56 protein-coding genes and 1 pseudogene (1 of these 57 running past the window's edge) are annotated in these 57671 nt (G+C 65.7%); 39 read left to right on the forward strand and 18 right to left on the reverse strand.

From position 1 onward, the window contains the following. From JOD97_RS30380 to JOD97_RS30390, 3 genes and pseudogenes are all read left to right on the forward strand, one after another. The coding region (locus tag JOD97_RS30380) for an energy transducer TonB (RefSeq protein WP_209726549.1) at nt 1–590 on the forward strand (590 nt) is incomplete at its 5' end. Between the two features lie 78 nt (nt 591–668). After that, the gene (locus tag JOD97_RS30385) at nt 669–1094 is read left to right on the forward strand and encodes a hypothetical protein (RefSeq protein WP_209726550.1); all 426 of its coding nucleotides are present in this window, start codon (nt 669–671) and stop codon (nt 1092–1094) included. 120 nt (nt 1095–1214) lie between these two features. Beyond that, nucleotides 1215–2375 (forward strand): annotated as a pseudogene (locus JOD97_RS30390) (IS30 family transposase). Nucleotides 2376–2563: 188 nt separating this feature from the next. On the opposite strand, the gene JOD97_RS30395 reads toward JOD97_RS30390, so the two are convergent. From JOD97_RS30395 to JOD97_RS30430, 8 genes are read right to left on the reverse strand one after another with little or no spacing between them, the layout of a single operon-like run. Continuing rightward, nucleotides 2564–4054: an alpha-L-fucosidase gene (locus JOD97_RS30395; protein ID WP_209726551.1), complete on the reverse strand. Its 1491-nt coding sequence runs from the start codon at nt 4052–4054 to the stop codon at nt 2564–2566. 52 nt (nt 4055–4106) lie between these two features. Then, the gene (locus tag JOD97_RS30400; RefSeq protein WP_209726552.1) at nt 4107–4436 is read right to left on the reverse strand and encodes an L-rhamnose mutarotase; all 330 of its coding nucleotides are present in this window, start codon (nt 4434–4436) and stop codon (nt 4107–4109) included. 41 nt (nt 4437–4477) lie between these two features. After that, the gene (locus tag JOD97_RS30405) at nt 4478–5242 is read right to left on the reverse strand and encodes an SDR family NAD(P)-dependent oxidoreductase (RefSeq protein WP_209726553.1); all 765 of its coding nucleotides are present in this window, start codon (nt 5240–5242) and stop codon (nt 4478–4480) included. Continuing rightward, nucleotides 5235–6539, reverse strand: coding sequence for an L-fucose:H+ symporter permease (gene fucP / locus JOD97_RS30410; RefSeq protein WP_229264845.1), 1305 nt, complete (start codon nt 6537–6539; stop codon nt 5235–5237). The genes JOD97_RS30405 and fucP overlap by 8 nt, the downstream gene beginning before the upstream one ends. Before the next feature lie 54 nt (nt 6540–6593). Further along, on the reverse strand, nt 6594–7460 hold the full coding sequence (locus tag JOD97_RS30415; RefSeq protein WP_209726554.1) for a fumarylacetoacetate hydrolase family protein: 867 nt from the start codon (nt 7458–7460) through the stop codon (nt 6594–6596). A gap of 30 nt (nt 7461–7490) precedes the next feature. Continuing rightward, the gene (locus JOD97_RS30420; protein ID WP_209726753.1) at nt 7491–8516 is read right to left on the reverse strand and encodes an aldo/keto reductase; all 1026 of its coding nucleotides are present in this window, start codon (nt 8514–8516) and stop codon (nt 7491–7493) included. Between the two features lie 13 nt (nt 8517–8529). Beyond that, on the reverse strand, nt 8530–9759 hold the full coding sequence (locus tag JOD97_RS30425) for a UxaA family hydrolase (RefSeq protein ID WP_209726555.1): 1230 nt from the start codon (nt 9757–9759) through the stop codon (nt 8530–8532). Continuing rightward, a complete protein-coding gene (locus JOD97_RS30430; RefSeq protein WP_209726556.1) occupies nt 9759–10085 on the reverse strand; it encodes a UxaA family hydrolase in 327 nt (108 codons plus the stop codon). The genes JOD97_RS30425 and JOD97_RS30430 overlap by 1 nt, the downstream gene beginning before the upstream one ends. A 184-nt stretch (nt 10086–10269) precedes the next feature. Here JOD97_RS30430 and JOD97_RS30435 point away from each other — a divergent pair, with 184 nt between their 5' ends. From JOD97_RS30435 to JOD97_RS30450, 4 genes are read left to right on the forward strand one after another with little or no spacing between them, the layout of a single operon-like run. Beyond that, the gene (locus JOD97_RS30435) at nt 10270–11292 is read left to right on the forward strand and encodes a zinc-binding alcohol dehydrogenase family protein (RefSeq protein WP_209726754.1); all 1023 of its coding nucleotides are present in this window, start codon (nt 10270–10272) and stop codon (nt 11290–11292) included. Continuing rightward, entirely contained in the window at nt 11293–12417 is a 1125-nt protein-coding gene (locus tag JOD97_RS30440; RefSeq protein WP_209726557.1) for a mannitol dehydrogenase family protein, read from the forward strand. Continuing rightward, the gene (locus tag JOD97_RS30445; protein WP_209726558.1) at nt 12414–13280 is read left to right on the forward strand and encodes an amidohydrolase; all 867 of its coding nucleotides are present in this window, start codon (nt 12414–12416) and stop codon (nt 13278–13280) included. Before JOD97_RS30440 ends, JOD97_RS30445 begins: the two co-directional genes overlap by 4 nt. Then, nucleotides 13277–13978 (forward strand): FadR/GntR family transcriptional regulator, encoded by a 702-nt coding sequence (locus tag JOD97_RS30450; RefSeq protein ID WP_209726559.1) that lies wholly within the window; start codon nt 13277–13279, stop codon nt 13976–13978. Before JOD97_RS30445 ends, JOD97_RS30450 begins: the two co-directional genes overlap by 4 nt. 174 nt (nt 13979–14152) lie before the next feature. Here the strand turns inward: JOD97_RS30450 and JOD97_RS30455 are convergent, their stop codons facing one another. Then, a complete protein-coding gene (locus JOD97_RS30455; RefSeq protein WP_209726560.1) occupies nt 14153–14440 on the reverse strand; it encodes a putative quinol monooxygenase in 288 nt (95 codons plus the stop codon). Between the two features lie 146 nt (nt 14441–14586). On the opposite strand from JOD97_RS30455, the gene JOD97_RS30460 reads away from it, so the two are divergent. The 5 genes from JOD97_RS30460 (at nt 14587) to JOD97_RS30480 (ending at nt 20968) form a co-directional block, all read left to right on the forward strand. Then, nucleotides 14587–16686, forward strand: coding sequence for a beta-galactosidase (locus JOD97_RS30460; protein WP_209726561.1), 2100 nt, complete (start codon nt 14587–14589; stop codon nt 16684–16686). A gap of 53 nt (nt 16687–16739) precedes the next feature. Then, nucleotides 16740–17537, forward strand: a complete 798-nt coding sequence (locus JOD97_RS30465) for a DUF72 domain-containing protein (RefSeq protein ID WP_209726562.1) — start codon at nt 16740–16742, stop codon at nt 17535–17537. Between the two features lie 105 nt (nt 17538–17642). After that, nucleotides 17643–18281, forward strand: coding sequence for a guanylate kinase (gmk, locus tag JOD97_RS30470; protein ID WP_209726563.1), 639 nt, complete (start codon nt 17643–17645; stop codon nt 18279–18281). 24 nt (nt 18282–18305) lie between these two features. Further along, nucleotides 18306–18509: a DNA-directed RNA polymerase subunit omega gene (rpoZ, locus tag JOD97_RS30475; RefSeq protein ID WP_008451304.1), complete on the forward strand. Its 204-nt coding sequence runs from the start codon at nt 18306–18308 to the stop codon at nt 18507–18509. A 116-nt stretch (nt 18510–18625) separates the two neighbouring features. Beyond that, entirely contained in the window at nt 18626–20968 is a 2343-nt protein-coding gene (locus tag JOD97_RS30480) for a bifunctional (p)ppGpp synthetase/guanosine-3',5'-bis(diphosphate) 3'-pyrophosphohydrolase (RefSeq protein WP_209726564.1), read from the forward strand. Between the two features lie 90 nt (nt 20969–21058). On the opposite strand, the gene JOD97_RS30485 is transcribed toward JOD97_RS30480, so the two are convergent. From JOD97_RS30485 to greB, 7 genes are all read right to left on the reverse strand, one after another. Further along, the gene (locus JOD97_RS30485) at nt 21059–21664 is read right to left on the reverse strand and encodes a transposase (protein ID WP_209726565.1); all 606 of its coding nucleotides are present in this window, start codon (nt 21662–21664) and stop codon (nt 21059–21061) included. Nucleotides 21665–21860: 196 nt separating this feature from the next. Continuing rightward, nucleotides 21861–22802 (reverse strand): hypothetical protein, encoded by a 942-nt coding sequence (locus JOD97_RS30490; protein ID WP_229264846.1) that lies wholly within the window; start codon nt 22800–22802, stop codon nt 21861–21863. Between the two features lie 56 nt (nt 22803–22858). Next, entirely contained in the window at nt 22859–23740 is an 882-nt protein-coding gene (locus JOD97_RS30495; RefSeq protein WP_229264847.1) for a hypothetical protein, read from the reverse strand. 160 nt (nt 23741–23900) lie between these two features. Continuing rightward, nucleotides 23901–24593: an NF038129 family PEP-CTERM protein gene (locus tag JOD97_RS30500; protein ID WP_209726566.1), complete on the reverse strand. Its 693-nt coding sequence runs from the start codon at nt 24591–24593 to the stop codon at nt 23901–23903. A 178-nt stretch (nt 24594–24771) separates the two neighbouring features. Next, nucleotides 24772–25389, reverse strand: coding sequence for a hypothetical protein (locus JOD97_RS30505; protein ID WP_209726567.1), 618 nt, complete (start codon nt 25387–25389; stop codon nt 24772–24774). 172 nt (nt 25390–25561) lie between these two features. After that, a complete protein-coding gene (locus tag JOD97_RS30510; protein ID WP_209726568.1) occupies nt 25562–26410 on the reverse strand; it encodes a hypothetical protein in 849 nt (282 codons plus the stop codon). 559 nt (nt 26411–26969) lie between these two features. Beyond that, complete coding sequence (gene greB, locus JOD97_RS30515; RefSeq protein WP_209726569.1) at nt 26970–27536, reverse strand: transcription elongation factor GreB; 567 nt, start codon at nt 27534–27536, stop codon at nt 26970–26972. Between the two features lie 104 nt (nt 27537–27640). Between greB and JOD97_RS30520 the strand changes: the two genes are divergently transcribed. The 12 genes from JOD97_RS30520 (at nt 27641) to JOD97_RS30575 (ending at nt 40574) form a co-directional block, all read left to right on the forward strand. After that, nucleotides 27641–28210, forward strand: a complete 570-nt coding sequence (locus JOD97_RS30520) for a hypothetical protein (RefSeq protein ID WP_209726570.1) — start codon at nt 27641–27643, stop codon at nt 28208–28210. A gap of 25 nt (nt 28211–28235) precedes the next feature. After that, complete coding sequence (locus JOD97_RS30525) at nt 28236–29414, forward strand: sensor histidine kinase (RefSeq protein WP_209726571.1); 1179 nt, start codon at nt 28236–28238, stop codon at nt 29412–29414. Nucleotides 29415–29453: 39 nt separating this feature from the next. Further along, entirely contained in the window at nt 29454–30101 is a 648-nt protein-coding gene (locus JOD97_RS30530) for a response regulator transcription factor (RefSeq protein ID WP_209726572.1), read from the forward strand. Nucleotides 30102–30307: 206 nt separating this feature from the next. Next, a complete protein-coding gene (locus JOD97_RS30535) occupies nt 30308–31894 on the forward strand; it encodes a GGDEF domain-containing protein (RefSeq protein ID WP_209726573.1) in 1587 nt (528 codons plus the stop codon). Nucleotides 31895–32223: 329 nt separating this feature from the next. After that, a complete protein-coding gene (locus tag JOD97_RS30540; RefSeq protein WP_209726574.1) occupies nt 32224–33789 on the forward strand; it encodes a flagellin in 1566 nt (521 codons plus the stop codon). 96 nt (nt 33790–33885) lie between these two features. Continuing rightward, nucleotides 33886–34272: a flagellar protein FlaG gene (locus tag JOD97_RS30545; RefSeq protein ID WP_209726575.1), complete on the forward strand. Its 387-nt coding sequence runs from the start codon at nt 33886–33888 to the stop codon at nt 34270–34272. A gap of 222 nt (nt 34273–34494) precedes the next feature. Then, nucleotides 34495–37179, forward strand: coding sequence for a flagellar filament capping protein FliD (fliD, locus tag JOD97_RS33155; protein WP_209726576.1), 2685 nt, complete (start codon nt 34495–34497; stop codon nt 37177–37179). A 27-nt stretch (nt 37180–37206) separates the two neighbouring features. Next, nucleotides 37207–37641 carry a flagellar export chaperone FliS gene (gene fliS, locus JOD97_RS30555; protein WP_209726577.1) on the forward strand — a complete coding sequence of 145 codons (435 nt, stop codon included), beginning with the start codon at nt 37207–37209 and terminating at the stop codon, nt 37639–37641. A gap of 3 nt (nt 37642–37644) precedes the next feature. Continuing rightward, on the forward strand, nt 37645–37974 hold the full coding sequence (locus tag JOD97_RS30560; RefSeq protein ID WP_209726578.1) for a flagellar protein FliT: 330 nt from the start codon (nt 37645–37647) through the stop codon (nt 37972–37974). Between the two features lie 14 nt (nt 37975–37988). Further along, nucleotides 37989–39482, forward strand: coding sequence for a flagellar hook-length control protein FliK (locus JOD97_RS30565; RefSeq protein ID WP_209726579.1), 1494 nt, complete (start codon nt 37989–37991; stop codon nt 39480–39482). Further along, complete coding sequence (locus tag JOD97_RS30570; protein ID WP_209726580.1) at nt 39472–39804, forward strand: EscU/YscU/HrcU family type III secretion system export apparatus switch protein; 333 nt, start codon at nt 39472–39474, stop codon at nt 39802–39804. The genes JOD97_RS30565 and JOD97_RS30570 overlap by 11 nt, the downstream gene beginning before the upstream one ends. Before the next feature lie 11 nt (nt 39805–39815). Further along, nucleotides 39816–40574 (forward strand): flagellar brake protein, encoded by a 759-nt coding sequence (locus JOD97_RS30575; RefSeq protein ID WP_209726581.1) that lies wholly within the window; start codon nt 39816–39818, stop codon nt 40572–40574. On the opposite strand, the gene JOD97_RS30580 is transcribed toward JOD97_RS30575, so the two are convergent. Continuing rightward, the gene (locus JOD97_RS30580; protein WP_209726582.1) at nt 40575–41537 is read right to left on the reverse strand and encodes a GlxA family transcriptional regulator; all 963 of its coding nucleotides are present in this window, start codon (nt 41535–41537) and stop codon (nt 40575–40577) included. 98 nt (nt 41538–41635) lie between these two features. Here JOD97_RS30580 and JOD97_RS30585 point away from each other — a divergent pair, with 98 nt between their 5' ends. Continuing rightward, entirely contained in the window at nt 41636–42268 is a 633-nt protein-coding gene (locus JOD97_RS30585) for a cysteine hydrolase family protein (protein ID WP_209726583.1), read from the forward strand. 191 nt (nt 42269–42459) lie between these two features. Here the strand turns inward: JOD97_RS30585 and fliE are convergent, their stop codons facing one another. After that, nucleotides 42460–42804 carry a flagellar hook-basal body complex protein FliE gene (gene fliE / locus JOD97_RS30590; protein WP_209726584.1) on the reverse strand — a complete coding sequence of 115 codons (345 nt, stop codon included), beginning with the start codon at nt 42802–42804 and terminating at the stop codon, nt 42460–42462. A 226-nt stretch (nt 42805–43030) separates the two neighbouring features. On the opposite strand from fliE, the gene fliF reads away from it, so the two are divergent. The 14 genes from fliF to JOD97_RS30660 all read left to right on the forward strand — a co-directional run. After that, on the forward strand, nt 43031–44779 hold the full coding sequence (fliF, locus tag JOD97_RS30595) for a flagellar basal-body MS-ring/collar protein FliF (protein WP_209726585.1): 1749 nt from the start codon (nt 43031–43033) through the stop codon (nt 44777–44779). Then, on the forward strand, nt 44772–45770 hold the full coding sequence (gene fliG, locus JOD97_RS30600) for a flagellar motor switch protein FliG (protein WP_209726586.1): 999 nt from the start codon (nt 44772–44774) through the stop codon (nt 45768–45770). The genes fliF and fliG overlap by 8 nt, the downstream gene beginning before the upstream one ends. Then, nucleotides 45763–46518, forward strand: a complete 756-nt coding sequence (locus tag JOD97_RS30605) for a flagellar assembly protein FliH (protein ID WP_229264848.1) — start codon at nt 45763–45765, stop codon at nt 46516–46518. The genes fliG and JOD97_RS30605 overlap by 8 nt, the downstream gene beginning before the upstream one ends. Nucleotide 46519: 1 nt before the next feature. Beyond that, nucleotides 46520–47920 carry a flagellar protein export ATPase FliI gene (gene fliI / locus JOD97_RS30610; RefSeq protein ID WP_209726587.1) on the forward strand — a complete coding sequence of 467 codons (1401 nt, stop codon included), beginning with the start codon at nt 46520–46522 and terminating at the stop codon, nt 47918–47920. 36 nt (nt 47921–47956) lie between these two features. Then, a complete protein-coding gene (gene fliJ, locus JOD97_RS30615; RefSeq protein WP_209726588.1) occupies nt 47957–48397 on the forward strand; it encodes a flagellar export protein FliJ in 441 nt (146 codons plus the stop codon). 34 nt (nt 48398–48431) lie between these two features. Further along, nucleotides 48432–50099: a flagellar hook-length control protein FliK gene (locus JOD97_RS33045; RefSeq protein ID WP_209726589.1), complete on the forward strand. Its 1668-nt coding sequence runs from the start codon at nt 48432–48434 to the stop codon at nt 50097–50099. 182 nt (nt 50100–50281) lie between these two features. After that, nucleotides 50282–50794 (forward strand): flagellar basal body-associated protein FliL, encoded by a 513-nt coding sequence (fliL, locus tag JOD97_RS30625; RefSeq protein WP_209726590.1) that lies wholly within the window; start codon nt 50282–50284, stop codon nt 50792–50794. An 11-nt stretch (nt 50795–50805) separates the two neighbouring features. Then, complete coding sequence (fliM, locus tag JOD97_RS30630) at nt 50806–51786, forward strand: flagellar motor switch protein FliM (protein WP_209726591.1); 981 nt, start codon at nt 50806–50808, stop codon at nt 51784–51786. Between the two features lie 39 nt (nt 51787–51825). Continuing rightward, nucleotides 51826–52257 carry a flagellar motor switch protein FliN gene (fliN, locus tag JOD97_RS30635; RefSeq protein ID WP_209726592.1) on the forward strand — a complete coding sequence of 144 codons (432 nt, stop codon included), beginning with the start codon at nt 51826–51828 and terminating at the stop codon, nt 52255–52257. Beyond that, nucleotides 52254–52793: a flagellar biosynthetic protein FliO gene (gene fliO, locus JOD97_RS30640; RefSeq protein WP_209726593.1), complete on the forward strand. Its 540-nt coding sequence runs from the start codon at nt 52254–52256 to the stop codon at nt 52791–52793. The genes fliN and fliO overlap by 4 nt, the downstream gene beginning before the upstream one ends. Next, nucleotides 52783–53559, forward strand: a complete 777-nt coding sequence (gene fliP / locus JOD97_RS30645; RefSeq protein WP_209726594.1) for a flagellar type III secretion system pore protein FliP — start codon at nt 52783–52785, stop codon at nt 53557–53559. Before fliO ends, fliP begins: the two co-directional genes overlap by 11 nt. Nucleotides 53560–53568: 9 nt before the next feature. Further along, nucleotides 53569–53838, forward strand: coding sequence for a flagellar biosynthesis protein FliQ (gene fliQ / locus JOD97_RS30650; protein WP_209726595.1), 270 nt, complete (start codon nt 53569–53571; stop codon nt 53836–53838). 47 nt (nt 53839–53885) lie between these two features. Then, on the forward strand, nt 53886–54728 hold the full coding sequence (gene fliR / locus JOD97_RS30655) for a flagellar biosynthetic protein FliR (protein ID WP_209726596.1): 843 nt from the start codon (nt 53886–53888) through the stop codon (nt 54726–54728). Nucleotides 54729–54812: 84 nt separating this feature from the next. After that, nucleotides 54813–57671, forward strand: partial view of an S-layer family protein gene (locus tag JOD97_RS30660; RefSeq protein ID WP_209726597.1) — the 5' end (the start) only. Its footprint extends 6009 nt past the window's final position; the window shows 2859 of its 8868 coding nt (coding positions 1–2859); the start codon lies at nt 54813–54815; its stop codon lies off the right edge, out of view.

Genomic DNA, 57671 nt, shown 5'->3' on the forward strand with positions numbered 1-57671 from the left:
GGATCGAAACTACGGCGTTGCCTTGTCATGCAAATCTCCTCGGATGGTGGATTGTCCACCTATCGAGGTGTCCGGGCAAATTAGACCACTACAGAATGCGGCCACTACCGGACGTTGAACTTGTAACCCCCTTAAAGAAATTCATGAATATCTCTACGCTCGAAAGCAAAACCATCGCGAAATGGATTGGCATCGTTCTAGGATCAGCGATGTACTTGGGTACCCATGCTGCACCAAGTTCGCCCCCTGAGGAAGGATCTACGTATGAGCAAGTGCGCGCAGCCGTAGATCACTACTTTGAAACCAACCCGAAGCTGCGCCCGGTCGAGCGCTGGCGCGAACTCGTTCCGCAGCCGACTTGCTCAAGCCCAGGCTATCCGCGCGCCGGGTATCGTGAAAAAATGATGGGTACGACTGTGTTGAGCTTCGAAATCGGAGCCGAAGGGGGACACGCGATGAATGTGCACCTGCGAAAAAGTTCCGGTTGGGCGCTCCTTGACGAGGCGGCATTCGTCGCCCTCGCCACTTGCGTGTTCGTACCCGACACGCCGACCACTAAGACTGTGTCATACGTCTTTGGTGAGCAATAGCTAAAAAGGCTCGAATCTCCAAACCGGTGCGCCCGTGTCGGCCACAAGCGCCCCCAAGGATGGAAAATAAAGCAGAATATGGATCAGTCAAAAATCATTTATTTTCAAGAAACGTACTCCCGACTGAGCGATGATGAACTTGCTTATCTCATTGCCACCCGGAGCGACTCTCTAGTTGAGGAAGCGCGTATCGCATTGTCCAAGGTACTCGACACGCGGGACTTGAAAAATATTCAAACAGAGATTAAGTCGACGGTGGAAGACCTAAATAGTCAAGCCGAATTCGAATCTGAGCGTGCGCAGCAGCAAAAGCTGCAACGTTCCACTCGAAAAGCATTTCACGCGTTCTGTGCACTCTTCTTCATCGTGGGTGTTGGATTATTAGTCTTCGGCGACAACGAACGTGGCCCAATCCTTGTCGCGGCTGGTCTTGTTGCATCCGCATTATTTGAACTTCGTCGACTTGCAGGTAAATATATTGTCGCCCTTTTCAAGATGAATTAGTGGCGGGAAAAATTTCGGATTGATTAGGGACGAATAACGCGAAGGTCCGAAATGGGGTGCGGATTCAATCGGTCGTCGCAACACTCTAACCCAAATGCATAAGCATGAGGAGTGTTGATCATGAAACAGAGACCCCGGATCTATTACACCGCAAGTCAGAAAGCCTTGATGTGGGATCGCTGGAAGCAAGGTGATTCCCTTCAGACGATTGCGCAGTTGTTCAATCGAAACCACTCATCGATCCAGCATATTTTTGAGCGAACAGGCGGTATCCGTCCAGCGGAACGCTGCCGATCCGCACGCGCCTTGACACTATCTGAACGCGAAGAAATATCGCGCTCGGTCATCACAGGAGAATCGGTGCGCGCACTTGCGCGGCGCTTGCGACGCGCACCATCGACGGTCAGCAGGGAAATCAACCGCAATGGTGGTCGCTCGGCATATCGCGCCGTGCAGGCCGATCAGCATGCTTGGGATCAGGCGCGTCGCCCCAAACCTTGTAAGCTGGTTGAGAGTCCAAGCCTGGCCGAACTGGTCGCCGATAAGCTCTAGCTAGATTGGTCACCTGAGCAGATCGCTGGATGGCTCAGGCATATGTTCCCGAGTTCGCAGGGGGATTACGTGTCGCACGAGACGATTTACCGCAGCCTCTACATCCAGGCGCGTGGAGCGCTGAAGAAGGAACTGCTGGAGCATCTGCGCAAGACTCGGGCCATGCGCCGCTCCCGTCATCACTCTCAGAAGACCGATAACCACGGCAGGATCAAGGATGCCATTTCGATTAGCGAGCGTCCTGCATCCGCAGCCGACCGGGCGATCCCTGGGCATTGGGAAGGCGATCTGCTGTTTGGTACTCATAACAGTCAAATCGCCACGCTCGTCGAGCGTCAGACGCGCTACGTTATGCTGGTCAAGGTAGCGGGCAAAGACACGCAAACTGTCGTAAACGCGTTGATTCAACACGCCATGAAACTGCCACAGGAACTCTACAAATCCCTGACGTGGGATCGAGGTAAAGAGCTCGCCGATCACAAGCGATTCAAGTTGGCGACCGATATCCAAGTGTACTTCTGCGATCCGCAAAACCCTTGGCAGCGCGGTTCCAATGAAAACACCAACGGCTTGCTTCGGCAGTATTTCCCCAAGGGGCTTGATCTGTCAGACTATTCACAAGGCCAGCTCGACGCGGTGGCGAATCGACTGAACGGTCGGCCAAGAAAGACGTTAGACTATGAAACTCCAGCGCAACGATTTGAACGATGTGTTGCATTGACCGATTGAATCCACAGGCGTAAGCCGACCATCGATCCAGCTGACGCCGCGAAATTTATCAACGTCTTCGGCACATAAAGCGCATTCTTGTGTTTTTCTGCGCCACATCGCGTGGCGGGGTGCGACACAGATAATGAAAAACGCCGTCAAAATCACCGCCGGCCTTTTCACTATCCATGTCGCCCGACATGCTTGGCTTAAAACCCGATGCGGAAGCTGGACGCGATCGAGGTCGGCAAACCGGCCGGCAACGCGATCACCAGGCCGTCGTCTTGCTGCGTCCACTTCAACGCCGCCTTACTGCCCAGCAAGGTGACGTTTTTGACGGGCCGGCTCTCCAACGCCGATTTTTTGCCCAGCGACGCGATGCGCACCTGGCCCGCCGGTTCGCCCATGGTGATGGCGTACAGGTCGCCGGCCTTGGTCGTGAAGCGGATATCGGCGGCCGTGTAGGCGGTGTTTTCCTTGAAGTGCCCCGAGGCCGCCTTGGTCGGCCCTTCGCCGAAGATCTTCCACGGCCGGGTGCCGTAGATCGCGTCGCCGTTGACCTCCATCCAGGCGGCCATCTCGGCGACGAATTGCCGGCATTCGGGCGGCAGGCTGCCATCCGGGTACTGGACCACGTTCAACAGCAGATTGCCGTTCTTGCTGACGATGTCGGCCAGCATGTAGACCACGTCGGCGGTCTTCTTGTATTTGTACCCTTCGCTGTAGAACCAGTCGCCGATCGAGGTGTCGGTCTGCCACGGCTGCGGATTGATGCCTTCCATGACGCCGCGCTCGACGTCCTGCACGCCCGCCTTGCGCAGGAACTCGCCGGAACCGATGTCCTTGTGGTTGTACACGGCTTCGAGCTTGCCCTGGTGGGCGGCCATGTTGCGGTTATAGAATTCCGACACCATGGTGCGGCCCACCACGCCGAACGGAATGCCGCCGTCGGTGTACAACAGGTCCGGCTGGTATTGGGTCAGCAGGTCGGTGACGCGGTCGTACCATTCCCGATGCCAGGCCGGACTCTTGGCGTACCAGGAATTGCCATTGTCAGCGTACGGTTCCTGGTGGGCCGGGTGGTACAGGTCGGCGAAGGCGGGATCGGCGCCGTCGTAGGGCACGCCCTGTTGCGGGCCCTTGGGATCGGCGCCGTGGCTGGTCGACCACCACGCATAGCTGGCGCCCAGATGCTCCGAGACGCCGAAGCGCAGGCCGGCCGCCAGCGCGGCGTCGCGCCAGGCGCCGACGATGTCGCGCTTGGGCCCCATCTTGACGGCGTTCCAGCGATGGTGTTTCGAGTTCCACAGGTCGAAATTGTCGTGGTGGACGCCCATCGAGACGAAGTACCGGGCCCCGGCCCGCTTGTACAAGGCCATCAGCGCTTGCGGATCGAATTTCTCGGCCTTCCACAGCGGGATGATGTCCTTGTAGCCGGCCTTGCTGGGGTGGCCGTAGTTTTTCAGGTGGTGCTCATATTGCGGCGAGCCGTACATGTACATATTGCGGGCGTACCAGTCGCCCGCGCGCGGCACCGACTGCGGCCCCCAGTGCGACCAGATGCCGAACTTGGCATCGCGGAACCAGTCCGGGGCCGTGTAGGTGTTAAGCGATTCGGCCTCCGGCATGAACGGGGCCGGCGCGGCCGCGGCGGCCATCATGCACAGCGCGGCACAGGTGGCGAGCAAGGTTTTTTTCATGGGTCTCCTGAATTGGTTTTTTTATGTATGTTGAAAGGCGTCGAGGTCCCGCTCAATCCATATGGAAGACGGCGGGCATCATCGCCCAGTGCTCGCCCTCGGCGCGGCTGGCCAGCGGCACTTGGCACGGCGAGCAGAAGGTCCACCAGCGTTGCGTCTCCGGGTCGGCCGCGACGGCGCGCATGTCGGCCTCGAAATCGCTGCCGTGGTATTCCCAATAGCCGAACAACAAGTTCTCCGGCTCGCGCAGGAAGATGGTGTAGTTGCGCACGTTGGCGGCGGCCAGCGTGGCCAGCACCTGCGGCCACACGGCCGCGTGCAGGGCCTTGTATTCGTCGATCTTGCCGGCCTCTATGCCGATCACCATTCCCATCCGTTCCATCGTCCGTCCTTGTTGTTTGATAAAAAAGCCGCAGCGCGCGATCAGGCGTTGAGCGTGATGAAGCCGCCGTCGATCGGATAGTCGCTGCCGGTGATGAACGCCGCCTCGTCGCTGCACAGGTACAGCGCCAGCGCCGCCACCTCTTCCGGCCGCGCCATGCGGCCGATCGGCTGCGTCTTCGACAGCCGCTCGAACATCTCGGCCTCCCGGCCCGGATAGTTCTTGGCCAGGAAACCGTCGACGAACGGCGTGTGCACGCGCCCCGGCGAGATCGAATTGCAGCGGATGCCGTCCTGCAGATAGTCCTTGGCCACCGACAAGGTCATGGCCATCACCGCGCCCTTGGCGGTGGAATAGGCGAAGCGCTCCGGCACCGCCACCCACGCCGCCACCGAGGCCATGTTGAGAATGACGCCGCCGCCGTTTTCCTTCAGCAGCGGGATGGCCGCGTGCAGGCAGTTGTAGGCGCCCTTGACGTTGACGCCGATGACGCGGTCGAAGTCCTCCTCGGCGGTGTTGTCGGCCTTGCCCACGTGGGCCACGCCGGCGTTGTTGATCAGGATGTCGATCGGCCCGATCGCCGCGAAGCAGGCGCGCACCTCGGCCTGGCGGGTGACGTCGCAGGCCTGGGCGGCGCCCTGGCCGCCCGCCTCGCGGATCTCGGCCAGCACCTGCGCGCCGGCGGCCTCGCCGATGTCGAGGATGTGGACCTTCGCGCCACGGCGCGCGAACAGCAGCGCGATGGCGCGGCCGATGCCGCTGCCGCCGCCGGTGATGACGGCGGTTTTGCCGGTCAGTTCAAACATGGGTCAGTGCTCCTGTCGAGGTGGCGGCGACGGCCGGCCGCGCCTCGCGCGCCACGGCGCGGGCGAACCAGCCGATCACGAGAAAGCACAGCAGCGGCGCCGCGTAGCCGTATTGAAGATTGTGGGTGGCGTCGCTGATGGCGCCGAACAGCAGCGGCAGCACGGCGCCGCCGACGATGGACATGATGATCAAGCTGCTGCCCATCTCGGTGTCCGCGCCGGCGCCCTCGATGCCGAGCGAGAAGATGGTGGGGAACATGATCGACATGAAAAAGGCGATGCCGATCACCGCCGCCAGGCTGGCCACGCCGCTGGCGAACATGGCGACCGCGCACAGCGCCACGCAGGCCGCCGCGTAGCCCAGCAACAGGCGCGCCGGCGCGATGTATTTCATCAGGCAGGTGCCGGCGAAGCGGCCGACGACGAACGCGGTGCCGCAGCCCCAGCCCAGGTAGTCGGCCGCCGCGATCTGCGACACGCCGGCCGCCTTGGCCGCGTACAGGATGAAAAAGCTGAACACGCACACCTGGGCGCCTACATAAAAGAACTGGGCGACGACGGCGCGCCGGATCGGCGCGCGCCGCAGCGCCCGCATCACCGCGCCCTTGGCCGGCGCCGCGTGGGCAGAGGAGGACGCCGCGCCGACGGCCGGCACCTTGAGGAAGAAGAACACCACCGCGATGGCGACGATAACCAGCGCGATCGCCAGATACGGCCCCTTGACGCTGGCCGCCTCCGCCGCCAGCGCCGCCTGCCGCGCGCCGTCGGACATGGCCGCCAATTGCGCGTCGCTGGCGCCGTCGACCAGGATCACGCGGGCGCCGGCGATGGGCGCGAGCATGGCGGCCAGGCCGTTGAACGATTGCGCCAGGTTCAAGCGCTGGGTGGCCCGTTGCGGATCGCCCAGCAGCGTCACATACGGATTGGCCGCCGTTTCCAGCACGGTCAGCCCGCAGGCGATGACGAACAGCGCACCCAGGAAAAACACGTAGCGCCGCGTGTCGGCCGCCGGAATGAACAGCAGCGCGCCAATGGCGAACAGCGCCAGCCCGCACAGCATCGCGTTCTTGTAGCCGGCCTTGCGGATCAGCAGGCCGGACGGCAGCGCCATCACGAAATACGCGATGAACACCGCCGAATCGACCAGCGCCGATTGCAGCACGGTCAGGCTGAACGACCGCCGCAGATGGGGTATCAGGATCGGGTCGAGATTATGGACGAAGCCCCACATGAAAAACAGCGAGGTGATCATCACGAAGGCGAACTTGTAGGTCCGCCGTGCGGGTTGGTCGGTCATGGGCTTGGTGTCTCCGTGTGCGGCGCTTGTCTTTTTTTTTCGCGCCTGTGATTTTTAGCCGTCGATCAGCTCCGGGTTCCAGGCGTGGACGGTCTGGTTTTGCTGGCCCAGGCCTTCGATGCCGAGCGCCATGCTGTCGCCCGGGCGCAGGTAGACCGGCTCCGGCTTTTGCCCCAGGCCGACGCCGGGCGGCGTGCCGGTGCTGATCACGTCGCCCGGGTTGAGCGTCATGAAGCGGCTGATGTAGCTGACCAGGTGGGCCACCGTGAACACCATCGTGCGCGTGTTGCCGGTCTGGTAGCGCTTGCCGTTGACATCTAGCCACATGGACAGGTTCTGCGGATCGGGCACCTCGTCGGCGGTGACCAGCCACGGACCGACCGGGCCGAAGGTGTCGCAGCCCTTGCCCTTGTCCCACGTGCCGCCGCGCTCGAGCTGGTACTCGCGCTCGGACAGGTCGTTGACCACGCAATAGCCGGCCACGTGGTCGAGCGCGCGGTCGATCTCGACATAGCGCGCGCGGGTGCCGATCACCACGCCCAGCTCCACCTCCCAGTCGCTCTTGAGCGAGTCGCGCGGCAGCACCACCGGATCGTTGCAGCCGATGATGGCGCTGGTGGCCTTGGTGAACAACACCGGCTCGGACGGCACCTCCATGCCCGATTCGGCCGCGTGGTCCGAGTAGTTCAGGCCCACGCAAATGAGCTTGCCGATGTCGGCCACGATGGGGGCCATGCGGCCCGGCGCCGCCACGATCGGCAGGCTGTCGGGATCGATCGAGGCCAGCCGGTCCAGCGCGGCCTTGCCGAGGTGCGCCGACGTCAGGTCCGGCAGCACGGCCGACAGGTCGCGCACCCTGCCCTGGGCGTCGCACAGACCGGGTTTCTCGTGGCCCTTGGGGCCGAAGCGTAACAATTTCATTTGATTCCTTTACACGATTTACACGTCACGTCAAAAAGTCGAACCACTCGCGCCGGCGGGCGTCGGCGCCCGGGCGTCGATCAATCCGCGCCCGGCCAGCGACTGCCACAGCGCGGCGGGCAGCGGTTGCGCGAACCATTGCGCGTTCTGGCGCAGCTGGGCCGCGCTTTGCGCGCCGGGAATGCACGACACCACCGCCGGATGGGCCATCGGGAACTGCAGCGCGGCCGCCTGGATCGGCGCGTCGGACCGCGCGCACACCGCCGCGATGGCGTCGACGCGTTCGACGATGTGCGCCGGCGCGTCTTCGTAATTGAATTTCCTGGTGCCGGCCAGCACGCCGGAATTGAACGGCCCACCGATCACGATGCCGACGCCGCGCTGCGCGCAGCGGTCCAGCAGCGGCAGCGCCGCCTGCTCGAGCAGCGTGTAGCGCCCGGCCAGCAGCGCGCAATCGAGATCGCAGACCTCCATCGCCTCGGCCACCGCCTGCCATTCGTTGACACCGAGGCCGATGGCGCCGACCGCGCCCTCGTCGCGCAGCTGCGTCAGCGCGCGAAAGCCGCCGCCGAGCGTCAGCTGCTCCCAGTAGTGCGCGTGCAGCTCGCCGTGCGTGGCGCGGCCGATGTCGTGCACGTACAGGATGTCGACGCGGTCCGTGCCCAGGCGCTGCAGGCTGTCCTCGTGCGAGCGCATGACGCCGTCGTACGAGTAGTCGTAGTGCGGGCGGAACGGCAGCGGCTCGGCCCAGCCGGATTCGCCGGGCAGCACGCCCGGGTCGGGCCGCATCAGGCGTCCCACCTTGGTGCTGAGCACATAGCTGTCGCGCGGACGCGCGCGCAGCGCCGCGCCCAGGCGCCGCTCCGACAAGGTGTAGCCGTAGTAAGGCGCGGTGTCGAAGTAGCGGATGCCCAGGTCCCACGCGGCATCGACGATGGCGCGGGCGTCGGCGTCGCCGACGGCCTGGTACAAGCCGCCCAGCTGGGCGCAACCCAGCCCCATGCCGCTCAGCCAGAGGGCGCGGCGCGGCAGCTTGCGCGGGTCGCCCGCGTGCAGGGTGGCCTCCATGCTAGGCCGCCTTTAACGGGAAGCACCCGGGGCCGGACGCCTCGAACTGTTTATACGTGAGGATGAACTCCTGGTGTCCCAGCGCCTCCGAACAGCTCTGCGCGCCGTTGGCCACGCTCGCCACCAGCGCGACGATCTCGGCGCCGACCTGCTCCAGCGTCGCCTCGCCGTTGAGGATGCGGCCGGCGTTGACGTCCATGTCCTCGGCCAGGCGCTCGTAGGTGGCCGGGTTGGCGCACACCTTGATCACCGGCGCGATCGCCGAGCCGACCACCGAGCCGCGCCCGGTGGTGAACAAGGTGAGGTGGGCACCGCAGGCGATCAGCTCCACGATCTCGGCGTTGTCCGAGATGTTGGGGAAGCCGAAGCGCACCTCGCCGTCCGGCACCACGTCGAGCAGATACAGGCCGCCGCCGTCGGGCTGGTCGCCCGGCTTGAGGATGCCGCTGATCGGCGAGGCGCCGCTCTTGGCGTAGGCGCCCAGCGATTTTTCCTCCTGGGTGGTCAGGCCGCCGTCGGCGTTGCCGGGCGCGAAGCTGCCGTGCCCCAGCACCGTGTAATAGCGCGCCGCCTTGTTGACGCAGGCGACGATGGCCTCGCCCAGCTCCGGCGTGGCGGCGCGCCGCTTCATGTGGAACTCGCAGCCGACCAGCTCCCCCGTCTCCTCGAAGATGCAGGCGGCGCCCGCCTCGACCAGCCGGTCGAAGGCCACGCCGACGGCCGGGTTGGCGGTGATGCCGCTGGTGCTGTCGGAGCCGCCGCAGATGGTGGCCACCACCAGTTCGTCGAGGCCCATCGGCACGCGCTGCTGCGGCGCCAGCGCCTCGCGCGCCCAGCGCACCCATTCGATGCCGTCGGCCACGCTGGCGCGGGTGCCGCGGTTCTGCTGGATGGTCAGCGTGTGCACCGGCCGGCCGCTGGCGGCGGCCTCCTCCTCGAGCCCGCGCCGGTTGAAGCTCTCGCAGCCGAGCGAGACGATCAGCGCGGCACCGACGTTGGGGTGGGTCACCAGGCGCCGCATCATCTTGTCGGCGTAGTCGTTCGGATAGCAGCCGGGGAAGCCGATCAGGTGCACCTCTTCGCCATGGAAGGCGTTGACGATCAGGCGCGCCACGTGGTGCGCGCATTCGACGGTGTAGGCCACGACGACGACGTTGCGGATGCCCTTGCGGCCGTCGGCGCGCGGGTATCCGGTTAGCGCGGGCAGCGCGGGCAAAGAGGCAATGCTCATCAGTGGGTGCTCCCGATGAAGGAATGGCTGTCCGACGCCAAGGTGTAGGTCGGGATGTAGTCGCTGACCAGGTTGTGGGTGTGCAGCATGGCGCCGGGCGCGACGTCGGCCGTCACGGTGCCGATGATGGCGCCGTAACGCAGCACCTTGTCGCCGCGCTTGAGCGCGCCGCGCGCGACCTTGTAGCCCAGCGGGACCGCCTCGGGCAGCACGACGGGCGCGCCGTCGATCTCCAGCGACTCGCCGGCCGCCAGCGGCATGCGGGCGATCAGGCAGTTGTCATCGGGCGACATCAATAGCAGGCGTGGCGCCTGGGTGTTAGGCATGGGTGCTTCCCTCCGGGTTGGCGCGGGGTTAAGTGTTTTCAATATATCGCAAACCGAGGCGGCGTTGGCAATAAATAAGCGAATCAATCAAAAACATAATCGAAAATACAAAATTTAACTTTGTGATGTACGCAATATATCCGATACAATCGGCAAACGCCAACCTCATTTGGAAAAAGCCATGATGAAAACCGTTGTCTGTCCTTCCCCGGGCGCGTTGGAGCTGGTGGAGCGTCCCGTGCCGCAAGCGGGCGCCGGCGAGGTGCTGCTGCGCGTGCGCCGCATCGGACTGTGCGGCACCGACATGCACATCTTCCGTGGCACCCAGCCGTTCCTGCAGTATCCGCGCGTGATGGGACACGAACTGTCCGGCGAGGTGGTCACGGCGCCGGCGGGCGGCGAGCTTTCGCCCGGCGACCAGGTGTACGTGATGCCCTACCTGTCGTGCGGCGCCTGCGTCGCCTGCCGCCAGGGCAAGACCAACTGCTGCACCAACATCCAGGTGCTGGGCGTGCACCGCGACGGCGGCATGGCCGAATACCTGGCGCTGCCGGCGCGCTTCGTGTTCAAGACCGACGGCATCTCGCTGGACGACGCGGCGATGCTGGAATTCCTCGCCATCGGCGCCCACGCGGTGCGCCGCGGCGGCGTGCGGCCCGGCCACAACGTGCTGGTGGTCGGCGCCGGCCCGATCGGCATCGCCGTCGCCCTGTTCGCCCGCCTCAAGGGCGGCAACGTGACGGTGCTCGACCCGCGCGAGGACCGCCTGGCGTTTTGCCGCACCGCGCTCGGCATCGAACAGACGGTGCGCGTGGACGAACATGCCAAGGACAGCGACAAGGCGGCGCTGTCGGCGCTGAGCGGCGGCGAATTCTTCGACGTCGTGTTCGACGCCACCGGCAACGTCAAGGCGATGGAGCGCGGCCTGGAATTCGTCGCCCACGGCGGCACCTACGTGCTGGTGTCGATCGTGCTCGACCGCATCTCCTTCGCCGACCCGGAGTTCCACAAGCGCGAGACCAGCCTGCTGGGCAGCCGCAACGCCACCGCCGAGGACTTCCGCGAGGTGCTGGCGGCGATGAAGGCGGGCCAGGTGCCCACCGGCCTGATGAACACGCACCGCACCACCCTTGCCGAATTCGTCGACGTGCTGCCGCGCTGGATGGACCCGGCCGCCGGCGTCATCAAAGCCATCGTCGAGGTGTAGATGACTGTCCCGATCCTGCAATTCGGCACCAGCCGCTTCCTGCAGGCGCACGTGGACCTGTTCATCCACGAAGCGCTGCAACAGGGGCAGGCGCTGGGCCGCATCGCCGTGGTGCAAACCACCGGCAACGCCGCCAGCGCGCGCAGGGTGGAAGCCTTCAACGCGCCGGGCGGCTACCCGGTGCGCATCCGCGGCCTGGCCGACGGCGCGGCGGTCGAGCGCGAACACCGGGTCACCGCGATCGCGGCGGCGCTGCGCGCGGACCGCGACTGGGCCGCGATCGTCGAACTGGCCGCCACGTCGGTACAAGTGATCGTCTCGAACACCGGCGACCGTGGCTACGAACTGTCCGAGCATGACGCACCCGCGTTGCTGAACGCGGCGACGGCGCCGCGCGGTTTCCCCGCCAAGCTGCTGGTGTTGCTGCACCGGCGCTACCTGCGCGGCGCGGCGCCGCTGACGCTGTACCCGTGCGAACTGGTGGCCAACAACGGCACCGTGCTGCGCGACGTGGTGCGCAAGCTGGCCCGCGACTGGGGGCTCGACAGCGGCTTCATCGCGTATCTGGGCAATGGCTGCGTATGGGTCAACTCGCTGGTCGACCGCATCGTCTCCGAAGCGATCGAGCCGGCCGGCGCGGTCGCCGAGCCGTACGCCATCTGGGTGATCGAAGCGAAAAAGAAGATGGTGCTACCCTGCTCCCATCCGCAGATCGTCGTCACCGACCAATTGGAGCCGTACGAGCGGCGCAAGCTGTTCCTGCTCAACCTGGGCCACACCTTCCTGGCCGAGCACTGGCTGCAGCACCAGCGGCCCGCCGACGAGACGGTGCTGCAGGCGATGTCCCATCCCCGGCTGCGCGCGGAGCTCGAGGCGCTGTGGGAGGAAGAGGTGCTGCCGGTGTTCGACGCGCTCGGCGAGGCCGATGCCGCCCGGGCCTACCTGGCGCAGGTGCGCGACCGCTTGTGCAATCCGTTCCTGGCGCACCGGCTGGCGGACATCGCCCAGAACCACGAGCAAAAGAAGCTGCGCCGCCTGCGGCCGGTGGTGGCGCTGGCCAACGAGCTGCAATTGCCGCTGGCGCAACCGCGCCTGCGCGCGGCGCTGAAACTGGCGGCGGCATGAGCGCGCGCGATCCCGTGCGGGCCGGCCGCGTCGACGCCCACCAGCATTTCTGGCAACTGGCCGCGCGCGCGGGCGCGTGGCCGCCGCCGGAGCTGAGCGCCATCCACCGCGATTTCGGCCCGGACGACCTGGCGCCGCTGCTGGCGCGCCATGGCATCGGCGCCACGGTACTGGTGCAATCGCTGCCCGGCGAGGCCGACACCCGCTTCATGCTGGAGCTGGCGCAGCGCCACAGCTTCATCGCCGCCGTGGTGGGCTGGGTCGACCTGAAGGCGCCCGACGCGCCGCGCCGCATCGCCACCATGGCCGCCCACCCCAGGCTGCGCGGCCTGCGGCCCATGCTGCAGGATCTGGACGACGACGGCTGGATCGACGATCCCGCGCTGGCGCCGGCGGTCGAGGCCATGCTGCGCCACGGCCTGTGCTTCGACGCGCTGGTGCTGCCGCGCCATCTGCCCGCGCTGCTGGCGTTCGCGCGCCGCCATCCGGAGCTGCCGATCGTGATCGACCACCTGGCCAAGCCTGCCATGGGCGCCGTCGCCGACGCCCGCTGGCTGCGCGACATGGCGCTGCTGGCGGCGCTACCGCGGGTGGAATGCAAGCTGTCCGGCATGGTCACCGAGGCGGGTCTTGGCTGGACGGTGGCGCAACTGGCGCCGTATGCGCGCCATGTGCTGGAGGTGTTCGGGCCGGAGCGCGTGATGTGGGGCAGCGACTGGCCGGTGCTGCGGCTGGCCGCCGACTATGCGGACTGGGTCGAGGCCAGCGAGGCGCTGCTGGCGCATCTGTCCCCGGCGCAGCGGGACGCAGTGTTCGGATTGAACGCCACACGCTTCTACGGCATCGCGCGGGGGGCGGCATGAACGGTTTTCAGCCGCAGGCGGCGCGCCAGCCCGAACCGCGCATGTACCGCGTGGTGGCCGAGCGGATACAGGAGCTGATCCGGGAACAGCACCTGGCGCCCGGCGCGCGCCTGCCCGCCGAGCGCGAACTGGCCGCGTCGCTGCGCGTCAGCCGCGCCTCGCTGCGCGAAGGGCTGATCGCGCTGGAGCTGGGCGGCGTGGTCGAAGTGCGCGGCGGCTCCGGCGTGTACGTCTGCGAGCCGGCCGCGTCGCCGGCGGCGCTGCCCGAAGCGGGACCGGGGCCGTTCGAGGTGCTGTCGGCGCGCGGCGTGATCGAGACCGAGGTGGCGGCGATGGCGGCGAAGAACGCCTCGCCCGCCGCGCTGGACGCCATCGACGCGGCCTTGCGCGAGATGGAGCGCAGCCATGAGGACCGCTCCAGCAACGAGCTGGCGGACCGCGAGTTCCACCTCGCGATCGCGCGCGCGACCGGCAACACGGCGCTGGTTGGCGTCATCGACTACCTGTGGCGCCAGCGCAGCAGCCTGTGGCACCGGCTCAAGGAGCACTACCGCACCGAGGAGCTGCGCATGTCGACCTTGCTGGACCACCGGACGATTTTCGCCGCCATCGCCGCGCGCGACGCATCCGGCGCGCGCAAGGCCATGCGCATCCACCTGGCGCGCGTCACGCGCACGTTCGCCGGCGGCGGCGCGTGAATACCCTGTCGTTTAAGCCGCCGGCGGAGCCTGGCGGATTACGCTTCGCTAATCCGCCCTACGTGGTTCAGAAATATCCGGTCATGGCATTGTTCGCAAACCACGGTTGCACGTAGGGCGGATTAGCCGGAACGGCGTAATCCGCCAAGAGCCGCCAATAACTCGTCAACAAGGTTACAGCAACTGATTCAACTTGGTGATCTTGATGTCGGCCACCTCGCCGATGGCCCTGACCAGCTCCAGGAAATGCGGCGTGGCTTCGTGCCGCGCATTCGCCTCGGCGTCCGCCCACGCTTCGAGCATGACGAAGGTGGCCGGATCGCCCAGGTCCTGATGCAGGTCGTAGCGGATGCAGCCCGCCTCCGCGCGGCTCGGCGGCACGATTTGGTCCAGCGCCGAACGCACCAGCAGCTCGGAACCCGGATGGGCGGTAATGGTCGCGACGATGATCAGTTCTGACATGATTTATCCTGTGGAAATGTTTAAACTCCTATAATTGGGGCATTAGGCCAAATGAAAAGGCCCCGCTTCGGCCATCGGCAAAATACCGCGCGGCCGATTTCCGTGGTACCCTTTTGTGTTATCGATAACAAATAGACGGAGACTGAATGGCGAACCTGGGAAGAATCATGCGGGGAGCGGTCGCCGCCGCCGCGCTGGCGTGGTCGCAAGGGAGCGCGCTGGCCGCGCCCCGCTTGCCCGACACCGTGCTGTTCGGCGTCGCCTACTACGACGAGTACACGCCGGTCGACCGCATCGACGAGGACGCGCGCATGATGAAGGCGGCCGGCATCAGCGTCGTGCGCATCGCCGAATCCACCTGGGGCACGCTGGAACGCAGCGAGGGCGTGTTCGACTTCACCCACGTCGACCGCATGCTCGCCGCCTTCGACAAAGCCGGCATCAAGGTCATCGTCGGCACCCCGACCTACGCGATCCCCACCTGGCTGGCGCGCCAGCATCCCGAAGTATTGGTGAGCACGCCCAAAGGCCGCGCCGACTACGGCCCGCGGCAGAACATGGACATCACCAATCCGGACTTCCGCCGCGCCGCCGAACGGGTGATCGTCAAGCTGATCGACCATGTGAAGGACCATCCCGCCGTCATCGGCTACCAGGTCGACAACGAGACCAAGGCCTACTTCACCAGCGGGCCGAACGTGCAAGCGGCCTTCGTCGCGGCCATGCGCAAGCAGTTCCCCGACCTGGCGCAACTCAATAAAGCCTTTGGCCTCGATTACTGGAGCAACCGCATCAACAGCTGGGAGGACTTCCCGTCCGTCAACGGCTCCATCAACGCCAGCCTCTCCAACGCCTTCGCCGAGTTCCAGCGCGGCCTGGTCACCGACTACCTGGCCTGGCAGGCCGGCCTGGTGCGGGCGCACGCCCGGCCGGACCAGTTCATCACGCAGAACTTCGACCTGGGCTGGAAGGACCACTCGTACGGCGTGCAGCCCGAGGTCAACCACTGGGAGGCCGCCAAGCCGCTGGACATCGCCGGCGTCGACATCTACCACCCCAGCCAGGACCAGCTGACCGGCACCGAGATCGCTTTCGGCGGCGACCTGACGCGCTCGCTGCGCAACGGCCAGAACTACCTGGTGATGGAGACCCAGGCGCAGGGCTTCCCGCACTGGACGCCCTACCCGGGCCAATTGCGCCTGCAGGCGTTCAGCCACCTGGCCAGCGGCGCCAACATGGTCGCCTACTGGCACTGGGCCACCACCGCCAACGCCATCGAAACCTACTGGCGCGGCGTGCTGTCGCAGGATTACCAGCCCAACGAGGTGTACGCCGAGGCGGCGACGATCGGCGCCGACCTGCGCCGGTTGGGACCGAAGCTGGTCAACCTGCGCAAGAAAAACCAGGTCGCGCTATACGTCAGCAACACCGCGCAGGCCGGCTTCGATGCCTTCAAAGTCAACGCCGAGGGCAAGTCGATCGGCTACAACCAGGCCGTGCGCCCCTATTACGACGCGCTGTACCGGATGAACATCGAGGCCGACATCCTGTCGCCGTCGTCCACGGCCGCGCTGTCGGACTACAAGCTGATCGTGGTGCCGTCGCTGTACGCGGCCAGCGACGCCGAGATCGCCCGGCTCAACGCCTACGCCAAGGCCGGCGGCCGCGTGCTGTACACCTTCCGCAGCGGCTTCTCGGACGAGCACACCAAGGTGCGCTACGCGCTGCAGCCGGGCGCCATCAGCGAGGCGGCCGGGGTGCGCTACAGCCAGTTCACCAACCCGGCCGGCGTGACGCTGGACGGCGATCCGTTCGGCGTCGGCAAGCAGGACAACCAGGCCCGCTGGTGGATGGAGTTCCTGACGCCGACCACCGCCAAGGTGCTGGCGCGCTACAAGCATCCGTCGTGGCCCGGCTACGCCGCCGTCACGCGCAACGCCTACGGCAGCGGCGAGGTGACGTACGTCGGCTTCATGCCGAGCGACGCGGTGATCGAAAAAATCGTCGCGCAACAGGTCGCGCGCGCCGGCATCGCGTTGCCGAAGGCGCGCTATCCGCTCATCGTCCGCGGCGGCACGCTACAGAACGGCAACCGGGTGCGTTACTTGCTAAACTATTCAGCCAAGCCGCAGCGCCTGGCCTATGGCGACGCGGGCGGCACGGAACTGCTGTCGGGACGGCCGGTGCGGCGCGGGCAGACGCTCGAGCTCAAGCCCTGGGGCGTGGCGATCGTCGAGGAACACTGACGCCGCCGCGCAGTGCCGGCCGCCATCCACGCAACGACTTTCGAGGAGCACACATGGCTGCATCGAACGCAATACGGGTCGGCATCGGCGGCTGGGATTTCGCGCCGTGGCGCGAGACGTTTTATCCGAAGGACGTGCCGCAAAAGAAGGCGCTCGAATACGCCAGCCGGCAGGTCACCAGCATCGAAATCAACGGCACCTTCTACCGCACCGCCAAGCCCGAACACTTCGCCGCGTGGAACGCGCAGACGCCGGACGATTTCATTTTCTCGGTCAAGGCCAGCCGCTACGCCACCAACCGCAAGGTGCTGGGCGAGGCCGGCGAATCGATCGAGCGCTTCATCGGCAGCGGCCTGGCCGAACTGGGCGACAAGCTCGGCCCCCTGCTGTGGCAGCTGGCGCCAACCAAGCAGTTCGATCCCGACGACCTGGAGGCGTTCTTCAAACTGCTGCCGGCAAAACTGGGCGCGCGCAAGCTGCGCCACGTGCTCGACACCCGCCACGACAGCTTCATGTGCGCCGACTACGTCAAGCTGGCGCGCAAGTACAAGGTCGCCACCGTGTTCACCGACTCGCCCAAATTTCCCTCCTTCGCCGACGCCACCGGCGACTTCGTCTACGCCCGCCTGATGAACGCGCAAAGCGACCAGCCCACCGGCTACACCAAGCCCGCGCTGAAGAAATGGGCGGCCGTCGCGCAGCAGTGGCAGGCCGGCGCGGCGCCGCCGGATCTGCCCTACGTGGGGCCGGCCAAGGACGGCGCCAAGGAGCGCGCGGTGTTCGTCTACTTCATCAACGGCGCCAAGGAGCGCGCGCCGGCCGCCGCCCTGCACTTGCTCGGACTGCTTTAATTGAACGCGAATTGAATGCTCGCCGTTGCTCTTGGTAAAATACGTCTTTGGGCGCTGCCCGCATACGCATTTGAAACGCATTTGAAACGCATTTGAAAGTTACACATGAGCTCATCCAACGCATTCGCCGGCAGCCTGTTCATGGTGGTGGCGCCATCGGGCGCCGGCAAGTCGACGCTGGTCAACGCGCTGCTGGCGCAGGAACCGACGATCAAGCTGTCGATTTCGACCACCACGCGCGCGCCGCGTCCGGGTGAAACCCACGGCAAGGAATACTACTTCACCACCGCCGAGGATTTCGTCGCGCGCGCCGACGCCGGCGAGTTCCTGGAGTGGGCCGAGGTGCACGGCAATTACTATGGCACCTCGCGCATCATGGTCGAGCAGCAGATGAAGACCGGCACCGACATCCTGCTCGAAATCGACTGGCAGGGCGCGCGCCAGGTCAAGAAGCAATTCCCGCACGCGGCCGGCATTTTCATCCTGCCGCCGTCGATCGACGCGCTCGAACAACGGTTGAAAAAACGCGCCACCGACGAGGCCCACGTGATCACGCGCAGACTGCTGGCGGCGGGCGGCGAAATCGCCCACGCTCCCGAGTTCGAGTATGCTATTATCAATGAAGAATTCGCAGTCGCCCTGTCCGAACTGACGGCGATTGTCAGAGCGGCCCGTTGCCGGTTTGCGCAACAAGCGGCACGCAACACCTCGCTATTTGCCCAATTGGGTATCCACGCTGAATAAATACACAAGATTTTAGGAGTTAAGATGGCCCGTATTACTATCGAAGATTGTTTGAAAACCATTCCGAACCGTTTCCAGCTGACCCTGGCCGCGACCTACCGCGCACGCCAGCTGCTGCAAGGCCACACCCCGAAGGTCGAAGCCAAGGACAAGCCGACCGTCGTCGCGCTGCGCGAAATCGCCGCCGGCAAGGTGGGTCTGGAAATGTTGAAAAAGGTCCCAATGTAAGTTGGGCCCGCGTTCCCGAACAATGTGAATGATGCGGTTTCGCAGCAGTAGAGCAACAGCGCACGCCATCAGGTAGTATTTACATTGACATTCTCATTACGACGGAACGCACACGTATGAATCTGATCCCCGCCGATCCGACATTAAGCGGCAAGCCCCGGTCCAAGCAACCGGGCAAGCAGCCGGCCAAAGCGCCGGCCGCAGCCACGTCGGGCGCCAACGCGGGCGACAGCACTGCCTCCACCATCGCCTCTTCCGCGCCAGCGCCCGTCCCCCCCGTGATTTCCTCGTCGCCCCTGGCCACGCCCACCCTGACCGCCGGCGTCGCCTCGGTCACGCACCTGACCGAAAAACTGGCCGAGTACATGACGCCCGCCGACCTCAAAAAGGTCAAGGAGGCGTACCGCTTCTCGGACGAGATGCACCTGGGGCAGGTGCGCAAGTCGGGCGAGCCGTATATCTCGCATCCGATCGCCGTGGCCGAGATCTGCGCCGACTGGAAGCTCGACGCGCAAGCCATCATGGCCGCGCTGCTGCACGACGTGATGGAGGACCAGGACGTCAAAAAGGACGAGTTGATCGAGCGCTTCGGCGCGCCGGTCGCCAACCTGGTCGACGGCTTGTCGAAGCTGGAAAAAATCGAGTTCCAAAGCCAGATCGAGGCGCAGGCGGAGAACTTCCGCAAGATGCTGCTGGCGATGGCCTCGGACGTGCGCGTGATCCTCATCAAGCTGGCCGACCGGCTGCACAACATGCGCACGATGGAGGTCATGGCGCCGGCCAAGAAGGCGCGCATCTCCAGCGAGACGATGGAAGTGTACGTGCCGATCGCGCACCGCCTGGGCCTCAACAACATCTACCGCGAGCTGCAGGACTTGTCGTTCTCGCATCTGTACCCGCTGCGCTACCGAACCCTGGCCAAGGCGGTGAAGGCGGCGCGCGGCAACCGCCGCGAGGTGGTGTCGAAGATCCTCGACTCGGTCAAGACCACCTTGCAGATCGCCGACATCGAGGCGGAGGTCTACGGCCGCGAAAAAACCCTGTACGGCATCTACAAGAAGATGCGCAGCAAGCACCTGTCGTTCTCGCAGGTGCTCGACGTCTACGGCTTCCGGGTGGTGGTCGACAGCTTCCCCAATTGCTATGTGGCGCTGGGCACCCTGCACTCGCTGTACAAGCCGATGCCGGGCAAGTTCAAGGACTACATCGCGATCCGCAAGTTGAACGGCTATCAGTCGCTGCACACGACCTTGATCGGCCCTTACGGCACGCCGGTCGAGTTCCAGATCCGCACCCAGGAGATGCACCGCACCGCCGAATCGGGCGTGGCCGCGCACTGGCTGTACAAGAACGGCGAATCGAACCTGTCGGACCTGCAGCAGCGCACCCACGCGTGGCTGCAGTCGCTGCTCGACATCCAGCAGCAGACCGGCGACTCGGCCGAATTCCTCGAACACGTCAAGGTCGACCTGTTCCCCGATTCGGTGTACGTGTTCACGCCCAAATCGAAGATCATCGCGCTGCCGCGCGGCGCCACGCCGATCGACTTCGCGTACTCGATCCACACCGGCATCGGCGACCACACGGTGGCGGTCAACATCAACAACGAGCCGGCCTCGCTGCGCACGGAGCTGCGCAACGGCGACATCGTCGAAATCGTCACCGATTCGACCTCGCGTCCCAGCCCGACGTGGCTGTCGTTCGTCCGCACCGGCAAGGCGCGTTCGGCGATCCGCCACCACCTGCGCACCATCAACCTGCCCGAATCGATCACGCTCGGCCAGCAGCTGCTGTCACAGGCGTTGACGTCGCTGGGCATGAGCGCCGACCTGGAAGAGCACCTGATCGAGCGGCTGCTCAACGAATCGAGCGCCAAGTCGCTCGACGAGCTGTATGCCGACATCGGCATCGGCAAGCGCATGGCGGCGCTGGTGGCGCGCCACATCTTCGGCCTGCGCGGCGGCGAATCGGCCAGCGCGCCGGTGGACCACAACAGCGCGGCCGAACTCGATCCGGTGACGATCTGCGGCAGCGAGGGCGTGTCGGTGCAACTGGCGCCGTGCTGCCTGCCGATTCCGGGCGACTCGATCGTCGGCCAGCTGCGGCGCGACCAGGGGCTGCTGGTGCACACCAATGACTGCACGCTGGCCAAGCGCCAGAAGATCAAGGAGCCGGACCGCTGGATCGCGGTCAAGTGGGGCACGGAGTTGAACCGCCGCTTCGACAGCCGCATCAAGCTATTGATCAACAACGAAAAAGGCATCCTGGCGCGGGTGGCTGCGGAGATCGGCGAGTCCGACGCCAACATCACGTATGTGGGCATGGACGAGGACAAGGAACACGTGCTGCACCAGTTGCGCTTCACGATCCAGGTCAAGGACCGCGTGCATCTGGCGGGGCTGCTGCGCAACGTGCGCCGCGTGGCCGGCGTCAACCGCATCCTGCGCGAGCGCAGCTAGACCCGCACAGCCAGCCGGGGTCGTACCCCGTGCGGGGTACGACCCCATGTGGTAACGCATGCGTATCGCTAAGCGCTGGCGGGTTTGACCTTACAACGTCCGCTCCGCGTTGATGGCGGACCTTATCCGCGCGATCGCAACGTCGTCTGCCATCGGCTCTCCGATCAATCGAAGATATGCCAGACGGCGCGCAGCGGGACTCACGCCCAATCGCTGATACAGCAGGTGCGGTGTCACAATGCCATCATCCCTTCCCTCTGCATTGCAACGATAGCTAGACCAGCGATAATGGCCCGGATATCTCACCATTCCGGCGCGCACCGGGTTCAGCTCTATGTACCGCTGGCACGTCAAAAAATAATCCTCCGTCTGCACGACGCAGCTCTTATATCGTCCCTGCCAAACCGCGCCGCAACGCCGATAGCGATGGTTGAAATACTGCGCATAGTTTTGTGTCGTCGATTTCATCAAGCACGCAAGTGATTTGGCATCGACGACCGAAAGCAGAAGGTGTACGTGATTCGTCATCAAGACGTAAGCATGGATACGTGCTTGACTGGCGCGGGACTGCAGTTGTAGCCAGTTCAGAAACTTCCGGTAGTCGTCTTCGACGAGAAAACATGGCTGCCGATCATGACCACGCTGAATGATGTGCAATGGCACCTCGGGCAAGACGAGTCGGTGGCGGCGCGGCATGTGAGTCATCCGTAGGTTTAACCCGGCAAAGGTATCAGTCCGGTGGCCGGGCCAACGTGACTTTTATCAAACGGCGCTAAACCCGCACGGCCGTGCGGGGACTCGGCGTCCCCGTCGTACCCCACCGGGGTACGACCCCTAAGCGGTGAAGCATGCGTATCGCTAAAAGCTGGCGGGTTTCACGGCGACATAAGCCTTATTTGGCCACCGGATCATACCAATACGCCTTGTTCGACAGCGGCGTCAGCGGCGGCAGCATGGGATTCTCCAACTTGAAAATGCGCCGTTTGCGCAATCCCACCTTCTCGATCAACCCATCGTAGGACTGATGAAACAGCCGGTCCAGGCGGCCGTCGGTGCTCAGCAACCGCATGCCGTATTCGAGCCGCCGGGCCAGCCGCTGCTCGCCCGGCGCGACAAAGAAATAGCGCGCCAGCGGCATATACAACGCCAGCTCGTCCTCGATGGCGAGCGTCGGGAAGCTCGGGGCGTACGCCTCCCGCTCGAACACCGCCTCCTCCACCGAGCGCGGGAAAAACAAAAAGCGCTCGGCCGCCAGCATCGCTTGCAGGTTGTGGACCGAAACGCCCGTCACGACCTTGAAACCGTTATGGAGCAGCACCGGGGTCGAGCTCCACTGGCGGCCGGACCCCAGCGCCAGCTCGCGCAACTGCGGCAAGCCGCCCACCGCGCTGAACTGGGCCTGGCGGCGGCCGTCGATCAGGAAGATACGGTAGCCTGAAAATCCTTTGTCGATGGGAATGCGGATCGGGATCAGCTTGCGCTCCCATTCCTCGGTGGTGACCTGCGCGGTCAGGTTGACCATGCCGCCCTTGGCCATTTCCTGCATCAGGCGGTCCCGCTCCATGATCAATGGCGTGATGGTCAGCTCGAAGGGGCCGTATTTGTCGGTTGACGCCTCCAGCGCCGCCTTCAGCACGGCCAGCGCGTACCGGTCCCGGTAATCGGGGTTGTTGAAGACAAAATCGCCACGGTAGACATCGAGCGCGCGCGCCGGCTGCGCCCAGCCGACCAGCGCCAGCGCCAGCAGCGCGCACCGGACCAGACGCCGCGCGCGCGCGGGCGCCGAGCGTTCCTGACGCGACTTGGGGACGATTGCCGAGTTCATCTTGGCCATTGTAGCGGCTTCCTCCTTGCGGCCCCGAACCGCTGAGCCAACCCAGGCAGCATAGCTCACTTCTGAGGAAACGGATCATACCAATACGCCTTGTTCGACAGCGGCGTCTGGGGCGACAGGAAGGGGTTGTCCAGTTTAAAGAGGCGGCGCTTGCGCAAGCCGACCTTCTCGATCAGGTCATCGAAGGCATGGTGAAACATCTGGTCGAAGCGGCCATCGGCGATCAACAATTGCAGGCCGTACTCGAGGCGCCGGGCCAGCCGCTCGTGGCCTGGCGCGACGAAAAAATAGCGCGGCAGCGGCATATAAATGGCCAGGCTGGTCTCGATGGCCAGTGCCGGAAACGCCGCCCCGTGCGCCTCCAGCTCAAACACCGCCTCCTCCACCCCGCGCGGAAAATGCACGAAACGGTTCGCCGCAAGCATGCTGTGCAGGCCGGGCGTCGAATTGCCCGGCACGACATCGAAGCCGGCGCGGGTGAACACGGCGGTCGAACTCCATTGCCGGCCGGCGCCCAAGGACAAGGCCTTCAACTGCGTCAGATTGGTCAGCGCGCTGAACTGGGCCTGGCGGCGGCCGTCGATCAGCGAGATCCGGTAGCCGGACAAGCCCTTGTCGATCGGGATGCGGATCGGGATGAGCTTACGCTCCCATTCCGGCGAGGAGATCTGCGCGCTCAGGTTGACCAGCTCGCCGTTGACCATTTCCAGCATCAGGCGGTCGCGCTCCATGGCCAGCGGCGAGATGTTGAGCTCGTAAGGGCCGTATTTGGCGCTGGAGGCCTGCAACGCCGCCCGCAACAGCTGCAAGGTATAGCGGTCGCGGTAGTCGGGACGGCTGAAGTTGTGGTCGATCGTGTAGGAATCGAGCGCGGTGGCGTGCAGCGGGGAGCCGCACAGCGCCAGCAATGACCACGCCGCCAGCGCACGCCAAACCATGCGACGCGCGATCCAAAGCGTCCCGTCTTCATCCTTTGGGTGCGTTTTTTTAACAATTGCCGTGTTCATTTTGGCTATTGTAACGGCTTTCCAGCCTGGTGCTTCCTTGGGACAAGAGGTGACGCCGGGAAAGCTGGCGACGGCCCCACACAAAACTTGTTCAGCCCTTTGAAGCCTCGCCAGCCTTGCGGCGGCGCGCCAGAGCGATCAGGCCCAGCCCCATGCCCAGCGTCAGCCAGGCGGACGGCTCCGGGACCGGCGAGATCGGTGTCGGCAGAGGCAGGGGCAAACTCTGCAACGGCGTGCCGACAGTGGCCGCGCTGTCGAAGATACGCGTGGTCACGGTACCCGCCGCGTTGGTGGTCGGAGGCTGCCAGTACAGTTGAACCAGAGCGCCCGTCAGTGAATCGCCACTGCCCAACAAGGTGGTCTTGTCCGCGCCATACATGGCGACGGTGAACGTCGAGAGCGAGCGGTTGATCGCGGACCCCGGCGCGCCGTTGAAGTCAACGTTAAACCTGACCCTGCCGCCCGAACTGACCGAGTGAAACAGTTCGGAGCCGCTGTTCAAATTGTCCAGCGTATAACCCGTGGCCAGGGACCCGGAAACACCGCCAGCGGTCTCGGCGCCGCCGGCAGCGTCGAAGCCAACGAAGTCGTACAGGCGTGCGGTCGTCAGCGCGCTGTTGGCATCCGACGGGTTGAATAACAAGTCCATCCAGCCGTTATTGCCAAACGAACTCATGTCTATCTCCACGCGCAACGTCTCGGCCGAGGCCAGGCCGGCATACGCGGTCAGCATCGCCGCTACGAGGACGCGGCAAATCTTGTCGCACAATTTATTGTTAATCATGATAAGTCCTGTCAAAAGTTGGTTTCCATTAGGAATACTTAATCCCAAATGGAATTTATCATTTTAACAATATTGCCAAATCGCATAACTAAGGGAGTTTTACCGCCTTAATCGCCTGCCGGCGGGGCGGCAAGAACAGCCCAGGCGCGTGCGGCCCGGGCCATTCTTCGAGGAGGATTTAGAAAGTTCCGCTGTAAATCTTCGCCGCGTAACCAACGCCGACTTTGGCGGGGTTATCGACAATCAAAGGGATCGTCACCGAGCCATCCGGTTCCAGTCCACCCTGGACGGTGATATATGGCGAACCCTCGTAGGTCCCGCTGGCGTTGGCCAGGCTGACGCCCGCCGTCAAGTCCTTCAATACCAAATGCAGCGGTCCGTTCAAATTAATGCTGCCCGTATTGGTGATCACAAAATTGCCGACATACTTGCCGGTGGACCGGTTGTAGGCCAAGCCATAGGCGGTTGTGCGGACGTAACCGGTAACGTCGGTAAATGTCGGCTGCGGCGGGATCACGGCCAGCTTCACGGTCACCGTCTGCACGGCACTACGGATGCCCTCGGCTTGCGCGTCGAAATCGACTATGCCATCGGTAAAGCCGGTCATCGTATAGGTCCATCGGCCCTGCGCGTCAGCGACCGTACTCACCGACGACATCCATCCGGTGCTGCGATTCATCGCCGTCAACAAGACAGTGGCGCCAGGCGCTGCGGTACCCGCCAATGGCATCTCCGTTTTCGTCCAAGTCGCAGCAGGGATGACGATGGTCGGAGTAAGACCATCCGTAATAGTCACGCTAACTTCCGCCGGTCGCACCACGCTGTAGCTTGGGTCGGCGCTTGCGACGGTATGGCTAATCGTTGCGGTTTGCTTGCCCTCAGTAACCCCGTCGGCTACAGCTTGGACGCTGATGACTTGCGGCGTGCTCCAGTTAGTCGGCGTGAACGTTAGCTCCTTACGCGCCAAACTAAGCTGCGCACTGGTCCCCGCCTCGATTTTTGACGTCCGCATCTGGCACTTGTGCCAATGCCATGGTGTAGGTACCCGCATTCCCACCCTCCGTCAGCGTCAGCTGAGTGGTCGACAAGACGACGCCCGGCGCCACGCCCAAGTCGGCGATGGTTACCGACTGGAATCCACGCGTGTTATAGCCGGTAAATACAACATAGCGTCCATCTGTGGAGAAGCGCGGCGGACCATAGGCCTGCACACCAGTTTCGACGACCTTGCGAGTGACCTTGCTCGTGCGATCGTAGACATACATCAAGCCAGCTTGAACATAGCCAACATAACGCCCGTTGCCACTGACACCCGCATGGGTTACAGATGAATTGGTGATATTGCTGACCATTTCGGTTTTGCCAGCCTTGCGATCGCGCACGTACACGCCACTGTATGTCGAGAGGGGCGCCGTGGTCGCCAGAGCCTTGTCGGTCGACATAAACACGACAACTGAACCGTCGTCGCTCATCGTTACCTCGGAGGTGCTAACTGTTGACCGACTGCCATCTGGTCTTACGTCCACAGCTTCCGTCACGCCAGTCACCCGGTCATACACGGAGACTTTCAGAGCGGCGCCGCCGGCGTCGCGGCCGGTGTAAGCGATGTACCGGCCATCGCTGCTGATCGATAGTCGATAACTACTTGCCTGCACAGTTTGGGCGCTAGTACTGCTGGTGGTCTTGTTGACAAGATCTCGCACGTAGATTTTAGAGATGTTCTGCCCAGTCGCCGTGCGGAACGCCACGAAGCGACCATCGGCGCTGATCCCGGTGCCGAGGTTACCTGGCTTGTCATCGCCGGTATCCGGAATCATCTGCGTAGAATTAGTCTCCTGGTCATATAGGTAGTAAGCCCGGCCACCCATGGGCGTGCCCCCCATGGCCAACGCAATACAATTAAACACAACATAGCGGCCCGTGGCGCTCATAGATGGAGTCTGGCAATTCGAGTTACTTGGTGCGGGAGCGCCAGTAAGTGTTAGATTCGCCTGGAGCCGCTGACCACTAACCAGATCCTGAACATACAGAGTCGAGGGGAGTGTCGTGGTGGAGTTCCGCTGCTGAATCTGGTACGAGACATAGCGTCCGTCGGCGCTAATGTTGGCATAGGTCTCATACGTGGACATTTCGAACGGAATGCTTTGGATTGAGATATCGGGGGCGGCCCTCACAGCTCCCGTCGCGAAGACACTCGCCGCCAGCAGGCCCACGGCAGCTATACTTTGGATATGCATTATTAAGACTTTCAAAGAGTTATTTCGATGGAAATTAAATTCCGCTTGGAAAATATTATTATATGGCAATAATATGCGAAATAATCATCTTTGAATAATTTACAACATCCGGCGCAAGATCAGCGGCGCACCGCCTGACTCAATCCGCGATCGGCGCCGGATAACTGACTTCCAGAATTTCCAACTCCTCCACCCCGTGCGGCGCCTGGAACGTAATGACATCGCCCTCGCGCGCCTTGGTCAGCGCGCGCGCCACCGGCGCCACCCAGCTGATCTTGCCGTTCAACGGGTCGAGCTCGTCGATGCCGACAATGGTGATGGTGCGCGTCTCGTCGTTCTGGTTGCAATAGGTGACGGTGGCGCCAAAGAAGATCTGGTCGCTGCCATGATGCACGCTGGGGTCGACGATGGCAGCCGAATCCATGCGCTTGGTGAGGAAACGGATGCGGCGGTCGATCTCGCGCAGGCGCCGCTTGCCATATATATAGTCGCCATTCTCGGAACGGTCGCCGTTCGACGCCGCCCAGTGCACGATGCGCACCACCTCCGGCCGGTCGACGTCGATCAGCTGCAGCAGCTCGTCCTTGATGCGCTGGTAGCCGGCCGGCGTGATGTAGTTCTTCGACCCGGCCGGGATCGCCAGCGCCAGCGCGGCCGCTTCCTCGTCGTCGTCGCCGTCCGATTCTTTGACAAATGCTTTATTCATGCGGCCTATTGTAACGCCTCGGCCACGCTGCACGGCAGCCGCCTTTTCCCCCGCGCCGGCGAGGCTTCACGTATCATGCTGTCAGAGGAACAACATACCAAACGATGAAACCTTTCCGACGATACGCGCGCAGGCTGTTCGCGCCGCTGGTCTACCTCGCGGCCGTGTTGCTGCTGCTGGAAGACTGGCTGTGGACGCTCGGCGCGCGCCTGATGGCGCGGCTCGCCCAGTGGCCGCCGCTGCACCGGCTCGAGGCCTGGATCTGCCGCCTGGGGCCGTACGCGGCGCTGGTGCTGTTCGCGCTGCCGGCGGTGCTGCTGTTTCCCGTCAAACTGCTGGCCCTGTGGGCGATGGGCAACGGCCACGCGCTCACCGGCCTGCTCGTCATCGTCGTCGCCAAGATGGTCGGGGCGGCGGCCGTGGCGCGGCTGTACCTGCTGACGCGGCCGGTGCTGCTGACCATCCTGTGGTTCGCCCGGCTGCTGCACTGGTTCATGGCCTTGAAGGAGCGCTGGATCGCCGCCCTGCGCGCCACCGCCGCCTGGCGCGAGGTCAGCGCGCTGGCGGCCCGTCTGCGCGACTGGCGGCGGGCGCTGCCGATGCCGGCGCCGGGCAGCTGGCGGGCGCGCTTCCGCCGCCTGTTGAAACGTTTCCGCGCGCGTTGGCGCGCATAATCACCGCATGTCCACCGATCACACCATGAACTCCCCCTCCGCCCCCCGCGACGACCGCGCGGCCATCGCCGCCGAGCTGGCCGAGCTGCGCGAGCGCTTCGACGCCATCGTCTCCAACACGCCCGGCCTGGTCTACCAGTTCGTGCTGCACGCCGACGGCGCCGTGTCCTTCCCCTACCTGAGCGACGGCTGCCTGGCGCTGCTGGGCGTGACGGCGCCCGAGCTGCACGCCGCGCCGGGGCGCTTCCTCGACCTGATCCTGCCCGACGACCGCCGCGCCTACCGCGACGCCATGCAGGCGTCGGCGGCGGCGCTGTGGAGCTGGAACTGGGAGGGCCGCATCTGGGTCGACGCCTGGAAGGACGTCAAATGGATCAACCTGCGCGCCACGCCGCACGCGCTGCCCGGCGGCGGCGTGCGCTGGGACGGCATGATGACCAACATCACCGAGAGCAAGCTGGAACAGATGGAGGTGCGCCAGTCGCGCGCCCGCCTGGCCGAGCTGAGCGCCCACACCGACCGCGTCAAGGAGCAGGAGCGCACCCGCATCGCCCGCGAAATCCACGATGAACTGGGCGGCAACCTGACCGCGATCAAGATGGCGCTGGCCATGCTGGCCGCCCGCCTCGACGACGCCGACCCGGCGCTGCGCGAAAAAACCGATTACGTCGACGCCCTGGTCGACCGCACCATCGACGCCGTGCACCGCATCTCGCTCGACCTGCGCCCGGCGCTGCTGGACCTGGGCCTGGTGGCGGCGCTCGAGTGGCAGGTCAAGGAGTTCGAGAAGCAGGCCGGCGTGGCGAGCACCTTTTCCGCCAACCAGCGCGACATCGCGCTCGACAACGACCAGGCCACGGCGCTGTTCCGCATCGCCCAGGAGGCGCTGACCAACATCGCCAAGCACGCCGAGGCCACGCGGGTGACCGTCAAACTGGCGCGGCTGCGCCACCACGTGTCGCTCAAGATCGCCGACAACGGCCGCGGCATCCGCCAGGCCGACCGCGCCAAGCCCGCCTCGTTCGGCCTGCGCGGCATGGCCGAACGGGCGCGCGCGCTGGGGGGAACGTTGACGCTGAGCCACGCCGCCGGCGGCGGCACCGTCGTCGCCATCAAGATTAAGCAAGATAGCGCGCGCGAAACGCTCATCGCGGCGGCGGCCGGGACTACAATAGCTGGAGAAAATATTACCACTATGAAATAATGTCATAGCGGGTATCCAGAAAGAGTAGAGAAAATAATAATGACCGAAAAAGCCATCATCAAGGTCTTCATCGCCGACGACCACGCGATCGTGCGCGAGGGCTTGAAGCAAATCCTGGCCGAAACGCGCGACATCGTGGTGGCCGGCGAGGCCGAGAACGGCCTCGACGCCGTCAAGCTGTTCCGCAAGTCCGACTGCCAGGTCATGCTGCTCGACATTTCGATGCCGGACCGCAGCGGCATCGAGGTGCTCAAGCAGATCAAGAAGGAAAAGCCGGAGCTGGCGGTGCTGATGCTGTCGATGCACCGCGAGGACCAGTACGCGATCCGCTCGCTCAAGGCCGGCGCCTCGGGCTATCTGACCAAGCAGAGCGCGCCGCGCGAGCTGGTGACGGCGATCCGCCAGGTGGCCGGCGGCCTCAAGTACATCAGCGCGGCGCTGGCGCAGGAGCTGGCCAACCACGTCGGCGAGGACCACGAGGCGCCGCCCCACGACACCTTGTCCGACCGCGAGTACCAGACCCTGACCATGATCGCCTCCGGCAAGACGGTGGGCATGATCGCCAAGGAGCTGTCGCTGTCGGTCAAGACGGTGAGCGAATACCGGGCCCGCCTGCTGGTCAAGATGAAACTGAAAAACAGCGCCGAACTGACGCACTACGCGATCAAAAACCAACTGATCGAGTAATCGGACACGGCGCGTCCGGCGACGCGGGTAAGATAGGGGAATACACTGAACCACGGGCCGCGCACGCCCGGCATGGTTGACGGATTGCACATATTTAATGCCAAGATGAAAGGCACGATCCGCCCCCTACTCCGGCCATTGCTTTTCAGGACACGGCGTTATCATGGTGGTAATCAGAAAACCTTTTAAAAGGCCGCGTGTCATTTATGTCCAAACCATCCACTCCCGAGCAGAATCCGGCCGAGATCGCCCGCGAAGCGTTCAAGCGCCTGGCCGTGCGGCGCATCGCGCCGACGCCGGAAGCGTACCGGGATATCTATAACGAGATCGCCGGCATCACCGAACCGGCCGCCGCGCCCGCCACGGCCGCGCCGGTCGGCAGCGTCGATCCCGGTCCGGAGTCGGTGCTGAGCCAGTTCGCCACGCGCCTGACCGAAAACACCGGCGACCTGGCCGAGTTCGGCCGCCGCTTCAACCGCGCCGTCAAGACGCGCGACTGGGAGGGCTACGCCAGGACGTTGTCGCAACTGGTCGAGCGCCATTTCGTCGCCAAAAAAGGCATCGAGGTGGCCGGCGCCGGCGCGGACGACGAGCAAAGCCGCGTGCTGCGCGATCTGCTGAGCCGCACGCTGACCTTCGCCGTGGCCTCGCTGCTGAGCGGCGCGCCGGTGCTCGTGGCCGAGGCCGAATCGCTGGGCGCGGCCACCAAGCTGGCCCACAGCGAGGAGGCGCTGGCCGAGATCGGCCTGCGGCTGAAGCAACTGTGCTTCCAGATCGAGCTGCGCGGCGGCGACAGCGGCGAGCAGCAGGAGTTGCTGCTGCGCCTGTTCAAGCTGCTGCTCGAGAACGTCAGCGAGCTGCTCGACGACGACAGCTGGCTGCGCGGCCAGATCGAATCGGTGCAAAACCTGATCGCCGGTCCGCTCGACGTGCGCGCGCTGGAGGAAGCCACGCGCAGCCTGAAGGAAGTCATTTACAAGCAGGGCCAGCTCAAGCACAGCCTGTCGGACGTCAAGCTCACCGTCAAGAACATGATGATGACCTTCATCGACCGCCTCGGCCAGGTCGCCGCCTCGACCGGCGACTTCCACGAGAAGATCGGCGGCTATTCGGAAAAGATCAGCAAGGCCGACAATATCTCCGAGCTCAACAGCATCCTCGACGAGGTGCTCAAGGAAACCCGGCTGGTGCAGAGCGAGGCGCTCAAGGCGCGCGACAAGATGGTGCTGGCGCGCCAGGAGGTGCAGGACGCCGAGACGCGCATCCACGCGCTCGAGGCCAAGCTGCAGCATTTGAGCGAGCTGGTGCGTGAAGACCAGCTGACCGGCAGCCTCAACCGCCGGGGCCTGGACGACGTGTTCGAGCGCGAGACCGCGCGCGCCGACCGCCGCGGCACGCCGCTGTGCATCGCCATCCTCGACCTGGACGATTTCAAAAAGCTCAACGACACCTACGGCCACATCGCCGGCGACGCCGCCTTGAAGCACCTGGTCAAGATCGTCAAGGACACCTTGCGCTCGATGGACGTGATCGCCCGCTTCGGCGGCGAGGAATTCCTGATCCTGATGCCGGAGACCTCGGTCGAGGCGGCCGCGACGACGATGACGCGGCTGCAGCGCGAGCTGACCAAGCACTTCTTCCTGCACGATAACGAGAAGGTGTTGATCACGTTCTCGGCCGGGGTGGCGTTGCGCCGCCCCAACGAGGAGCAGACCGAACTGGTCAAGCGCGCCGACAAGGCGATGTACACTGCCAAGCAGACCGGCAAGAACCGGGTGGTGATCGCCGAATAGCGGCCGAACGTGGTCGAACCGACCACAAACGGGCGCCGCCGCCCGTCGATCTTCCCCCAGCCCGGCCTGCGCCGGGCTTTTTTTTCGCCTGAAACAGGCTGAAAAATAATTATTTTGGCCCTAAAGATTCCCGATTCGCGGTCGTTTAAGCGGGCACATGGGACGAACTTGAGGGTGGAAAACACAAATTTCCCGCTGTTTTCCACCCTAAATTTTCCCACTGGGCAACCGTTACCCATTACAACAGCGGTTTGATTGTCTCGGAACGTGGAGGCAGACCAAAGTGAAATGAGCATCTAGCCCAAATCGAAGTAATCTGGAGAATCATCATGGCACAAGTCATCAATAGCAATATTTCCTCGCTGAATTCGCAACGTAACCTGACCACCTCGCAAGCTTCCCTGTCGACATCGCTGCAGCGTCTGTCGTCCGGTCTGCGCATCAACAGCGCCAAGGACGACGCGGCCGGCCTGGCCATTTCCGAGCGCTTCACGTCGCAGATTCGCGGTAACCAACAGGCTGCGCGCAACGCCAACGACGGTATCTCGCTGGCTCAAACGGCCGAGGGTGGCTTGAGCACCGCTGGCGATCTGCTGCAACGTGTGCGCGAACTGGCAGTCCAGTCCGCCAACGGCACCAACTCCGATTCGGACCGTAAATCGATCCAGAACGAGGTGTCGGCCCTGTCGCAAGAACTGGACCGCGTCGCCAACACCACCCAGTTCAACGGCCAAAACGTGCTGGACGGTTCGCTGACCGCCGCCCAGTTCCAGGTCGGCGCCAACGCCAACCAAACCATCAACGTTGGCGTGCAGTCGGCCAAGGCGACCGACCTCGGCAACAACACCACGTCGTCGGCCAACGCCACTGGTTCGATCTCGCAAGCGCGTACCGCCGGCACGCAGACGGAAGACATCACCACCACGCCGCCGACCTACCCGCAAAACGGCGTGGCCGCGCAAAAGCTGACGATCAGCTCGCGTGCAGGCACGCAAACCGACGTGACGGTCAAGGCCGGCGATAGCGCCAAAGCCATCGCCGCCAGCGTCAACGGCTTGAGCGGAAAAAGCGGCGTGACCGCCACCGCCGCGACCCAGGCCACCCTCAGCGGCATCGTCGACGGCGCGGTCGAGTTCACCTTGCGCGGCGCCAACTCGATCCCGAACAACGTCAACTCGCAGCCAGTGACGATTTCGGCCAAAGTGGTCGGCGGCGACTTGTCTTCGCTGGCCCAGGCCGTCAACGCCCAGACCGGCACCACCGGCATCACCGCCTCGATCAAACTGACCGCCACCGGCACCAAAGAGTTGCAGCTTAACAACTCCACCGGCGACGACATCCAGATCAAGAGCACCACCGCCAGCACCGGCCTGACCGGCGCGACGCTGCGTGGCGCCGACCTGACGCCGGCCGTCGGCAACACCCCGGCGGTTCCGGACCCAGGCATCGCCTTGGCCCAAAATTCGGTCACCTTGGTCGGCGGCCACGTCGATTACTCGTCGGACGCCGGCTTCTCGATCGCCAGCGACGACGGCGCCAACACGCTGATGGCCAGCGGCTCCGAAGGCAGCTCGCTGCAATCGATCGCCAAACTCGACGTCAGCACCGTCGAAGGCTCGAACAAGGCGCTGAAGACCATCGACGCGGCGCTGAACCAGATCAACAGCAACCGCGCCGACCTGGGTGCGATCCAAAACCGGTTCAAGTCGACCATCGACAACCTGAACACGACGACGGAAAACCTGTCCGCTTCGCGCAGCCGCATCCAAGATACCGACTTCGCGGCGGAGACGGCCAACCTGACCCGCGGCCAGATCCTGCAACAAGCCGGTACCGCGATGCTGGCGCAAGCCAACTCGCTGCCGAACGGCGTGCTGTCGCTGCTGCGTGGTTAAGATCCGGGGATGAGCCGGCGCACTTGAGCGCCGCACTCTGACTAGGTTCCCCGGCTGATTTTCATCAGCCGGGGATTTTTCGTAAAGGAAAGCATCATGACTATCGATACCATAGGCTCCGCCAGCCCGGCCCGCCCGGCGGATCGGACGCCCGTCGGCGGCGATGCGGCGGCGGCACTGGGCGCTCCCCGCGCGCCGGCCACCGCCGTCGAAACGGCAGCCGCCGTCAAGGGTCCGGCCAGCGTGCCAACCTCCGAGCAACTCAAGGAGGCCGTGTCGCAGTTGAATAAGGCCTCGCAAGACAAGTCGCAGGGGCTGGAGTTTTCGATCGACAATGACAGCAAGCGCACCGTCGTCAAGGTGATCGACCAGACCACCAAGGAAGTGCTGCGCCAGATTCCAACCCCGGAGGCGCTGGAAATCGCCAAGGCGCTGGAGTCGAAATCGAGCACGGCCGGCTTGCTGATCCAGCAAACCGCATGAAGCGGCCGCGCCCAGCGCGCGCCGCTTTTTCTTCTTTTCAGGCATGCTTTTCCCAGGCGATGCCCCGCATAGCCGACCGCGTTCGCTGCGGCGGCGCCCGCCCCACACAGCGCTGCCGCCGGTTTTTCCGCTTTGCCCGAACAGGCCGGTAATCTCCCCTCTCAAGTCCGGTTTGATTCTGCCGATATTGTCTTATATTATTGCTTTACTTAGGAGTGCAACGTGGGCATCTCATCACCCGGCATCGGTTCAGGCCTGAACGTCAACGATATCGTCAGCAAGCTGATGGTGGCCGAGTCGACGCCGCTGGCGCAATTCGACAAGAAGTCGGCCAGCTATCTGGCGCAGGTGTCGGCGTTCGGCAACCTGTCGGGCGCGCTCGGCTCGTTCCAGTCCGCGCTGTCCAGCCTGACATCCCTGAGCGGCTTCCAGACCATGAGCTCATTGCCCGGCGACAGCTCGATCTTCACCGCCACCGCCGACGGCACGGCCAAACCGGGCAGCTACCGCGTCAATGTCACCCAGATAGCGCAGCCGCAAACCCTGGCTTCGGGCGGCTACAAATCGACCACGGCCGCGATCGGCCTGGGCGCCAAAACCACCATCAATTTCTCGCTCGGCACCGTCAGCGGCGGCAGCTTCGGCATCACCGGCAGCGCGCTTGGCGCCAGCCTCACCACCGGCGGCCTGACGCCGGGCGCGCTGAGCATCAACAACACCGCCATCGCCACCGACGGCACCACCCGCAGCGCGCGCCTGTTGGCCGACGCCATCAACGCCAAGAGCACCACCACCGGCGTGTCGGCCAAGGCCTCGGCCACCGTCACCAGCGCCACCCTGTTCGGCGCCGCTGGCGCCTCCAGCTTCGGCAATGTCGACACCAGCGGCGGCGGCACCTATTCGCTGTCGGTGGGCGGGGTGCAGATCGCCGCGCAGGGGGACGGCGTGGCCGCCGGCAGCGGCGTGAGCGCCGCCTCGATCGATGCCGCGCTGACCGGCAACACGGCCACCGCGCGCGCGCTGGCCGACGCCAACATTACCTACACCGGCAGCGCCGCCGACGGCACCCTGCAATTTACCAACGCCGACGGCAGCAACATCGCCATCGCCGAGGCCGTCTCCGGCACGGTCACGGGCGGCATCGGCAACAGCGGCGCGGCCAACATCGGCTCGAGCACCACGGCGGTAGGCGCGATCTCGCTGATCTCGGCCGACGGCAGCCCGATCAACGTCGGCGGCTCCAACCCGGCCGGTGCCGGCCTGGCCGCGGGCATCGGCGGCGCCTATCTGGGCGCGACGTACGCGGCCGACTCCGAGCGCACCAGCGGCAACATCGTCATCGACAGCTCCAACAATTCGCTGCAAGGCATCATGGATGCCATCAACAAGGGCAATTTCGGCGTCACCGCCAGCATCGTCTCGGACGGCTCGACCGGCACCAATGCCACCCCGAACCGCCTGATCCTGACCTCCACCGCCACCGGCCAGAACTCGACCATGAAGATCTCGCTGGCCGGCGCGGGCGCCGACCCGGCCGATCCGGCCTTGGTCAGCCTGCTCGGCTACGATCCGGCCGGCACGCAAAACCTGAGCCAGAAGACGGCCGCCTCGAACACCAAAGCCACCGTCAACGGTATCGACGTCACCAGTTCCAGCGCCGGCATCTCCGGGGCGATCACGGGCGTGACCATTAGCGCGCTCAAGGTCGGCAGCTCGACGCTGACCGTGTCCAAAGACACCGCCTCGCTGAACAGCGCGGTCAATGGCTTCGTCAAGGCGTACAACGATCTCACCACGCAAATGACTACGCTGGGCGGCTACAACGCCGACACCAAGACTGGCGGCCCGCTGCTGGGCGACACGACGCTGCGCAATCTGCAGGCGTCGATCCGGCGCCAAATGTCGAGCTCGATCACAGGCCTGCAAGACACCAGCTTGACCAATCTGTCGCAGATCGGCATCTCGTTCCAGAAAGACGGCACGCTCACGCTCGACAGTACAAAATTGCAGAAGGCCATCGACAGCAACTACAACGACATCGCGGGCCTGTTCGCCGCCGTCGGCCGCAGCAACGATCCCGATGTCAAATTCGTCAGTTCCAGTGCGAAGACGCAGGCGGGCGACTTCGCACTGAATATCACCCAGCTTGCCACCAAGGGTGTGCTCAAGGGCGCCACCGCGTTGCCGGCAGAGACCACCATCGACGCCGACACCACCTGGACCATCACGCTCAACGACACCGTGCCGGCCAATCTGACCAACACGCAAACGGTGACGATTCCCGCCGGCACCTACAATCCAAGCCAGTTGGCCACCATGCTGCAGTCGTCGATCAACGGCGTGAGCGCCTTCGCCACGGCCGGCGCCACCGTCGCGGCCACGGTCGGCGATGACGGCACGCTCAAACTGGAATCGACCCGTTACGGATCGAAGTCGAACATCACCGTCTCGAGCGCCAACGGCAGCCCGGTCTCGACCGTGTTTGGCGGCGCCGCCTCCGTCGCTGGCGTCGACGTGGCCGGCACCATCGGCGGCTACACGGCCACCGGCGACGGCCAGACGCTGACCGGCGCTCCCGGCGCGCCGGTCGACGGCTTGAAGCTGACGGTGGCCGGCGACACCATCGGCTCGCGCGGCACCTTCGGTTTTTCCCAAGGTTACGCCTACCAGCTCAACAACCTGGCGGCCGGTTATCTCGGTTCCCAAGGCGCGCTGACCAGCCGCACCACCGGCCTGAACAAGAGCGTGGCCGACATCACCAAGCAGCGCGACGCCTTCAGCGCCCGTCTGGTCGACATCGAGGCGCGCTACCGCAAGCAGTATTCATCGCTCGACACCTTGATCGCCAGCATGAACACGACGACCTCATTTTTGACGCAACAATTAGCGGCCCTGGCCAAGTCCTAACGCGACCCCATTCACAGGAGACAGAATATGTTCGGATCTCGACAAACTGGCGTGCATGCCTATGCCAAGGTCGGCATGGAAACAGGCGTTGTGGCCGCCAGCCCCCACAAGCTGATCGTCATGCTGTTCGACGGCGCGCTGGTGGCGCTGAACGCTGCGCTGGGCGGCATCCGCAGCGGCAACATCGCCGAGAAGGGCAAGTCGCTGTCGAAGGCCATCATGATCATCGACAGCGGCCTGCGCGCCGCGCTCGACAAAAAGGCCGGCGGCGAGATCGCCGAGGGCCTCGACGCGCTGTACGAATACATGAGCGGCCGCTTGCTGACGGCCAACATCAACAACGACCCGGCCATCGTCGAGGAAGTGCAGCGCCTGCTCATCGAGTTGCGCGACGCCTGGAACGCCATCGCCGACACCCCCGCCGTGACCGGCATCAAACAACCCAACCTCGCGAGCGCCTGATCCATGATGACGAGCCAAGAAATTTTATCCGTGTACGCCGCCATGGCCGCCCTGACCGAACAGATGGTGCAGGCCGCCACCCGCAGCGACTGGGACATGCTGGTGCTGCTCGAGGAGCGCGTGGCCGTGCACGTGCAATCGCTGCGCGAGCAGGAGCCGCCGCAGCCGATGCGCGGCGCCGAGCGCGAACGCAAGATCGAACTGATACGCCAGATGCTCAACGCCGACCGCCGGATCCGCGACCTGACGATGCCGTGGATGGAACAGCTGTCCAAACTGATCAACTCGACCGGCACGGAACGGCGCGTGGTTAACGCCTACGGCAGCGTTTAAAGCGGGCCGGCGTCATGCTGCCGCGCTTTGACGCCGCCGTCATGCCGGTGCGGCCGGCCGATGGCATCGGCGCCGGCGCCGCCGTCGGCGACGAACGCCAGGCCGCGCTCCAGCGCGTGCTGCAGGGCATGGTCGGCAAGTCGGTGACGGCCGAGGTCATGTCCCGCTTCAACGACGGCAGCTCGCTCGTCAAGGTGGCCGACAACGCGGTGCGGATGATGTTGCCGCCCGGCGTCAACGTCGGCGACCAGGTGCCGCTGACCGTGTTGACCGCCTCGCCGCGGCCGACTTTCCAGCTCGGCACCGGCACCCCCGGCGCCAGCACCACCCTGGTCTATTCCGAAAGCGCCGCCGCCGATGGCGAGGCGCTGTATTCGCCGCCGACGCTGCCGTCGCAGCAAGCGTCCGCCCAGCCGGGCCGCGCGCCGGCCGCCACCGTCCCCGGCCAGCCCGCCGACCCGGCGCAGGCCGGTGCCGAGGCCGAGGCCGGTGCCCTTCCCGGCCAGGTCCGTCCGGGCGCCGCGCAGCCGGGCGCGCAACCGGCCGTGGCCAGGCCCGGCGCGGACCCGGCCAATCCAGCCGCCATCCAGGGCCAGCCCGCCGACGCCGCCCAGGCCGCGCAAAGCGGCCGGCCGGCGCCATCGGCGGCCGGTGCCGCCGCTCAACCGGCGGCGGCCCAGGCGGCCGGCACCGCCGTTCCGGCGGACGCGGTCAAGCCGCAAAGCCTGGCCGCCACGCTGCTGGGCAAGGCGCCGCTGACGCCGGCCAGCGAACTGCCGGCGCTCGACCACACCACGCCGCAATCGACGCTGAGCAGCACCGCCCGCGTGTTGACCAGCGTGCTGACCGCCGCGCCGGGCGGCCCGGCCGCGCAACTGGCGCTGATCGGCAAGACCGCACTGTTCGGCAACAGCCTGCCAGCCACCGACGAGCTGGCGCAAAAGCTGCAGGACACCATCTCCAAGAGCGGCTTGTTCTATGAATCCCACGTCACCGAATGGGTCAAGGGCGAGCGCACGCTGCCCGAGCTGATGCGCGAGCCGCAGATGCAGCGCATGGCGCAAGCGGGCGAGAACGCCGCGCGCGCGGCCGCCGGCGGCCCCGATCTGACGGCCGCCCAGATGATCAACCAGCAATTGCACACCCACGAGCAGGGCCGCGTCCAGTGGCAGGGCGAGGCCTGGCCGGGCCAGGCGATGCAGTGGGAGGTGCGCCGCGAACAGCGCGAAGGCCGCAAGCAGGACGGCGGCGGCGCCGGCGACGACACCCCGGAACAGATCTGGCGCAGCGGCGTGCGCTTCCGCTTTCCGCTGCTGGGCGAGGTGTCGGCGTCGGTGACGCTGGTCGGCGGCCAGGTCCACATCCAGGTGCAGGCCGGCAGCGACGGCGCCGCCGACACCTTGCGCGCCCACGCGGGCGGGCTGGAGCGGGCGATGGAGGCGGCCGGGGCGCCGCTGTCGTCGCTGCTGATCACGCGCGACGACGCCGGAGGCGGCGATGGCCGATGACACCCCGCGCCGGCCGCTGCAGCAGGCGGTGGCGCTGGCCTACCAGGACGGCGCGCCGGCGCCCAAGGTCGTGGCCAAGGGCCGCGGGCTGGTGGCCGAGCAGATCATCGGCGTGGCCAAGGAGGCCGGCGTGTTCATCCACGAGTCCAAGGAACTTGTGTCTTTGCTCATGGATGTGGATTTAGATCAACAAATTCCACCCACGCTGTATCGTACGATTGCGGAACTATTGGCCTGGCTATATCATATTGAATCAGCGCAAAAGTCCGGTTTGCCCCTGCCCGAGGCCCCGGACACCAGCCTCCCACTCACCGAGATTTGACGCCGGCCACGATGTATCCACACTTTCAGGATGTCGAATTGGAAAACTGGCACGATTTTGAAATCGAGTCGCGCAAGGAGATCGTCGCCCTGCTGCGCGGCATCGGTGATAAGAACCAGCTGATCCGCATGCTGATCCACGGCGAAGCGGACGTCTGCGTCACCTCCATCCTCGACGTCGACGACCAGCTCGACACGGTCGTGCTCGACAGCTCGATCGACCCGGAGCAAAACCAGCGCATCCTGGCCGCGCGCGGGCTGTCGTTCGAGACCACGCTCGACAAGGTGCGCATCCTGTTCGCCGCCGAGCGCGTCGAACCGACCGTGTTCGAAGGCACGCCGGCCTTCAAGATGACGGTGCCGCCGACCCTGATCCGCCTGCAGCGGCGCGAGTTCTACCGCATCGCCACGCCGGTGACCAATCCGGTGCGGGTGGTGATCGCGCTGCCGGAGCAGCTGGGCGGCGTCACCACCTTCCCGCTGGCCGACATCAGCTGCGGCGGCATCGCCATCCTGGACAACAAGATGCTGCTGGGCGACGCCATCGGCAAGGAATACCTGAACTGCCGCATCGACCTGCCGGAGATCGGCCAGGTCACCACCGCGCTGCAAGTGCGCAACTCGCTCGACCTGACCCTGCTCAACAACAAGACCAACCGCCGCCTCGGCTGCGAGTTCGTCAACATCCCGCGCGGCATGCTGGCCTACGTGCAGCGCTACATCACCAGGCTCGAGCGCGAACGCAACGCCCGCATCGCCGGCCTGGCCTGATCAGCGGCGGTACGACGCCCGGTACGCCGACGGCGAGGTCTGCAACACGGTGCGGAAATGCTGCCGCAACGACAACGCCGAACCGAACCCTGCCTGCTGCGCCACCACCTCGACCGAGGCGTCGCCGCTTTCCAGCATCCACTGCGCGTGCGCCAGCCGCTGGCCCAGCAACCACTGCTTGAACGAAGTGCCCGTCGCCTGGCGGAAATGGCGCGTGAAGTTGCGCCGGCTCATGGCCGCCCGCTCCGCCAGCGCGTCGATGCTGTGGGCCTGCTCGAGGCGTTGCGTGACCCACTCCAGCACCCCGGCAAACCGCCCGTCGCTGCCGGACACCGGCAACGGCCGCTCGATGAACTGCGCCTGCCCGCCCTGGCGGTGCGGCGCGATCACCAATTGCCGGGCGACCCGGTTGGCGGCGTCGGCGCCGCGCAGCCCGCGCAGCAGGTGCAGGCAGCAATCGAGGCCGGCGGCCACGCCGGCCGACGTCAGCACCCGGCCGGCGTCGACATACAGCACGTCGCAATCGACATCGACCTTCGGGTAGCGCGCGGCCAGCGCGGCGGCGAACTGCCAGTGGGTGGTCGCGGCGAGGCCGTCCAGCAGGCCGGCCTCGGCCAGTGGAAACGCCCCCAGGCACAAGCCCACCACCCGCGCGCCGCGCGCATGGGCGGCGCGCAGGGCCTCGAGCAGCGCGGGCGGCGCCGGACGGCAATCGTTGTGCCACGAGGGCATGATGACGATGTCGGCCTGGTCCAGCGCGCGCAGGTCGAAGTCGGTGGCGATGGCGAAGCCGGCGGAGGTGCGCAGCGGCGTGCCGTCGGCCGCGCAGACGCGCACAGCAAAGCCGCCCTCCCCGCCTTCCCGGCCGGCGTCGAACACCAGGCACGGCACGGACAGGTGGAACGGCGTGATGCCGTCGAAGGCGATCACGGCGATATTGGTGGGGTTGGCGGCGGCGCTCATGGCCCGATTATATCGCAACGATGCCTTCGGGCCACTGGTTACGAATGGCGCACGGGCCGACAATGGACGTCATCATCCACCACCCCAAGGAGTTCATCATGTCCGCATCCCCGCGCCGCGCGCTGCTCGTCATCGACGTGCAAAACGAATATTTCACCGGCAACCTGCCGATCGAATTCCCGCCGGTATCGACTTCACTGCCGAATATCACGCTGGCGATGGACGGCGCCAGCGCGGCCGGCATCCCGGTGATCGTGGTCCAGCACGACGCGCCGGCGGACTCGCCGCTGTTTGCCGTCGGCTCGCCCGCGTGGCAATTGCATCCGGAAGTGGCCGCCCGCAGCGCCGACCACCATATCCACAAGCGGGCCGCCAGCGCGTTCGCCGGCACCGACCTGGCGCAATGGCTCAAGGACCATGGAATCGACACGCTGACGATCGCCGGCTACATGACGCACAACTGCGACGCGGCAACGATCTACCAAGCGGCGCACGACGGCCTGACGGTGGAGTTTCTGGCGGATGCGACCGGCTCGCTGCCCTATGAAAACGCGGCGGGCAAGGCCAGCGCGGAGGAGATCCACCGGGTCTACAGCACGGTGTTCCATTCGAACTTCGCGGCGGTGACGAGCACGGCGAACTGGGTGAAAGCGGTGCGGGAGGGGCTAGCCATCGAGCGCGACAACATCTACGCCTCGAACCAGCGCGCCCGCGCACACCAACAAAAGTAACACAACAACAACAACAACAACAACAACAACAACAACAACAACAACAACAACAACTACAACAACAACAAAAGCCACGAAACCACGAAACCACGTAGGGCGGATTAGCGCAGCGTAATCCGCCACGCGCCGCCAGGGACGCCTACCGCAACTACGGCCGTGCTCATGTATGAATGTTAGACTTGACCCCGGGGTTAGACCTGCATGTTCATGATCTCGTGGTACGACGACACCAGCTTGTTGCGCACCTGGATCGTGGCCTGGAAGTTGATGCTGGCCTTTTGCATCGCGATCATCGTGTCCGACAGGCTGACGCTGTCGTCGCCCAGCGCGAACTTGGTGCCCAGGTCCGCCGCCTTGACCTGGCTGGCGTTGACCGCCTCCAGCGACTTTTGCAACGCGTCCGAAAACTGCGCCTTCGGTACCGCCGGCGCTTCCGTCTGGATCACCGGCGGCGTCAGGCTCGGACGCGTCGCGTGCGCCTTCAACTGGGCGATCATGGCCTGGATCTGGCTGCTGTCGATGCCACCTGTTCTCATCTCTTACTCCCTTGTCTGTTGCTTTCGCGAAACAAATTCCGCGATCTCCGCGCGCCCGGCGTTACAATACGGGACGGCTCTGTCAGTCCTGCCAGAATACCAAGCCGGACGCAACACCACAGGCACGAGCAAGACGGTAAAGGGCGCTCTATTCCGGGCATTAAATTTCCGCACAACAAGCAATAATCTGTACTCCCCCTTTCAGACCACCCGGAACCCAACCATCATGGCCGCAGCCGAAGCAATCGACAACGACACAGCAGCCCCGCCCGCGCCAGGCGACGACGGTGCGGAAAGGCTGCCCTTCATCCGTACCCCGATGGGCCGCAATTTCCTGCGCGCGGCCGGGGCCGCCGCGATCGTGGCGATCATCATCGGGCTGTATCTGTGGAACAAACCGCCCGATTACGGCGTGCTGTTCTCCAATTTCACCGACCGCGACGGCGGCGCCATCACGGCCGAGCTCGACAAGCTGAACATCAAGCACAAGTTCTCCGACAACGGCACCGCCATCCTGGTGCCAACCGACCAGGTCCACGACGCCCGCCTGAAACTGGCCGCGCAGGGCTTGCCCAAGGGCGGCAACGTCGGCTTCGAGCTGATGGAGAACCAGAAGCTGGGCGTGTCGCAGTTCCTCGAACAGGTCAACTACCAGCGCGCCCTCGAGGGCGAGCTGGCGCGCTCGATCCAGTCGCTGGCCGCCGTCGAGAACGCCCGCGTCCACCTGGCGCTGCCCAAACCGTCCGTGTTCGTGCGCGACCAGCAGAAGCCGACCGCGTCGGTGCTGCTGACCTTGCACCCGAACCGCATGCTCGATCCGGCCCAGACCGCCGCCATCGTGCACCTGGTCGCATCCAGCGTGCCCGAGCTGATGCCGGCCAACGTCACCGTCGTCGACCAGGCCGGCAACCTGATCTCGGACCAGAACAAGAACGGCAACGGCGGCTTGAACGCCAAGAACATGGATGAAACCCAGCTCAAGTATGTCAAGGACATGCAGCTGCAGGTCATCAAGCAGGTCGAGTCGATCATCGTCCCCATCGTCGGCGAGGGCAACGTGCGCGCCGAGGCCACCGCCGACGTCGATTTCTCGAAGATCGAGCAGGCTGCCGAGACCTACAAGCCGAACTCGCCGCCGGCGGCGTCGGCCATCCGCAGCCAGCAAAGCAGCGAGACCAGCGGCGACGCCAACACCAATCCGGGCGGCATCCCGGGCGCGCTGTCGAACCAGCCGCCCGGCACGGCCACCGCCCCGCTCGACCAGGCCGCCGCCAACGGCGCCAACGCGCCGGCGCCGGGCACGCCGCCGGGCGCGGCCAACGCCACCACGGCCGGATCCAAGCACAAGGAGTCGACCACCAATTATGAAGTCGACAAGACCGTGCGCTACGAGACGCGCGGCATGGGCGGCCTGCGCCGCATGACGGTGGCCGTTGTGGTCAATTACAAACGCATCGTCGACAAGAACGGCAAAGTCACCATTAAAGCCTATACTCCCGAGGAGATGGCCAAGATCAACGACCTGGTCAAGCAGGCGATGGGCTACAACCAGGACCGCGGCGACGCCGTCAGCGTGGCCAATTCGCCGTTCGACGGCGTCGACCGGCCGTTCGAGCCGGCCCTCGACTGGTGGCGCGATCCGGCCAACCTGCCGATGGCCAAGGACTTGGCCAAGTTCCTGATCACCGCGCTGATCCTGCTGTACATCGTGCTGCGCATCGTGCGGCCGATGATGCGCCCGGTGTTCAAGAAGATCGACGAGATCAACGCGCCGGAGCCGGAACCGGAAGAGCCCGAGGAAGTGGTCGAGGAAGGCCCCGACGAGGCCCTCATCGCCGAGGAAGAGCTGCGCAAGATGGAAGAGAACACCGTCAAGACTTACCGCGAAAACCTGGCGATGGCCAAGAAACTGGCCGTCGAGGACCCACGCATCGTTGCCAACGTGATCAAGGAATGGATAGGCGCAAATGACTGAGAATACCGGACTCCAAAAGGCCGCCATCCTGATGCTGGCGATGGGCGAGAGCGAAGCGGCCGAAGTGATGAAATACCTCGGCCCGCGCGAGGTGCTCAAGCTGGGCGCGGCCATGGCCACCATGAAGAACGTGCCGCACGAGGAGGTGGTCGGCACGCTCGACAACTTCCGCGAGATGGTCGCCGCCGCCTCCACCGTGGGCCTCGACTCCGACGAGTACATCCGCCAGGTGCTGACCAAGGCGCTGGGCGACGACAAGGCATCGGTGCTGCTGTCGCGCATCCTGGGCGGCAAGGACGCCTCCGGCATCGAGTCGCTCAAGTGGATGGATTCGCAGTCAGTCGCCGAACTGATCCGCAACGAGCACCCGCAGATCATCGCCACCATCCTGGTCCACCTCGAGCGCGACCAGGCGTGCGAGATCCTGAGCCATTTCACCGACCGCCTGCGCAACGACGTGGTGCTGCGCATCGCCACGCTCGACGGCGTGCAGCCGGCCGCGCTGCGCGAGTTGAACGACGTGTTGACCAAGCTGTTGTCGGGCAACGAGAACATCAAGAAGTCGTCGCTGGGCGGCGTGCGCACGGCCGCCGAGATCCTCAACTTCATGAGCGGCGAGCAAGAAGGTTCGGTGATGGACAACATCAAGAACTACGACAACGACATGGCGCAGAAGATCATGGACGAGATGTTCGTGTTCGACAACCTGATCGATATCGACGACCGCGGCATCCAGCTGCTGCTGCGCGAGGTGCAGTCCGAGATGCTGATCATCGCGCTCAAGGGCGCGTCGCAGGAGTTGCGCGACAAGATCTTCAAGAACATGTCGGCGCGCGCCAGCGAGATGATGCGCGAGGACCTCGAGTCGAAGGGGCCGGTGCGCCTGTCCGAGGTCGAGACCCAGCAGAAGCAGATCCTGCAGATCGTCCGCCGCCTGGCCGACGAGGGCCAGATCGTGTTGGGCGGCAAAGGCGAGGATTCGTTTGTCTAATTTGCCAAAAGAGCAGCAAACCGCGTTCCAGCGCTGGGAAATGCGTTCGTTCGGCGACGAGCGCCCCAGCGCGCTGGCGCTGCGCGAGGCCGAGCAGCGCGAACGCGACGCCGAGGCCGCGCGCGTCGCGGCCGAGCAGCGCGTGCACGAGGCGCTGCTGGAGCAGCAGGAACTGGTCGAGATCGGCCCGCCGCTGCCGCCGCCGCTCGACTACCCGACCGTCGAGGAACTCGAGCAAATCCGCGAGGAGGCGCGCCAGTCCGGCTACGACGAGGGCCACGCGGCCGGCCACGCCGACGCCCTGGCCGCCGGCGAAGTCGCCACCAAGGAGCAATTGCAGCACATGCGGACGCTGGCCGACAGCTTCGGCGACGCCCTGCGCGACGCCGACCAGCTGATCGCCAACGAGGTGCTGGACCTGGCGCTGCAGCTGGCCAAGGGCATGCTGAAAAACGCGCTGCAGGTCAAGCCGGAGCTGATCCTGCCGATCGTGCGCGGCGCCATCGATTACCTGCCGGCGCTGCAACAGCCGGCGCAGCTGCAACTGCACCCGGACGACGCCGCCATCGTGCGGGCCGCCATCGGCGAGGAGCTCGACAAGGGCGGCTGGCGCGTGATCGAGGACGCCAACGTCGGCCGCGGCGGCTGCAAGGTCGACACCGCCAGCAACCAGATCGACGCCACCGCCGCCGCCCGCTGGCAGCGCCTGAGCCACGCGCTGGGCAAAGAAGTCGATTGGCTGGACTGACATGAGCGCCGCCCCCAACCCGCACGCCGGCCGCTGGAAAGCCTATCTGGGCGATTGCGGCGCGCTGGTCGGCTTCGTCGAGCCGATGCAGGTCTCCGGCCGCGTCACCCGCGTGGCCGGCCTGGTCATGGAGGCGGTCGGCCTGCGCCTGGCCGTCGGCGCCGCCTGCACCGTGCCGCTGCCCAGCGGCGGCAAGATCGAGGCCGAGGTGGTCGGCTTCGAGGGCGACCGCCTGTTCCTGATGCCGCAAAGCGATGTCGAGGGCGTGGTGCCCGGCACCCGCGTGTTCCCGGTCGAGCCGGCCATCCCGAAACCGGGCACGGTGGCCCATCCGCGCCGCCGCCCCAGCGACCGCGCGCGCCACTTGCCGGTCGGCCCGGAGCTGCTGGGCCGCGTGCTCGACGGCGCCGGCCGGCCGCTCGACAACCTCGGCCCGCTCAACGCCTCCGACAGCGCGCCGATCAACACCCGCCCCGCCAATCCGCTGGGCCGCGCGCCCATCGTCGACACGCTCGACGTCGGCGTGCGCTCGATCAACGCCATGCTGACCGTGGGACGCGGCCAGCGCATGGGCCTGTTCGCCGGCTCCGGCGTCGGCAAGTCTGTGCTGCTGGGCATGATGGCGCGCTACACCGAGGCCGACATCATCGTCGTCGGCCTGATCGGCGAACGGGGACGCGAGGTAAAAGAGTTCATCGAGCAGATCCTCGGCGAGGAAGGCCTGGCGCGCTCGGTGGTGGTGGCGGCGCCGGCCGACGCGCCGCCGCTGATGCGGCTGCAGGGCGCGGCCTACGCCACCGCCATCGCCGAGCACTTCCGCGACAAGGGCCAGAACGTGCTGCTGATCATGGATTCGCTGACCCGCTACGCCATGGCGCAGCGCGAGATCGCGCTGGCCATCGGCGAGCCGCCGGCCACCAAGGGCTATCCGCCGTCGGTGTTCGCCAAGCTGCCGGTGCTGGTCGAACGGGCCGGCAACGGCGAGATCGGCGGCGGCTCGATCACCGCCTTCTACACCGTGCTGACCGAGGGCGACGACCAGCAAGACCCGATCGCCGACTCGGCGCGCGCCATCCTCGACGGCCACATCGTGCTCAACCGCCGGCTGGCCGAGTCCGGCCACTATCCGGCCATCGACGTCGAGCAGTCGATCAGCCGCGCCATGCACTCGATCACCTCGCACGAGCACCAGCAGCGCGCGCGCCACCTGAAACAACTGTTTTCGCGCTACGAGCGCAGCCGCGACCTGATCAGCGTGGGCGCCTACGCCCCCGGCACCGACCCGGTATTGGACCAGGCTATCGTTCTGCACGATCGGATAGAAAATTTTCTTCAGCAACAAATCACCGAACGGGTCACCATGGGCGAGAGTTTGGGCCAACTTACCTCTCTGTTCGAGTGATGGACGGCGCGCGGCGCCCCCTATAATTGATTCACTATGGCATCTAAAGCGCAACTTGAAACCCTGATCGACCTGGCGCGGCGCGAAACCGACGACGCCGCCAAGCGGCTGGGCGCGGCCCTCAAGGCGGTCGACGAGGCCAGGCAGAAGCACCAGATGCTGGTCGGCTACCGCGACGAATACGTCAAGCGCTTCGAGGAGGCCCAGGCCAACGGCATCACGCCCATGGCCTACCGCAATTTCCAGGCCTTCATGGAAAAGCTGGACGTGGCCGTCAAGGGCCAACTCGACATGATCCGCCACGCCGAGTACCGCGGCGAGCAGGAAAAGGCCGCGTGGCAGACCGCCGAGCGCAAGCGCATGTCCTACTCGACGCTGAACGAGCGGGCGGCGGCCGAGGCGCTGAAGGTGGAAAACAAGCGCGACCAGAAGCAGATGGACGAACACGCAGCACGACAGGCTTATTACAAGCGTTGACCACACAGTTAAACCCTACCGACACGGCGCGATCATGCAAACTTCCCCTCTCCCACTCCCGACGCTGAACGCCAACGCGGTCTCGGTGCCCAAGGCCAATCTGAACCTGGGCGCGGGCGGCGACAACAACGCGTTCAAGCAGGCGCTGTCGCGCGAGATGGATCAACGCCAGGCCAACAACGGCAACATGATCGCCAAGGCGCCGGAGCGTCCGGCGCCGGCGTCGCGCCCGTCGGCGCCGAAACAGGCGGCGCCCGCCAAACCGGCGCAGCCGCAGAACCAGCAGGCCGACGCGGCCAACCACGCCGACAAGGCGGCCCAGCCGGCCGTGCGCGCCGACGCGGCGACGGCCGCGCCGGCGCCAGCCCCGGCTAAAGCCGCCGCCGACGACGCCACCGACAGCGCCAGCAGCGACGCCCAGGCGGCCAAAGCGGCCGATCCGGTGGCCGACATGCTGGCCCTGGTGGCCGCGTTCAATCAACCGCCGGCCCCGGCCGCCTCCACCGCCGCCGATGCCCCGGCCGCCATCAGCGCCGGCGGCGCCAGCGCGACATCGCTCGCCGCCGACGCCGCAGCGCTGGCGGCGGAACTGGCCGCCGCCAAAGCCGGCGATGCCGCCGCCGACGCTGCCGCCGCGCTGGCCGCCGCCGACCAGGCCCCCGCCGCCGCCGATGCAAGCGCGCTCGACGACGCAGCGCTGCTGGCCGCCAAGGCCGGCGCCGGCGCCGATGCCGCCGCCGACTTCAAGGCCGCGCTGACCAGCGCCGGCGCCAGCGCGCAGGCGGCCAGCGATGCCGCCGCCGCGGCCGCCAGCGCCAAGGCCGCCGCCGACGCCGCCAACGCGGCCGGCAAGCTGACCCCAATTCCAGCCGACGCCGTGCACTACGTCAACGCCACCACCAACGCCACCCCCGGCGTGGCCGGCCCGGACGACAAGGCCGGCGCCAGCGCCGTGGCGAAAGATACGGCCGCCAGCACGGACGCCGACGCCGGCGCCGCCACCAGCGGCAAGACCGCGCCGGCCGCCGACTTCCAGCAACAATTGACCCAGTCGCAGCAAGCGCAACAGCGTCAGTCCGACGCCGCACTGGCCGCCGCCGCGCCGCGCGTCGCCGCCGCCGCCAATGCCGAAGCCCTGGCCGTGCCGAAGGAGAACGCCAGCGCCGCCATCGCGCCGACCGCGCAGGCCGCGCTCGAAACCGCCAAGGCGGCCGTGGCCGCGCCGACCGACAAGCTCACCAGCCGCGTCGGCACCCAGGCCTGGGACCAGCAGCTGGGCCAGAAGGTCATCTTCATGGCCGCCGGCGGCGAGCAAAGCGCCACCATGGAACTGAATCCGCCGGACCTCGGTCCGCTGCAGGTGGTGCTGAGCGTGAACAAGGACCAGGCCACGGCCGCCTTCAGCTCGGCCCAGCCGGAGGTGCGCCAGGCGCTCGAAGCGGCCCTGCCGAAGCTGCGCGAGATGATGAGCGAGGCCGGCATCCAGCTTGGCAGCGCGACGGTATCGTCCGGAATGTCGGACCAGAACAACGGTTTCAATCAGCAAGCCGCGTCCATGCAAAACAATAGCGGCGGCCAGCGCGGCGCCCGCGCCGGCGGGGCCGGGGCGGACGGCGGCGGCCGCGGTGGCGATGGCGGCGGCGCGCGCGCCAGCGCCGCGCCGCGCCGCACGGCGGCCGGCGCGGTCGACACCTTCGCCTGACGCGGGCCGGCGCCGGCGGTTTTGTTGTCGGTTCAACTATGGAAGTGGCAAGCAGCGACTGGATCGCCCTTCTTTTCGGCGTTTCCAACCGCGCAGGCACAACCGATAATGACATAATGGCGAAATGATCCATTCGCACCATCAGGGCAAGGGCAAGGGTAATTTTGAAAGCGAATCCAAAAGTGAAAGCCGATCAGAAAGTTGAAGCGCCCGCAGGCGGCGGCAGCAAAAAACTGATCATCATCATCGTCGCGGTGGTGCTGTTGCTGGCCGCCGCCGGCGGCGGCGCGGCCTGGTTCTTCATGCACGGCAAGGCCGACGCGCACGAGGAGGAAGACAAGCCGGTCAAGAAAAAATCGGCCAAGAAGGCCGGGCCGTCGGAGTACATCCCGGTCGAGCCGTTCACCGTCAACCTGCAACCGGGCGAGGCCGGCGCCGACCAGTATCTGCAGCTGGCCTTCACGCTGGAGGTGGGCAGCCTGGAAGAGGCCGACAATATCAAGAAGAACATGGCCAAGGTGCGCAACCGCGTGCTGTTGCTGTTGTCGAGCAAAAAAGCCGCCGACCTGAGCACGCCCGAGGGCAAGGTCGAGTTGTCGAAGGAAATCGTGGCGCAGCTGTCGGAACCGTTCGAACCGCGCGGCGACAAGCAGGACGTCATCGATGTGCTGTTCACGTCGTTTATCATCCAGTAAGCAGACCCACCATGGCCGATAATTTTCTCTCCCAGGAAGAAGTCGATGCCCTTTTGAAGGGCGTCAATGGCGACCAGGACGACGCCCAGCAGCAGGAGGACGTGGCCGGCGTCCGCACCTACAACCTGGCCACGCAGGAACGCATCGTCCGCGGCCGCATGCCGACCCTGGAGATCATCAACGAGCGCTTCGCGCGCCTGTTGCGGGTGGGCCTGTTCAACTTCCTGCGCCGCAGCGCCGAGGTGTCGGTGGGCTCGGTGCGGGTGTCCAAGTACAGCGAATTCATCCGCAACCTGGTGGTGCCGACCAACCTCAACCTGGTGCACATGAAGCCGCTGCGCGGCACGGCGCTGATGGTGTTCGATCCGGGCCTGGTGTTCCTGCTGGTGGACAACCTGTTCGGCGGCGACGGCCGCTTCCACACGCGGGTCGAGGGGCGCGACTTCACGCAGACCGAGCAGCGCATCATCCTGCGCATCCTCGATATCGTGTTCGAGGCCTACACCAAGTCGTGGGAGCCGGTCTACCCGGTCGAGTTCGAGTACATCCGCTCGGAGATGAACACCCAGTTCGCCAACATCGCCACCCCCAACGAGGTGGTGGTGGCGTCGACCTTCACGGTGGAGCTGGGCTCGGTGTCGGGCCAGATCCACTTCTGCATGCCGTACTCGATGATCGAGCCGATCCGCGATTCGCTGACCTCGAGCCTGCAGGGCGAGGCGCTGGAGGTCGACAAGCGCTGGATCCGCCTGATGACGCAGCAGATCCAGATCGCCGAGGTCGAGGTGGTCGCCTCGCTGGGCACGGCCAAGGTCAATTTCGACGAGATCCTCAACATGCGGGTGGGCGACATCATCCCGCTGACGATCCCGGAACTGATCTCGGCGACGGTGGACGGGGTGCCGGTGATGGACTGCAGCTACGGCGTGATGAACGGACAATACGCGTTAAAGGTCGAGAAACTGCTGGCCAATACCGATAACCTTAAATAACACCGGCGCGTTGGCCGGGCCGCAACACAGGAGAGAAACATGTCGGACAATCAAGACGACGATCAAAGCATGGACGACCCTTGGGGCGCCGCGATCGCCGAGCAAGCCCAGGCGGAAGCGGCGGCGCTGCAGGCGCAGCAAGCGCAGCAGGCCGCCAGCGCGGCCGTCTTCAAGGACTTTTCCGGCACGCCGAGCAAGAACGAGACCCACAACGATATCGACTTCATCCTCGACATCCCGGTCCAGCTGACGGTCGAGCTGGGGCGCACCAAGATCGCCATCAAGAACCTGCTGCAACTGGCGCAGGGTTCGGTGGTCGAGCTCGACGGCATGGCCGGCGAACCGATGGACGTGCTGGTCAACGGCTGCCTGATCGCCCAGGGCGAGGTGGTGGTGGTCAACGACAAGTTCGGCATCCGCCTGACCGACATCATCACGCCCTCCGAACGCATCCGAAAACTGAATAAATGAAGCACGGACTCCCCTACTCCCTGATCCTCGCGGCGGCCCTGGCCGCCGCGCCCGCGATGGCGCAGACCAGCGCGCCGGCCGCCGACCAACCGGCCGCGACCACGACGGCGGCGCCGGCCGCGACAGCAGCGACCACGCCGCCCGGCCCGCTGGCGATGACCATCCCCACCCCGCAACCGGCGTCCCAGGGCGCCGGCGGCCTGCTGCAAACCACCTTCGCGCTGCTGTTCGTGCTGGCGCTGCTGGTGGGCGGCGCCTGGTTCCTCAAGCGCTTCGGCCCGCGCAACCTGGGCGGCGGCGGCGGCACCGTCAAGCTGGTCGGCTCGCTGAGCCTGGGCACGCGCGAGCGCATCCTGGTGGTCGAGGTGGGCGAACAATGGATCGTGGTCGGCGCCTCGCCCGGCCGCATGAACGCGCTGGCCACCATGCCGCGCCAGGACGCCGCCGAGGCCGCCCCGCCCGGCAGCGCCACCCTGCAGACGGCCAACTTCGCCGAGTGGTTCAAACAAACGATCGACAAGCGCAATGGCAAATAGGCCGGGCAAGTCCGCGGGCGCGACCGCCGTCAAGCTGCTGTTGCTGGCCGGCGCGCTGGCGCTGCCGCTGCTGGCCGGCGCCGAGTCCAACATCGGCATCCCGGCGCTGAACGCGACGCCGGCGCCGGGCGGCGGCACCAACTACACGCTGCCGCTGCAGACCATGCTGTTGATGACGGCGCTGTCGTTCATCCCGGCCGCGCTGCTGTTGATGACCTGCTTCACCCGCATCATCATCGTGCTGTCGCTGCTGCGCCAGGCGCTGGGCACGCAGTCGGCGCCGCCCAACCAGGTGATGGTCGGGCTGGCATTGTTCCTGACCCTGTTCGTCATGGGGCCGACCTTCGACAAGATCTACAACGAGGCCTACCTGCCGCTGCAGGAAAACAAGATCACCATGACCGACGCGATGGACAAGGGCGCCGCCCCGCTCAAGGCGTTCATGATGAAGCAGACCCGCCAGGCCGACCTGGCGCTGTTCGTCAAGCTGTCGCGCAGCCCGGCGCTGCAGGGGCCGGAGGACGTGCCGCTGCGCATCCTGGTGCCGGCGTTCGTCACCAGCGAGCTCAAAACGGCGTTCCAGATCGGCTTTGCCATCTTCATCCCGTTCCTGATCATCGACATGGTGGTGGCGTCGGTGCTGATGTCGATGGGCATGATGATGATGTCGCCGGCGGTGATCTCGCTGCCGTTCAAGCTGATGTTGTTCGTGCTGGTCGACGGCTGGCAGTTGCTGCTCGGCTCGCTGGCGCAAAGTTTTTACTAGGAGGGCGCGATGACACCGGAAAGCGTCATGACGATGGGCCGCCACGCGATGGAGGTCACCCTGATGATCGCCGCGCCGATGCTGCTGGTGGCGCTGATCATCGGCCTGGTGGTCAGCATCTTCCAGGCCGCCACGCAGATCAACGAGGCCACCTTGTCGTTCATCCCCAAGCTGGTCGGCATCTTCGTGGCGCTGGTCGTGGCCGGGCCGTGGATGTTGTCGGTCATGCTCGACTATATGCGCGAAGTGTTCGGCGGCATCCCGAACCTCGTTGGCTAAATGCTACTAATTCCACAGAGAAATGTAACGGTGGGTAACAAACCCTCATGATTACCGTCTCCAGTGCCGATATCAACTTGTGGATCGCAGGATTGCTGTGGCCGCTCACGCGCATCCTCGGCCTGCTGGCGGCCGCGCCGTTGTTCGGCAACAACGCGGTGCCGGCCACCGTCAAGGTGATGCTGGGCGCGATGCTGGCGATGATCGTGGCGCCGACGGTGCCGGCGCTGCCGGCGGCCGATCCGCTGTCGCTGGCCGGGCTGCTGATCGTGGCGCAGGAGATGCTGGTCGGGCTGGCGATGGGGTTCAGCATCCGCATCGTGTTCGCGGCGGTCGAGATGGCGGGCGAGATTTCCAGTTTGACCATGGGGCTGGGGTTTGCGACGTTTTTCGACCCCAACACCCAGGGCCGCTCGTCGGCGATCAGCCAGTTCCTGGCGCTGGTGGCCACCATGGGTTTCCTGGCGGTCAACGCGCACCTGGTGTTGCTGTCGGTGCTGGTGGAGAGTTTTACGACGTTGCCGGTGTCGGCCACGCCGCTCTACGCCGGCGGCTTCAAGCAGCTGGCCGACTGGGGCGGGCGCATCTTCAGCACCGGCGTGCAGTTGTCGCTGCCGATCGTCGCCGCGCTGTTGATCACCAACGTCGCGCTGGGCATTTTGACGCGGGCGGCGCCGGCCCTGAATTTGTTTGGCATCGGATTTCCGATTACTTTAGGTGTGGGTTTGCTGGTGGTCGCCATGACACTGCCGTATCTGGCGACGCCGATACAGAACCTGTTTTTGGATGGCATAGAACGGGCGCGGCTGATGCCGCGCACTTGGTCGCAACGGCCGCCCCCTGTCAAACCGGCAAGCTTGCCGAACCGACCTCCGGGCCTTGCGCCATAGCAACGTTCAATCGCCGTTCGGCAGTATTTGGTTTCCGTGCGGCAATTTAAAGCGTATCATGGAAGCTCCCCGGGAGACCCTATAATGACTTCGTTTATCACAGGCATGACAACAGAGGTGGTCGCCAGTCTGACGACCGCCCGCATCGCCAGCCTGACGACCGAAGACATCGCGGCCTTCAGCTCGGACCAGTTCACCGCGCTGAGCACGGACCAATTGCGCGCCATCGGCACCCGCCAACTGGGCGCCTTGACCGCCGACGGCCTGGCCGGCCTGACCACCGACCAGGTGCAGGCGCTGTCGCTGCCGCAGGTGGCCGCCTTGACCACGGGCCAGGTCGCGCTGCTGAGCACCGACCAGCTGGTCGCGCTGACCACGCGCGAGATGACCGCCCTCACCAGCCGCCAGCTCAACACCCTCAACGGCAGCCAGGTCGCCGCGCTCGAGAGCGACGACCTGCGCGCGCTGCAAACCGTCCAAATCGCCGCGCTCGGCTCGGACCAGGTGGCGGCACTGAGCACCGACCAGCTCAACGCGCTGGCCACGCGCCAGCTGGCGGCGCTGAGCACCGGCGCCATCCGGGCGCTGGGCGCCGGCCAGCTGACGTCGCTGGCGACGGCCGCCATGGCGCGCCTGACCACCCAGCAGATCAACGCGCTGACGGCCGACCAGCTGGCCGTGGTCACGACCGACCAGATCGCCGGCCTGGGCAGCGTGCAGCTGGCCGCGCTGGCGACGGCCTCGCTGGCCGTGCTCACCAGCGACCAGATCGCCGCGATCGAGACGCGCGACCTGGTGGCCATGAGCGGCGCCCAGATCGCCCTGCTCAACGGCGACCAGCTGGCCGGCCTGAGCACCGACCAGGTGCACGCGCTGCGCAGCAACGCCATCGCCGCGCTGACCGCCGACCAGCTGCCGCTGCTGACGACCGACCAGATCGTCGCGCTGACGTCGCTGGCGACGCTGAACTCGGCGCAGATGGCCGCGCTCACCACCGACCAGATCGTCGCGCTGACGACCAAGACCATCTCCGTGCTCGACACGCGGCAGCTGGCGGCGCTGGTGCCCGACCAGGTGCAGGCGCTCACCACCGACCAGATCGCCGGGCTGACGACGGCCCAGGTGCAGGCGTTGACCACCACCATGGTCGCCGGGCTGACCAGCAACCAGGTGGCCGCGCTGGAGACGCGCGACGTCGCCAAGCTCACCAGCGCCCAGATCCGCGTGCTGCGCGACGACCAGCTGGCGGCGCTGACCACCGACCAGATGGCCGCGCTCGGCAGCGACAACCTGGCCGCGCTGCTGCCGGCGCAGCTGGCCGTGCTCAGCACCGACCAGATCGCCGCGCTCAAGAGCCTGGCGCCGCTGGGCACGCTGCAGATGACGGCGCTCACGACCGACCAGATCGTCTCGCTGGAGACGCGCGACCTCGTCAACCTGAGCAGCGCGCAGCTGGCGGCGCTGACGGCCGAGCAGATCCAGGCGCTGACGGCGGCCCAGATCGTCGACCTGACGGCGGCCCAGTACCGCGGCCTGAGCACGGCCATGCTCAACGCGCTCACCAGCGCCCAGATCGGCCAGATCGAGACGCGCGACATCGCCGCGCTGCAATCGGCGCAGGTGGCGCGGCTGTCGACCGACCAGCTCGTCGCGCTGGGCAGCGACCAGTTCGGCGCGCTCGCCAGCGCCGCCGTCGCCGCGCTCGACACCGACCAGATCGGCGTGCTGACGAGCGACCAGCTCAACGCGCTGACGACCCTGGCCATGCTGACCAGCGCCCAGATCACCGGCCTGACCACCGGCCAACTGGCGTCGCTGACGACGCGCGACCTGGCCACCCTGACCAGCGGCCAGCTGCGCGCGCTGTCGGCCGACCAGGCGCTGGCGCTGACGACCGACCAGATCGTCGCGTTGAGCGCGGCGCAGCTGCGCGCACTGGGCGCGGCGACCCTGGCGGCGCTGTCGACCGACCAGATCGCCGCGATCGAGACGCGCGACATCGCCGGCCTCGACACGGTCCAGCTGAACGGCCTCACGACCGACCAGATCGCCGCGCTGGGCACGGCCCAGGTGGCCGCGCTGGGCACGGCCGGCACGGTCGCCCTCAACAGCGACCAGATCGCCGCGCTGAGCACCGACCAGATCGACGCGCTGCGCTTTATCGACGCGCTGGCCACGCGCCAGATCCACGCGCTGACCACCAGCCAGGTGGCCAGCATCACGACCACCGACTTCGCCAAGCTGGCCACGCGCCAGGTCGGCGCCTTGGACAGCGACCAGCTGGCCGCGCTCACCACCGACCAGATCGTCGCGCTGAACAGCGCGCAACTGGCGGCGCTGGGCGCCGGCGCCATCGCCGCGTTGACCACCGACGCCATCGCCGCGATCGAGACGCGCGACTTCCGCGCGCTGCGCACGGCCCAGCTGGCGCAGCTGACCACCGACCAGATCGTCGCGCTGACGACCGCCCAGTTGACCGTGCTGGGCACGGCCGGCATCCGCGCGCTGGGCGCCGAGCAGCTGGCCGTGCTCAATAGCGACCAGATCGCCGCGCTGAGCGGCCTGGCGCCGCTGACGTCGCGCCAGATCGCGGCGCTGACGACCGACCAGCTCGCCCAGCTGGGCACGGCCGATTTCGCCGCGCTGCTGACCAGCCAGATCGCCGCGCTCAGCGTCGAGCAGGCCGCCGCCATGACCAGCGACCAGGTGCGCACGATGACGACGGCGCAGGTGCGCGCGCTGGGCACGGACCGTATCGCCGCGCTCGGCACGGACCGGATCGCCGCGCTGCGCCCCGACGAATTGGTGGCGCTGAGCACGCGCCAGCTGAGCGCGCTCGGCAGCGACCAGCTCGACGCGCTGAGCAGCCAACAGTTGCGCGCGCTCACGACGGCCGAGGTGGCCGCGCTGACGGCCGCCCAGATCGCCAGCCTGGACGACGCC

Source organism: Duganella sp. 1411 (assembly GCF_017833525.1).
In the GTDB taxonomy this organism is placed as follows: domain Bacteria; phylum Pseudomonadota; class Gammaproteobacteria; order Burkholderiales; family Burkholderiaceae_D; genus Rugamonas.

Coding starts and splice junctions, on each gene's coding strand:
- gmk (WP_209726563.1), top strand. CDS start 17,643: ATGAGCTCATCCAACGCATTCGCCGGCAGCCTGTTCATGGTGGTGGCG.
- fliP (WP_209726594.1), top strand. CDS start 52,783: ATGGCAAATAGGCCGGGCAAGTCCGCGGGCGCGACCGCCGTCAAGCTG.
- fliS (WP_209726577.1), top strand. CDS start 37,207: ATGTTCGGATCTCGACAAACTGGCGTGCATGCCTATGCCAAGGTCGGC.
- JOD97_RS30495 (WP_229264847.1), bottom strand. CDS start 23,740: ATGGTTTGGCGTGCGCTGGCGGCGTGGTCATTGCTGGCGCTGTGCGGC.
- JOD97_RS30425 (WP_209726555.1), bottom strand. CDS start 9,759: ATGAGCATTGCCTCTTTGCCCGCGCTGCCCGCGCTAACCGGATACCCG.
- JOD97_RS30405 (WP_209726553.1), bottom strand. CDS start 5,242: ATGTTTGAACTGACCGGCAAAACCGCCGTCATCACCGGCGGCGGCAGC.
- JOD97_RS30415 (WP_209726554.1), bottom strand. CDS start 7,460: ATGAAATTGTTACGCTTCGGCCCCAAGGGCCACGAGAAACCCGGTCTG.
- JOD97_RS30585 (WP_209726583.1), top strand. CDS start 41,636: ATGTCCGCATCCCCGCGCCGCGCGCTGCTCGTCATCGACGTGCAAAAC.
- greB (WP_209726569.1), bottom strand. CDS start 27,536: ATGAATAAAGCATTTGTCAAAGAATCGGACGGCGACGACGACGAGGAA.
- JOD97_RS30445 (WP_209726558.1), top strand. CDS start 12,414: ATGAGCGCGCGCGATCCCGTGCGGGCCGGCCGCGTCGACGCCCACCAG.
- fliE (WP_209726584.1), bottom strand. CDS start 42,804: ATGAGAACAGGTGGCATCGACAGCAGCCAGATCCAGGCCATGATCGCC.
- JOD97_RS30580 (WP_209726582.1), bottom strand. CDS start 41,537: ATGAGCGCCGCCGCCAACCCCACCAATATCGCCGTGATCGCCTTCGAC.
- JOD97_RS30435 (WP_209726754.1), top strand. CDS start 10,270: ATGAAAACCGTTGTCTGTCCTTCCCCGGGCGCGTTGGAGCTGGTGGAG.
- JOD97_RS30395 (WP_209726551.1), bottom strand. CDS start 4,054: ATGAAAAAAACCTTGCTCGCCACCTGTGCCGCGCTGTGCATGATGGCC.
- JOD97_RS30450 (WP_209726559.1), top strand. CDS start 13,277: ATGAACGGTTTTCAGCCGCAGGCGGCGCGCCAGCCCGAACCGCGCATG.
- JOD97_RS30535 (WP_209726573.1), top strand. CDS start 30,308: ATGTCCAAACCATCCACTCCCGAGCAGAATCCGGCCGAGATCGCCCGC.
- fliF (WP_209726585.1), top strand. CDS start 43,031: ATGGCCGCAGCCGAAGCAATCGACAACGACACAGCAGCCCCGCCCGCG.
- fliN (WP_209726592.1), top strand. CDS start 51,826: ATGTCGGACAATCAAGACGACGATCAAAGCATGGACGACCCTTGGGGC.
- JOD97_RS30465 (WP_209726562.1), top strand. CDS start 16,740: ATGGCTGCATCGAACGCAATACGGGTCGGCATCGGCGGCTGGGATTTC.
- fucP (WP_229264845.1), bottom strand. CDS start 6,539: ATGACCGACCAACCCGCACGGCGGACCTACAAGTTCGCCTTCGTGATG.
- JOD97_RS33045 (WP_209726589.1), top strand. CDS start 48,432: ATGCAAACTTCCCCTCTCCCACTCCCGACGCTGAACGCCAACGCGGTC.
- fliJ (WP_209726588.1), top strand. CDS start 47,957: ATGGCATCTAAAGCGCAACTTGAAACCCTGATCGACCTGGCGCGGCGC.
- JOD97_RS30510 (WP_209726568.1), bottom strand. CDS start 26,410: ATGATTCCGGATACCGGCGATGACAAGCCAGGTAACCTCGGCACCGGG.
- JOD97_RS30570 (WP_209726580.1), top strand. CDS start 39,472: ATGGCCGATGACACCCCGCGCCGGCCGCTGCAGCAGGCGGTGGCGCTG.
- JOD97_RS30430 (WP_209726556.1), bottom strand. CDS start 10,085: ATGCCTAACACCCAGGCGCCACGCCTGCTATTGATGTCGCCCGATGAC.
- JOD97_RS30500 (WP_209726566.1), bottom strand. CDS start 24,593: ATGATTAACAATAAATTGTGCGACAAGATTTGCCGCGTCCTCGTAGCG.
- fliQ (WP_209726595.1), top strand. CDS start 53,569: ATGACACCGGAAAGCGTCATGACGATGGGCCGCCACGCGATGGAGGTC.
- fliI (WP_209726587.1), top strand. CDS start 46,520: ATGAGCGCCGCCCCCAACCCGCACGCCGGCCGCTGGAAAGCCTATCTG.
- JOD97_RS30480 (WP_209726564.1), top strand. CDS start 18,626: ATGAATCTGATCCCCGCCGATCCGACATTAAGCGGCAAGCCCCGGTCC.
- fliM (WP_209726591.1), top strand. CDS start 50,806: ATGGCCGATAATTTTCTCTCCCAGGAAGAAGTCGATGCCCTTTTGAAG.
- JOD97_RS30560 (WP_209726578.1), top strand. CDS start 37,645: ATGATGACGAGCCAAGAAATTTTATCCGTGTACGCCGCCATGGCCGCC.
- JOD97_RS30385 (WP_209726550.1), top strand. CDS start 669: ATGGATCAGTCAAAAATCATTTATTTTCAAGAAACGTACTCCCGACTG.
- JOD97_RS30545 (WP_209726575.1), top strand. CDS start 33,886: ATGACTATCGATACCATAGGCTCCGCCAGCCCGGCCCGCCCGGCGGAT.
- fliG (WP_209726586.1), top strand. CDS start 44,772: ATGACTGAGAATACCGGACTCCAAAAGGCCGCCATCCTGATGCTGGCG.
- JOD97_RS30565 (WP_209726579.1), top strand. CDS start 37,989: ATGCTGCCGCGCTTTGACGCCGCCGTCATGCCGGTGCGGCCGGCCGAT.
- JOD97_RS30530 (WP_209726572.1), top strand. CDS start 29,454: ATGACCGAAAAAGCCATCATCAAGGTCTTCATCGCCGACGACCACGCG.
- rpoZ (WP_008451304.1), top strand. CDS start 18,306: ATGGCCCGTATTACTATCGAAGATTGTTTGAAAACCATTCCGAACCGT.
- JOD97_RS30440 (WP_209726557.1), top strand. CDS start 11,293: ATGACTGTCCCGATCCTGCAATTCGGCACCAGCCGCTTCCTGCAGGCG.
- JOD97_RS30540 (WP_209726574.1), top strand. CDS start 32,224: ATGGCACAAGTCATCAATAGCAATATTTCCTCGCTGAATTCGCAACGT.
- JOD97_RS30575 (WP_209726581.1), top strand. CDS start 39,816: ATGTATCCACACTTTCAGGATGTCGAATTGGAAAACTGGCACGATTTT.
- fliO (WP_209726593.1), top strand. CDS start 52,254: ATGAAGCACGGACTCCCCTACTCCCTGATCCTCGCGGCGGCCCTGGCC.
- JOD97_RS30485 (WP_209726565.1), bottom strand. CDS start 21,664: ATGCCGCGCCGCCACCGACTCGTCTTGCCCGAGGTGCCATTGCACATC.
- JOD97_RS30490 (WP_229264846.1), bottom strand. CDS start 22,802: ATGGCCAAGATGAACTCGGCAATCGTCCCCAAGTCGCGTCAGGAACGC.
- fliR (WP_209726596.1), top strand. CDS start 53,886: ATGATTACCGTCTCCAGTGCCGATATCAACTTGTGGATCGCAGGATTG.
- JOD97_RS30520 (WP_209726570.1), top strand. CDS start 27,641: ATGAAACCTTTCCGACGATACGCGCGCAGGCTGTTCGCGCCGCTGGTC.
- JOD97_RS30525 (WP_209726571.1), top strand. CDS start 28,236: ATGAACTCCCCCTCCGCCCCCCGCGACGACCGCGCGGCCATCGCCGCC.
- JOD97_RS30455 (WP_209726560.1), bottom strand. CDS start 14,440: ATGTCAGAACTGATCATCGTCGCGACCATTACCGCCCATCCGGGTTCC.
- JOD97_RS30460 (WP_209726561.1), top strand. CDS start 14,587: ATGGCGAACCTGGGAAGAATCATGCGGGGAGCGGTCGCCGCCGCCGCG.
- JOD97_RS30400 (WP_209726552.1), bottom strand. CDS start 4,436: ATGGAACGGATGGGAATGGTGATCGGCATAGAGGCCGGCAAGATCGAC.